Source organism: Actinoplanes couchii, from assembly GCF_016862075.1.
In the GTDB taxonomy this organism is placed as follows: domain Bacteria; phylum Actinomycetota; class Actinomycetes; order Mycobacteriales; family Micromonosporaceae; genus Actinoplanes; species Actinoplanes couchii.
The window spans coordinates 1-54,469 of sequence record NZ_BOMG01000056.1; the positions used below are offsets into that span (position 1 = coordinate 1).

Below are 54,469 nucleotides of genomic sequence, written 5' to 3' on the forward strand. Positions count from 1 at the left end.
GGGCCGGTCCACGAGGACCGGGCCGGCGGCTCGCCGAGGAGAGAGGAGAAGCAGAGGAGAGGAGAAGCAGAGGCGAAGCGGATTACTCGACGGTGACCGACTTGGCCAGGTTGCGGGGCTGGTCCACGTCGTTCCCGCGGGCCGCGGCGATCTCGCACGCGAGGATCTGCAGCGGCACGGTGGTCATCAGCGGCGCGAGCAGGGTCGGCGTGTGCGGCACCTGGATGAGGTGGTCGGCGAACTGCCGGACGTCCTCGTCGCCCTCCTCGGCGATCACGATGGTGCGGGCGCCCCGGGCCCGGACCTCCTGGATGTTGGAGACGACCTTGTCGCGCATGACACCGCGCCCGGCCGGCGACGGCACCACGCACACCACGGGGGTGCCGTCGTCGATCAGCGAGATCGAGCCGTGCTTGAGCTCACCGGCGGCAAAGCCCTCGGCGTGCATGTAGGCGAGTTCCTTGAGCTTGAGCGCGCCCTCCAGCGCCACCGGGAACCCGACGTGCCGGCCGATGAACAGGACGGTGGAGGCGGTCCGCAGGTCCCGGCCGAGGGCGCGGACGTCGTCCATCCGGCTGAGCAGCGTACGCAGGCTGTCCGGGGTGGCCTGGAGCTTCTCGACGACGGCGGCGACCTCGTCGGAGTACATCACGCCGCGAACCTGGGCCAGGTGCAGGCCGATCAGGTAGCAGGCGACGAGCTGGGTGAGGAACGCCTTGGTGGAGGCGACGGCGATCTCCGGCCCACCGTGGGTGTAGAGGACGGCGTCGGACTCGCGTGGGATGGTGGAGCCGTTGGTGTTGCAGATGGCCAGCACGCGGGCCTTCTGCTCCTTGGCGTGCCGCAGCGCCATCAGCGTGTCCATCGTCTCGCCGGACTGGCTGATCGCGATCACCAGGGTGGAGCGGTCCAGGATCGGGTCGCGGTACCGGAACTCACTGGCCAGCTCCACCTCGCAGGGGATCCGCACCCAGTGCTCGATGGCGTACTTCGCGACCATGCCGGCGTGGTACGCGGTGCCGCAGGCGACGATGAAGACCTTGTCCACGTCCCGCAGGTCCTGGTCGGTGAGGCGCACCTCGTCCAGGATGATCTCGCCGCGCTCGGAGAGCCGGCCGAGCAGGGTGTCGGCGATCGCCTGGGGCTGCTCGGCGATCTCCTTCAGCATGAACCAGTCGTAACCGCCCTTCTCGGCGGCCGACATGTCCCAGTCGACGTGGTATTCCTTGCCGACGGCGGGGCTGCCGTCGAAGCCGGTGATCTCGATGCCCTCCGGGGTGATCAGGACGATCTGGTCCTGGCCGAGCTCGACGGCTTCCCGGGTGTGCTCGATGAAGGCGGAGACGTCGCTGGCGAGGAAGTTCTCCCCGTTGCCACGGCCGACAACCAGCGGCGAGTTGCGGCGGGCGGCGACCACCGCGTTGGGCACGTTCACATCGGTGGCGAGCAGGGTGAAGGCGCCTTCGAGCCGGTTGGCGACCCGGCGCATGCCTTCGGCCAGCAGGGCCGGGCCGTCCTGGGCGCCGGACTCGCGGAGGGCGCGCATCTCGGCGGCGATCAGGTGGGCCGCGCACTCGGTGTCGGTGTCGCTCTGGAACTCGATGCCGGCGGCCTCGAGCTCGGCGCGGAGGCGCGCGAAGTTCTCGATGATGCCGTTGTGGATGACGGCGATCCGGCCGTCGGCGGACAGGTGCGGGTGGGCGTTGCGGTCGGTGGGTCCGCCGTGGGTGGCCCAGCGGGTGTGGCCGATGCCGGTGGTGCCGGTGCCGATGCCGTCGGCGGCCCGTTCGGCGAGCGCCTTCTCCAGGTTGGCGAGTTTGCCCGCTTTCTTCTCAGTCTGGATCACTCCGCTGTCGATGATGGCGACACCCGCGGAGTCATATCCGCGGTACTCCAGGCGGCGCAGCCCGTCGATGACGATGTTGAGCGCCGGTCGGCTTCCTACGTATCCCACGATCCCACACATGACGGCCACCCTAACCGACTTTCGCTCAAACGTCATGCTCGGGAAGTGCACTTTTGAGCATCCGCTGTGATCGGAACGATCGGTCAACTGCTTTGACCCGTACGGGTGAGCGTGCGCTCCGGGCGTACCGTAGGGAAATCGTCGGGAGGAAGACATGAGCGATCCGAGCGAGCCCCGGCAGCCACCCAGGCCGCCGACGTTCAACAACCCGGACTATCCGCCGACGTCCGAGTTCCCGCCGGTGAGCCCGGGGCCGTACCAGCCACACGCCTACACGCCGGGCGTGGCCCAGCCCCCGCCGTACAACCCCGGCTATCCACAGGATCCGGGTAATCCACCGGACCCGGGTTATCAGCCCGGCTACGGCGCTCCGCCCCCGCCCCCGCCGCCGCGCAAGAGCGCGATCCCGATGATCGCCCTGGTCCTGGCCATCACCCTGCTGCTCTGTGGCGGCGTGGCGGTGGTCGGCAAGATCCTGGTGGACCGCGCCACCGAGAAAGCGGCGGAGATCACCGCCCCGATCCTGGAGCCGACGTTCCCGGCGCTGCCCACCGACGGCCCCGAGCTGCCCGGCCTGCCCACCGGTTTCCCGGAGCTTCCCGGTCTGCCCACCGACCTGCCGACCGGGATCCCCGGCGTGGGCGCCGAGGTCAGCGTGACCTACGAGGTAACCGGCGACGGCCCGGCCGAGATCGTCTACATCGAGTCCGGTAACGCTCCGAAGCGGCTCGGCAGTGTCGAACTGCCGTGGAAGGTCACCACCAAGATGAACAGCCCGGCCGCGGTGTACGTGGTGGCCATCCGTGCCGGGCTCGGCGACGGCGCGATCAGCTGCCGGACGACGGTCGACGGCGAGCAGGTGGCCGAACACAGCGCCGAGGGCACCCTGGCCACGGCGAACTGCTACAAGCTCGTACTGCAATAAGGAAAAGGCAATAAAGAAGGCCGGCCTCCAGAAAACGGAGACCGGCCTTCTAAAAAGACCGTCAGACAAAGACCGTCAGGCCGGGCTGGCCGACCGCACCTCTTCGGCGATCCGCTCGGCGACGGACCGCGCCTGGTCCTCGGTGGCGGCCTCGACCATTACCCGGACCAGCGGTTCGGTGCCGGACGGCCGGAGCAGCACCCGGCCGGTCTCGCCCAGCTCGTTCTCGGCGAGCGCGACGGCGGCCTGCACGGTCGGCGCGGAGGCACCGGCAGCCCGGTCGCCCACCCGCACGTTGATCAGCACCTGGGGCAGCTTGTGCACGACGGCGGCCAGGTCGGCGAGGGACTTGCCGGTCGCCGAGAGCTGGGCCATCAGGTGCAGGCCGGTGAGCACGCCGTCGCCGGTGGTGGCGAAGGCCGGCATCACGATGTGCCCGCTCTGCTCGCCGCCGAGGGCGAGGTCGCCGCTGGCCAGTTCCTCCAGCACGTACCGGTCGCCGACCTTGGTCTCCAGGAGCTTGATCCCGGACTGCTTCATCGCGATCCGCAGCCCGAGGTTGCTCATCACGGTGGCGACCAGGGTGTCGTCGGTGAGGGTGCCGGCGTCCCGCATGGCCAGGGCCAGGATCGCCATCATCTGGTCACCGTCGACGACGTCACCGGCGGCGGTGACGGCCAGGCAGCGGTCGGCGTCGCCGTCGTGGGCCAGGCCCAGGTCGGCGCCCTCGCGGAGGACTGCCTCACGGACCGCCTCCAGGTGGGTGGAGCCGCAGTCCAGGTTGATGTTGAGCCCGTCCGGCTCGGCGTGGATGGCGATGACCTCGGCGCCGGCCTCCCGGTACGCCACCGGCCCGACCTCGCTGGCCGCGCCGTTCGCGCAGTCGACGACGACCTTGATGCCGTCGAGCCGGTGCGGGATCGAGTCGACCAGGTGCTTGATGTAGTGCTCGGCGCCGTCCAGCAGGTCGTTGACCCGGCCGATGCCGGCGCCGGTGGGCCGGCCGACCAGCCCGTGCCCGTCCTCGATCGCCTGCTCGATGGCCTGTTCCAGCTCGTCCGGGAGCTTGGCGCCACCGGCGGCGAAGAGCTTGATGCCGTTGTCGGCCATGGGGTTGTGCGACGCGGAGATCATCACTCCGAGATCGGCATTGGTCTGCCCGACGAGGTACGCGACCGCCGGCGTGGGAAGCACACCGACCCGCACCACGTTGGCCCCCGCGCTGGTCAGGCCGGCGACGACCGCGGCCTCCAGCATCTCGCCGCTGGCCCGCGGATCACGGCCCACGATCGCGAGCGGCGGATGACTGCCGTCGCTCTCGACGAGAACCCGGGCAGCCGCGACAGCGACCGACAGGGCGAGTTCAGGGGTGAGCAGATCGCCGTTCGCGAGGCCGCGAACGCCGTCTGTGCCGAAGAGTCGCCCCATGGCGGCTTCCTTTCGCCGGTAAATGCGACCTCAAGCCTGCATCAGCGTTCGGCTGGCCACGAGTACCGGAACGGCTAGTTGGGGAGGGATGGACTGCATAAAAACAGAGCAAACATCGACGGCCGAGCACATCCCTCGTACGAGGGACACACTCGGCCGTCGATTCGAGACCAAGGAAGGCCTAGCGCAAGATCAGCGCTTCGAGTACTGCGGGGCCTTACGGGCCTTCTTGAGACCGTACTTCTTGCTCTCCTTGACGCGGGCGTCACGGGTCAGGAAGCCGGCCTTCTTCAGCGCGGGACGGTCGTCCGGCTCGACCGCGATGAGCGCGCGGGCGATGGCGAGACGGAGCGCACCGGCCTGGCCGGTGATGCCACCGCCACGCAGGTTCGCGAAGACGTCGAACTGCTCGGCGCGCTCGGCGGTCACCAGCGGCTCGCGGATCAGCTGCTGGTTGACCTTGCTGGGGAAGTAGTTCTCCAGGTCACGGCCGTTGCAGGTGATCTTGCCGGTGCCGGGCACGAGGCGCACCCGGACGATGGCCTCCTTGCGGCGGCCAACGGTCTGAACGGGACGGTCACCGGGGCGCGGGGCGCGGACCGGGGCCGGCGCCGCTGCCGTCTCCTCGACGACGACGACCGTCTCAGCGGGCTCCTCGACGGTCTCGACGACCTCGGGCTCGATGATGTCAGTCATGCTGCTGCCTTCTCCCGCGCTCACTGCGCGATCTGCTTGATTTCGAACGGCTGCGGCTGCTGGGCGGCGTGCGGGTGCTCGGCGCCCGGGTACACCTTCAGCTTCTTGATGATCTGCCGCGCGAGCTTGTTGTGCGGGAGCATGCCCTTGACGGCCAGCTCGATCGCCTTCTCGGGGCGCTTGGTGAGCAGCTCCTCGTAGCCGACCTGCTTCAGACCACCCGGGTAACCGGAGTGGCGGTAGGCGACCTTGGTCTGCCGCTTGTTGCCGGTCAGGGCGACCTTGCCGGCGTTGATGATCACAACGAAGTCGCCGGTGTCGACGTGCGGGGCGAACTGGGGCTTGTGCTTGCCACGCAGCAGGTTCGCGGTGTGGGTGGCCAGGCGACCCAGAACGACGTCAGAAGCGTCGATAATGTGCCACTGACGCTCGATCTCACCCGGCTTCGGGCTGTACGTACGCACAGAATTACCTTGTCTCGTCGTCGGACTGGGAGGCGCGTGCAAGCCGCAAACCCCACAGAGGGACCAACTCGGCGCACAACAGCAGGCAACGATACCCGGCCGCGCGACGCGTGGTCAAAACAGAGCGGTGTTCGGGGCACAGAGAACCCGGCGAAGGTTCTGGTTGCAAACCCTCAGCCCTGGTAGTACGCCAAACGAGGCAAGCATACCCCTGCGCCCAGGAGCGACCACAGCGGGTCGCGATCCCCCGTACCGCCGGAATAAGCAGGCCTGAACCTTAGCAGGCTCGAAACAAATGGGACGTCCGGCGGAAATTCCACCCCGGCAGTCTTCGGGCATGACCAACGGTGCGCACCTGATGATGTCACGGCGCACCGTGGTGAGACAGCCGTCAGGGTTGAGGACGGACCTGACGGTGTGCACCGGGCCGGCGAGCCGGTCCGATGCGGAGAAGTCGCGGCGTGCCCCGGACGGAGGCATGGCGAAGAACGCAGGCGTGACATGGGAGCGGGTCGACGCTGAGGACGGCGGGCTTCGAGCGTGCCCTTCGGTGGACCGTTCGGCCACGCCGCGACTTCTCGGTCCGAACGGACCGGGCCCGGAGGGAAAGAACAGACCGGGTCCGGAGGGGAAGAACGGACCTGGTCCGGAGGGAACGAACGGACCTGGTCCGGACGGGAAAGAATGACGGCGGCACGCCTGACCGCCGCCGCCCTGGCCGATCCGTCGGCGGCGCTGTCCGGCTACACCATCGGCGTGACCGCGGACCGCCGCAAGGACGAGCTGGCCACCCTGCTGGAGGCCCGCGGCGCCCGGGTGGTGATCGCCCCCGCCCTGCGCATCGTCCCGATCTCCGACGACGCCGAACTGCGCGCCGCCACCCGGGCCTGCCTGGACAGCCCACCCGACATCGTGCTCGTCAACACCGGGATCAAGATGCGCGGCTGGCTGGAGGCGGCGGACGGCTGGGGACTGGCCGATCCGCTGCGGTCGGTGCTCTCCCGGGCCTACCTGGTCGCCCGTGGCCCGAAGGCGCGTGCCGCGGTCCGGGCCGCCGGCCTGCACGACAAGTGGTCGCCGGACGGTGAGGGCTACGAGGAGGTCGTCGAGCACCTGACCGCCCGGGGCCTGCGCGGCCGGACGGTGGCGATGCAGCTGCACGGCGAGAGTCAGCCGGAGTACACCGAGGCGCTGGTGTCGGCCGGCGCCCGGGTCATCGAGCTGCCGGTCTACCGGTGGGCGCCGCCGACCGATCCGGCGCCGCTGCACCGCCTGGTCGATCTGGTCCTGGGCCGGATGGTGGACGCGGTGACGTTCACCTCGGCCGCCGCCGTGCAGGCGGTGCTCCGCGCCGCCGGGACCGGCACCGACGCGCTGCTCGAGGCGTTCCGCGACGACGTGCTGGCCGCCTGTGTGGGACCGGTCACCTCGGCGCCGCTGCGCCGGCAGGGCATCCCGGTGGCGGCGCCGCCCCGGGCCCGGTTGAGCGCCCTGGTCCGCACCATCGTCGACGAACTCCCCCGGCGGGCCGTGTCGCTGCAGCTCTCCGGGCACACCATCGTCCTGCGCGGGCATGCCGCCGTGGTCGACGGCGAGTTGCGGCCGCTGGCCCCGGCACCGATGGCGGTGCTGCGGGCGCTGGCCAACTCCCCCGGCCGGGTGCTGTCCCGGGCCGCGCTGCTGCAGGCGCTGCCGCGGGGCGCCGACGAGCACGCGGTCGAGATGGCGGTGGCCCGGCTGCGGGCCGGGCTGGCCCTGCCCGGGGTGGTGCAGACCGTGGTGAAACGCGGGTACCGGATCCCTATTCCGTGAGGTCCGCGCGGATCCGGGAGTAGACCGCCAGGTCCACCCGCCCGGCCCGGATCTGTCCCGCGTTGCGCAGGATCCCCTCCAGCGCGAAGCCGGACTTCACCGCGACCCGGTTGGAAGCCCGATTCTCCGGCGGTACGCGTAACTCGACCCGTTCGAACCCGAGATCCGCCAGCGCCCACCGGGTGATCGCGGAGGCCGCCTCGGTGGTCAGCCCGAGACCCCGGAACCCGGGCATGGTCCAGTACCCGATCTCGGTGACCCGGGCCGTCCAGTCGGTGCGCTTGAGGTCGATCACACCGGCGAAGTTCCCGTCGTACTCCAGTGCCCGGACCGTGCCGTGCCCACTGACCCGCATCGCCGGGGCCAGCCGGGTGACGAACATCGTCGCGTGGTGTTCGGTGTACGGCCACGGCAACGGCAGCCATCGCTGGGTGACCTCGTCGGAGGCCCCGGCGACGACCTCGGGCACGTCCGTCTCCCGCAGCTCGCGCAGCAGGAGACGGCTGGTCCGGATGTCCAGGTCCGGGAAGGTGTTCCCCCGTCGGCGGGGGATCCGCCGGGCCGGACTAGCCGACCGGTGCGACCTGCCCGTGTTCGGTGACCAAGGTCGCCATCGCATGCTCGACCACCCCGATCAGTACAGCCTTCACCGAATCACGATGCCGGGCGTCGCACATCAGCAACGGAACCCGGGCCGGGATGGCGAGTGCCTCGCGCACCTCCTCCGGCTCGTACCGTGGCGCGCCGTCGAAGCAGTTGACCGCGACGAGGTACGGCAGGTGCCGGTTCTCGAAGTAGTCCAGCGGCGCGAACGCGTCGTTGAGACGCCTGGTGTCGACGAGCACCGCAGCCCCGACGGCGCCCCGGATCAGCTCGTCCCACATGAACCAGAACCGGGTCTGTCCCGGGGTGCCGAACAGGTAGAGGATCAGGTCGTCGGCCATGGTTATCCGGCCGAAGTCCATCGCCACCGTGGTGCTGCCCTTGCCCGGCACCTTGGAGGCGTCGTCGATCCCGGCGCCGGCCACGGTCATCACCGCCTCGGTGGTGAGCGGCTCGATCTCGGAGACCGCCCCGACCAGAGTCGTCTTCCCCACGCCGAAGCCACCCGCGACGACGATCTTCGCGGAGGTGATCTCGGTGGGATGCGATCGCGCCCCATCAGAGCTTGCGAAGTCCACCCAACACCCTTCCCAGCATGTCCATCCGCTCCGTGAACCCGGTCTTCGGAGCGGCACTGTGCAACTGAAGCAACCCGTCGGCGACCATGTCGGCGACGAGCACCCGGGTAACCCCCAACGGCAACCGGGTGAGCGCCGCGAGTTCGGCGAGCGATAGTGCTTTGGGCTCGCACAGCACGGCGATGCGGTATTTGTCGTGCCCGGCGAACCGTGACTCCTGCACGGCCTCCGGTCCCGCGAGCAGGACCGCTTCGATCGGGATGTCCCGGATCGGTTCGGTCCGGCCGCGGGTGACCGCGTACGGCCGCACCAGGTTGCCCCGTGGATCGTGCGGCTCGGTCATGCGCGGTCACCTCGTCTCCACCGGGGGCGTGCTGCGCCCCCGGTGCCTAGTGGCTGCTGACGGCCTGACGTGCCTCGGGCGACAGGGCCGCCCCGACACGCTCCACCAGCAGAGCCATCTCGTAGCCGACCTGGCCGACGTCCGCGTTGCGCGCCGCCAGGACCGCCATCGAGGAACCGTCGCTGATGGACATCAGGAAAAGATAGCCGCTGTCCATTTCGATGATGGTCTGCTGCACGGTTCCGGCGTTGAACATCCGGGACGCGCCGTCGGTGAGGCTGACCACGCCGCAGGTGATGGCGGCCAACTGGTCGGCGCGGTCGGCCGGCAGGTCCCGGGACGAGGCCAGAAGTATGCCGTCTGCCGAGACCGCGACCACGTGGGCGATACCGCCGACGCTGTCCGCGAAGTTGCTGAGCAGCCAGCCCATGTCCTGCATGGTGGGGAGCGTGGTCACTGATCGTTCTCCTTGGGAGGCTTTGTCGCCGTGGCGGCGGCTTCGGCAACGCCGTCGGTCCGCCCTCGTTGCACTCCTCGGTGATACGCGGAAAGTAGCCCGCGAACCTCATCGGGATTGCGACGGTGTTGCGCCCGCGGGGTGGATTCCACCCCACCGGGTACTAGCTGGGCCTGGGGAATCCGCTTCGGCAGCCCGGATCGGGTGGTGCCGGCGTCCTTGGGATCGGACGCCGCGCGGGCCAGGCTCCACCCCTCGTCGGCGGCGGTCCGCCAGCGTTCGTCACCGGCCCGGCGCGGCTTCGGCACGGTGCGGGTGGCCTGCGCCTGCGCCTTCTCCTTCCGGGCCGCGGTGCCGGGCGGCGCGTACCCGGCCGTCGGCATGCCGTTCCACCCACCGGTCTCCGCCTCGCCCGCGAACCAGGTCTCCTGCATCTCGACCTGGATCGGTGTGCCGGGCGCGGCCGGTGCGGCAGGCGGCGCGAGGCCGGTGACGGGCGCGGTCTCCGGCGCGGCCGGCGCGGGAGCCGGTGGTTGCGGTTCGTTCTCCACCACCTGCTGCGGTACGCGGGTGGGCAGCTTGGGCCGGTCCGGGGTCGGAGTCAGGTCCAGTTCGGACATCGGCGTGCTGACCTGGGGCTTCGGCCGGTACGCCGGTTGCATCGGCGGCGGGACGGCGCGGACCGGTGGGCGTACCTCCGCGTTGCGGGCCGCACCCACCGGCGGCGGGCCGGGCCGGGTCCAGGTCGCCGCCCGCCCGGGCGCCGCGCCGGCGTTCTCGGTGCCGGAGGCGACCACGATGTCGGCGGGCAGGATGATCTCGGCGCTGGTGCCACCGTCGGCGCCGGGGCGCAGCTCGACGCGGATGCCGTGCCGGGCCGCGAGCCGGGCCACCACCGCGAAGCCCATCAGCCGGAACGCGGAGGCGTCCACCTCGGTGGGCTCGGACAGCCGCCGGTTCAGCTGGTCCAGCTGGTCCGGGTTGATACCCAGGCCACGGTCCTCGACCCGGATCACCGCCCGGTCGCCGGAGCGGGCGCCGTGTGCCATCACCACGGTCTCCGGCGCGGAGAACCGGGTGGAGTTGTCGAGCAGTTCGGCGACCAGGCGGACCACGTCGTTGACGGCGGCCGCGGCGACCAGCACGTCGGTGTCGACGGTGCCGAACTCGATCCGGTGGTAGAGCTCCACCTCGGACTGGGCGGCCCGCAGCACGTCGACGACCAGGGCGTCCTCCCGCCGCGGCGTACCTACCTCGGCGCCGGCCAGGACCAGCAGGTTCTCGTCGTTGCGGCGCATCCGGGTGGCGAGGTGGTCGAGTTCGAAGAGGCGGGCCAGCCGCTTCGGGTCCTCCTCCATCCGCTCGATCTGGTCGAGTTCGCCGATCATCCGGTCGACCAGGTTCTGGCTGCGCCGGGCCAGGCTGAGGAACATGGTGGACATGCTGGTGCGCATGGCGGCCTGTTCGGCGGCGATCCGGATGGCCTCCCGGTGCACCATGTTGAAGGCCTCGGCGACCTCGCCGAACTCGTCCCGGTCGACGACCGGGATCGGATCCCGGGTCTGCGCGACGATCCGTTCCACGCCGCCCTCGTTGAAGCCCTCGACGTCGTGCAGCAGGCCGACCGCGACCGGCAGGTCCCGGTTGGCCACGCCGAGCGCGCCCTCCCGCAGCCGGCGGACCGCGAGCAGCAGCGCCCGGCCCAGGTAGAAGCCGAGGGCGACGGCCGCGATCACGATCAGCAGGATGCCGATGAACTCGATGGTGGCCAGCCGGGCGGTCGCCGTCTTCTCCTGCTTCGCGACCTCGACGACCTGTTCCTCGAGTTCCCGCTCGGTGCCGCGGAGCAGCGCCAGCAGGTCGCCGAACGCGTCGGTCACCTCGGCCGGGCTGACCGCCTGCGCGGCGCTGAGCCGGGCCGACACCTCGTCGGCGCGCTGCACCGCGGGGTCACCGAGGGCCGCGTCGGCGAGATCGGCCTGCTCGTCGGTGGCGACCGCGCGGAAGCCGGTGAGCGCGCCGGCCCGGGTGACCTGCGCGGCGATCAGCTGCCGCTGCCGGTCGGCGCCGAAGTCACCGGTGGCCCGGATCGTGTAGGCGATGGCGGCCTGGTCGGCGGCGGCGGCCTCCAGCACGTTGAACGCGGCGAGCGCGCTCAGGCCGTCGGCGACCGGGCCGCGGGCGGCCTCCAGACTGAGCAGGGATTCATAATCGGTCAGACTGCCCAGGATCCCGCCGTACGAGCCGGTCGCCTCGGCGAGGCTGGTGCCGGTGCGCTTGCCGACCCCGGTACGCAGCGCGGTCAGGGTGGCGAGCTGGCGGTCGACGATGACGAGCCGGCTCTCGATCCGCCGGGGCACTCCGGTGATCTCGGCACGATCGGCCCGGACCACCGCGATCTGGGTGTCCACCGCCTTGATCGCTTCCTGGTACCCGGTGCCCGGCCGGTTCGGCCCGGACAGGAACTCGGCGGCGGCCATCCGTTCGTCGTGCAGCAGCCGGCCCAGGTCGGACAGTTCGGTGCCGAGCTCGGCGAGGCGGACCACCCGGTCGGCGGCGGTCGACTCCCTGGTGACCTCGAGCATCCGCATCGAGGCCAGGCCGAACACCGCGGTCAGCGGCAGGAGCAGCAGGCCGGCGATCTTCCCGCGCAGTCGCAGACCACCCCGTCGTGCGGGTCGTGCGGCCAGGGCGGGGGATCCCGTGCTCACGACTTCTCCTTCGCGGTCGATCCCGCTCCGCACCACAGCAGGAGCCGGCCCATCGGCGGCCACGGTCCGACCACCTCCGGAATCCGCGGCAAGGCCCGCGCCGTTTCCGGCACGGCGGCGATTTCATCAGAACCGCAGGCCTTTTGGGAAGTCTCGATCCTCCCGGAAAAGGCTCGGCTGTCCGGATGATAAGTGCGCGCGCGACGGCACTGTGGACGCGCTCCCAAGGTTGACGTGCGCGAATACATCACGGACGACGGTCCGTGATGCCACGGTCACCGCGCAACATCACTTTTCCAACCACTATGTGAGAGTTCCGTCCCGCGACCTCGAAGAACACGGTGGCAAGGTTTGGCGCGACCCGACGGACCCGTTGTCCGTGCGCGATAGTGTCCACTCTGGACGACGAATCTGGCAAGTAGCTCGTACGGTGCCCACGGGTCACCCTGTGTGACCGTTTTTAATTGATGTGAATCGATACCCACAGTTGCCGACTTTAGGCTGCCTTAAGAAGCGGACCCCGGACTGGCGCATCATGCGGAACATTCCGTAACGTGCCCGGCATGGCATTTCGGAGCTGGCTGAAGCTACTTGCCGCCACCGTCACGGCCGCCGCGGTGATCGGGGCAGGTCAGCTGGGTGTCGCCTACGGGCTCGGCATGGTGCGGTTCGACCAGACTTTGGAAATCACCCAGCGTGATCAGTGGACAGCACAACTCGCCTGGATCGCCTGGATCACGATGACGGCGGCGGCTCTCGGAGCCGTGGTCGCCACCATGCTCCGGCCCCGCTGGTCGCCCCGGCCGGTCGCCTCCGGCGGCGCGCTCGGGATCGGCCTGGCCGCCGGGATCGGCGCCCTCGCCGTGCTGCCGCTGACCGTCCAGCCGGCCCGGGAGGCCCAGGTCACCGGGGTGCAGCCGGCCCTGATCATCGGCATCTGCACCGTCCTCGGCGCCGCGCTCGGCATCTTCGCCGCCTACGCGGCCGCCGCCCGGGCCGCGGCCCGCTGGAGCCTGGCCACCCTGAGCGTCACTGTCTGGGCTGTCGCGCTGATCTCGGTGGCGCCGTCGCTGAAGTCCGGCGGCACCGCCCCCACCGTGCGCCTCGGCGTGCTGGAGGGCGATTTCATCCCCGCCGCCGTCGCCGAGCACACCCCGTTCGCGACCATGCCGGCGATCGCCCTGCTCACCGGCCTGATCATCGGCTGGATCGCCCGCGGCCGGCGGATGTCGACCCTGGCGGTCGCCCTCAGCGGACTGACCGGCCCGGCCCTGCTGACCCTGGCCCACCTGATCGCCGGCCCCGGCTCAGCCGCCGGTTTCGAGTTGACCCCGTACTGGGCGGCGATGACCGCGAGCGGCGCCGGAGTCCTGGGTTTGGTACTGGCAGCCATCCTCCGCAGCGCCCCCGCAGGCAACACCTCCCCGGGCGGCGCCTCAGCGACCGGCACTCCGGAGAACAACCCCGCGAACGACACCGCGGCAGGTGACGCCGCAGCAGGCGGCGCCTCCAGCGGCAGCTCCGCAAGTGGCTCCGCGAGCGGCAACTCCATGGGTGGCACCGCAGGCGGCAACTCCACGGGTAGCACCGCAAGCGGCAACTCCACGGGTGGCTCCGCGAGCGGCAACTTCGCAGGTGGCACCGCGAGCGGCACCGCGGCGAGCGGCACCGCGGCGAGCGGCAACTCCGCCAACAGCGCCCAGTCGAGTGACTTCCCGGCAGGCGGCTCGCCGACGGGCAGCAATCCCGAGTCCGGGCACACGTCCGGGCACGATCCGTCCGCCGGGCCGAAGCCCGAGGCTGCCACCGGCCGCGCCAGCCTCCCGCGCCGCGACGTGCCCCACCAGTCCGCGATCGCCCAGGCCGCGGCCGCCGCCGCGATGCGCCCCGAGGACCAGCTGCGCCCCTCCGACACCGGCGTTCTCCCTCTCGGCGACCACCGCCCCCACCCGCTGCAGGACTTGGCCGAGCACCCGTCCTCACCCTTCGCAACAGGCAACGGCACCCCGTTCCACCAGAACACCGGAGCCCACGCCCAGGTCCCACCGCCCGGCCAGGGCCAGCATCAGACTCCCGGCCAGGGCCAGCACCAGACCTCCGGACAGGCTCAGCACCAGCCCTCCGGCCAGCGCCCGGGACCAGGCCAGCAGCCAACCCCCGGCCAGCACTCAACCGGCCAGCACCCGACCGGCCAGCACCCGACATCTGGACAACACCCGACGTCCGGGCAGCGCCAGAACCCCGGCCAGCAGCCGACGCCCGGCCAACGCCAGGGATCCGGCCAGCACCCAACGTCGGGGCAGCGCCAGGGATCCGGCCAGCACCCAGCACCGGGGCAGCACCCAGCACCCGGCCAGCACTCGGCACAGTTCGCCGCCCCGCCCGCGATCCCGGCCCAGGTGGCCGGCCTGGCTCCGGCGCAGGTAGGCGGCCCGGAGGCCGAGCCGCGTTTCTCCGGACAACAGCCGGCCAAGGCCTCCGGAGGCCTACGGCGCGGCTGGCGAACCCGCCGCAACGCCCCCGAGCCGCAGCAGACCGACACACCGTCCGGAGCCCTGACCGGAGACACCGGTTCGTTCAACGGTTTCACCCCACACCCCGACCACGCTCCGGCAAGCGCCCAGCCCCAGCCCACCCGGCCCCCGATCCCCGCCCAGCGGGGCCGCCGCTCCGGTAAGGAAGACGACTACGTCGGCTGGGTCAACGACCTGGGCAAGTAGGCCCCCTCCCGGCGCCACCCAGGCGCCGGTCACCCACCGCCAACTCGCGGCCGAGGCCGCGGGCTTCGGCTGCGGGGGCGGCCCCTCCTTCACCTCAGCCCAACCCTGGCTCCTGCCAGCCCGACGCGGGCCCCGCTCTTGGCCCCCACCAGCCCAACCCTCACCGCAGCCAGCCCGATCCGGGCCCCGCTCTTGGCCCCCACCAGCCCAACCCTCACCGCAGCCAGCCCGAATCGGGCCCGGCCCTTGGCCCCACCATCCCAACCCGAGCCTCGGCAACGCCGGGGCTCGGCAACGCCGGGGCTCGGCAACGCCGGGGCTCGGCATTCCACCCCTCACTCCAGGCCTGCCGTCAGACCGGGCCGACGCGGGCGACGCGACGCGGGGCGGGGCGGTGGTCTTCTGGCTTCTGCCCGGCCGGTAAAGCATCGGCGAACGCCGATGGAATGATGCGGTCGGGAGGTACCGCCGGGCGCGTTAAGCAGTGACGATGGTCGATGTCAGAGACTTTCTCCTCGACATCGGGAGTCCGATCATGATCAGCCGCATCGGCCGGTTCCTCGCCGGCCTGGCCCTGGTAGTGGGCCTCTCCGGCACCGCCCTCGTCGCCCCCGCGATCGTCGCGCCGGCCTCCACCGACGCGGCCCAGGCCGCCGTCTACAACAGCTGCACGATCAGCCGCTGTTCGGCCGCCCGGACCGCGTTCACCGGCTGGCAGTCGCTCGGCTGGCCCACCACGGCCGGCTGGTACACCTGGCCGTACGGCAACTACAACTACACCGGCGGCACCTTCTACAACCGTGAGGGCCAGCTCCCGTCGGCCACCTACTCCGAGTACGACGTCTACCCCCGTGCCCGCGGCGCCGCCCGGGACGCGTACCGGATCGTGGTCAACCGCAGCACCCGGGCCGCCTACTTCACCCCGGACCACTACGTGACGTTCTACCGCCTCTGACCGAACCCGGACCCGAACCCGAACCCGGCGCACGTGGCGGTCACCGACGGTGGCCGCCACTTCGTGCGGTCCGGCTTCGTCCACTCCAGACCCGTCACGCCTGCCCGAAAAAGAACATCGTCTTAACAGTGCCCAGAACTGCCTATATGGATGACAGTGGATAGAACGAACGGCCGCTCTGAGTGACTTACGCCACCTGCAAACATGGGCCGCCGGTAAGCCGATGATCACGCTTCGGAGGCGTCCATGGCGGAATGGCGACAGCGGACACACGGGGACCAGTACTTCGGCAACTACTCGGCACCACAACCGGACACGATCCGCTCCCGGCACTCCGGGATCGACGACCACGACAGCGAACCGGCCCGGCGGCGCGGCATCTTCGACCGCCCCGACGCGCACCCCCGCACCTGGCTCCTGCTCATCCCGATCGTCCTGCCCCTGACGCCGACGCTCTACAACCGCGTCGACCCGGCCCTGATGGGCATCCCGTTCTTCTACTGGTCCCAGCTCGGGTTCGCGTTCCTGGCCAGCGGCGTCATCACCTACCTGCACAGGCGGTCCCGCTGATGGATGCTCGGCTGACGGTCTTCGTCGTCGTCTTCGGCGTGGTCGCGATCCTGGGTTTCGCGGCGTCCCGCTGGCGCCGGCCGGACAAAATCCACAGCCTGGAGGAGTGGGGTCTGGGCGGTCGCGCGTTCGGGAACTGGGTGACGTTCTTCCTGCTCAGTGGGGACGTCTACACCGCGTACACCTTCGTAGCCGTACCCACGCTGGTCTTCGGGGTCGGCGCTTCCGGGTTTTTCCCGGTCCCGTTTCTGATCATCGTCTATCCGATGCTGTTCGTGGTGCTGGCCCGGTTCTGGTCGGTGTGTCACGTGCACGGGTTCGTGACTCCGGCCGAGTTCGTCCGGGCCCGGTTCGGTTCGCGGGGGCTCGGCAAGATCGTCGCGGTCCTCGGGATCGTGGCGACCATGCCGTACATCGCCCTGCAGTTGATCGGCATCGAAGCCGTCTTCGAGGTGATGGGCCTGCCCAAGGGCTGGCCGCTGACCGTGGCGTTCGTGGTGCTGGCGCTCTACACCTTCAATTCGGGGCTGCGCGCTCCGGCGCTGGTGTCGATCGTGAAGGACGCGCTGGTGCTGTGGGCGGTGCTGGCCGCGGTGCTGATCGTGTCGATGGTGCCGGGCAGCTGGGAGCCGGTGTTCCAGGCCGCGGAGGCCAAGTTCGCGGCGAGTGCCCGCACCGACGACGGCCTGCTGCTGGCGCCGCAGAGTCAGCTCAACTACGTGACGCTGGCTCTGGGGTCGGCGGTGGCGCTGTTCCTCTACCCGCACACGCTGACCGGGGTGCTGGCCGCCCGGAACCGGGGCACGCTGCGGCGCAACCTCGCGGTGCTGCCGATCTACACGCTCACGCTGGGCATCCTGATGCTTGTCGGGTTCGCCGCGATCTACAGCGGCACCCAGCCGGTCGGCGGGAACGGGAACACCGTCGTCCCGCAGTGGTTCGACGGCAACGCCCCGGCCTGGACCGCCGGCCTGGTGTTCGCCGCGATCGGTGTCGGCGCGATGGTGCCGGCGGCGATCATGTCGATCGCGGCGGCGAACCTGTTCACCCGGGACATCTACCGGCAGTACTTCCGGCCGAACGCGTCGGACCGGGAGGAGACGTACGTCAGCAAGACCGCCTCGCTGACCGTCAAGTTCGGCGCCCTGCTGGTGATCCTGCTGCTCAATACCCAGTTCGCGATCGATCTCCAGCTCATCGGCGGCGTGGTGATCATGCAGACGCTGCCGGCCGTGGCCCTCGGTCTCTACACCAGCTGGTTCCATCGCGGGGCACTGGTCACCGGTGTCTTCGCCGGCCTCGTCACCGGGCTGGTGATGCTCTATCAGGTGCCGAAACTCGGCGGCCCGGACGGCCGGACCGTGGTCCGCGAGCATTTCGGCGGATCGGCCTGGCCGCTGGACACGATCGGTATCGACAGCAACGCCAGCATCTACGTCGGTGTCGTCGCGCTGGCGGTGAACCTGCTGGTCACCGTGATGCTCACCGGGCTCCTGCGCGGCTTCGGGGTGCCCGGTGGGCCGGATCGCACGCGGGATCAGGACTACGTGGCCGACGAGGGCGACCCGACGATCCGCCGGATGACCGAGATCATCGACGGGCAGCCGGCGCCCTCGTCGTACTTCGAACCCCGTCAGGCTCCGGTGACCGGCAGATAGACCCGTCCGCCGGCGTCGACGAACTCGCTGGACTTGGCCTTCATCCCGGCTTCCCGCAACTCGTGGCTGATCTTCATCGAGCAGAACTTCGGTCCGCACATCGAACAGAAGTGCGCGGTCTTCGCGGCGTCGGCGGGCAACGTCTGGTCGTGATAGGACCGGGCCGTCTCCGGGTCGAGGGCCAGCTCGAACTGGTCCTCCCACCGGAAGTCGAACCGGGCGCGGGAGAGGGCGTCGTCCCACTCCTGCGCCCCGGGATGCCCTTTGGCCAGGTCGGCCGCGTGCGCCGCGATCTTGTAAGCGATCATGCCCGCCTTGACGTCGTCCTTGTCCGGCAGCCCGAGATGCTCCTTCGGGGTGACGTAACAGAGCATCGCCGTGCCGAACCAGCCGATCATCGCGGCGCCGATCGCCGACGTGATGTGGTCGTAGGCGGGCGCGATGTCGGTGGCCAGCGGCCCGAGTGTGTAGAACGGCGCTCCCCCGCACAGCTCGACCTGCCGGTCCACGTTCTCCTTGATCTTGTGCATCGGCACATGACCAGGACCTTCGACCATCACTTGTACGTCGTACTCCCAGGCGATGTGGGTCAGCTCGCCAAGGGTCCGCAACTCCGCGAACTGCGCCTCGTCATTGGCGTCGGCGATCGAACCCGGCCGGAGCCCGTCCCCGAGCGAGAACGTGATGTCGTACTCCCGGAAGATTTCGCACAGCTCCCGGAAATGTGTGTAGAGGAAGTTCTCCCGGTGCTCGGCCAGACACCACGCGGCCATGATGGAACCGCCCCGGGAAACGATTCCGGTCACCCGCTCGGCCGCCAGCGGAACGTATTCCAGAAGCACTCCGGCATGGATCGTCATGTAGTCGACGCCCTGCTCGGCCTGCTCGATCACGGTCTGCCGGAACAGTTCCCAGGTCAGTTTCAGCGGATCGCCCTTGACCTTCTCCAGGGCCTGATAGATCGGCACCGTACCGATCGGCACCGGCGAATTCCGGACGATCGCCTCCCGGGTCTGGTGGATCCGCGGCCCGGTCGACAGATCCATCACCGTGTCGGCGCCCCAGCGGGTGGCCCACGTCAGTTTCTCGACCTCCTCGGCCACCGACGAGGTCACCGCCGACGTGCCGATGTTCGCGTTGACCTTCACCAGGAACCGCGACCCGATCACCATCGGCTCCGACTCCGGATGATTGACGTTGGCCGGCAGCACCGCCCGCCCCGCCGCGATCTCGGACCGCACCACCTCGACGTCGACGCCTTCCCGGATCGCCGCGAACTCCATCTCCGGCGTGACGATCCCCGCCCGCGCGGCGGCGAGCTGGGTCCGCCCCCTGCGCCAGGGTTTCCGCAGCTCAGGCAGCCCTTCTGCGGGATCGCTACCGGGCCCCGAGGTGTCGTAGAGCCGCACCGGCGCATGATCCCCGCTGAGCACCACCTCGGTGAAGGGCACCCGCACCCCAGCCCCGTCCACATAGACCTTACGGCGCATGACAAAACCTCCTAAGAGCAAACAAATCCGGCGGCGTACGGCCGCAAAGGGTCCGCAAGATCGCCGCACGAGCCGATTTCGAACCGGCCTCCGTCAGGTGGACCCGGCGGCTTCCGTCAGGTGGACCCGACCTCTGTCAGGTGGGCCCGGCCTCCGTCAGGTGGGCCCGGCCTCCGTCAGGTGGGCCCGGCCTCCGTCAGGCGGACCAGCCGAAGTGATCCAGCGGTCCGGGCCCCGCCCCCAGCCGCCACGAGGCCCCGCCGCGAAGTCCGCGATTCACGTAGTCCTTGGCCGCCGCCACCGCGTCCGGCACCGGATCACCGGCAGCCAGCCGCACCGCGATCGCCGACGAGAAGGTGCAACCCGACCCGTGGTTGTTCCCGGTAGCGATCGGTTCGCCCGGCAGCAGAGTGGTCTCGCCGTCGACGTGCAGCACATCGACGGCCTGTTCACTCCCGGTCACCACGACCGCCTGCGGCCCGAGGCCGGCAAGCTCGACCGCCGCCGATTCCATCTCCGCGACGGTCTCGACCCGGCGCCCGAGAAGAGCCCCGGCTTCATACCGGTTCGGCGTGATCACCCGGGCATACGGCAGAAGCAGCCCGACCACCGCGACCTCACCCAGACGACTCCCCGCAGTGGCCACCAGAACCGGATCCACCACGAGATTCGGCAGTTCCCCCACTCGTTCCGCGACGACTTTCGCCACCGCCGGATCCGAGATCATCCCCACCTTGACCGCGCCAACCGAGAAGTCCGACAGCACGGCATCCAACTGCGCAGCCACAACATCAGCCGGAACCGCATGGATAGCGGAGACCCCGAGCGTGTTCTGCGCGGTGACAGCCGTGACAACGGAGGTCCCGAACACCCCGAGAGCGGCAAAGGTCTTCAGATCAGCCTGAATCCCGGCCCCGCCCCCGGAGTCCGACCCGGCAATGGTCAGCACCACCCCCGGAGTCACCCCCGCCTCCCCGGGGAGACGACTACCTGCCCGGCAGCCAACCCGCGCCGTCCCCCACCGGCACCTGATTCCCCAGGTGTGCCCGATCCCCCAGGTGTGCCCGATCCCCGAGGCGTGCCCGACGCGAAGGCCTCGGCGAGTTCCCGGGCCAGGGACGGCGTCCGCATCACCGCACCCATCACCGCGATGCCCGCTGCTCCGGCCGAGGCACACTCCCGAGCACGTTCCGCGGAGTCGATCCCACCAAGCGCCAGCCAGGGCACCGGCGCCTTCATCGCGGCAGCCCCCACCGCCCCGAGGGCCGGCCCATACCCAGGTTTCGACCGGGTCGGATAAACCGGCGAAACCGTCACATAGTCCACGCTGGACAGATCCTCGAACCCATGCCACGAACGCCCGACCAACCCGACGCCCGAGAAAGAACGCTCAGCCGGGAAGGAGAAATCACGGCCGACACGGGCAGCGCCGGAAGGAAGAGGACCAGCGGGAAGAGGACCGGCGGGAAGCGAGTCGGCAGGAAGAGGATCAGCAGGAAGAGGATCGGCGGGAAGCGAGCCAGCGGGAAGCGAGTCGGTGAGGAGCCGGCCGGTGGGGAGGGGATCGGCTCCGGCGAGGTGTACCGCGGAGCCACCGAGCGGGTCCGGCCCGGCAACGATCAAGCGCGAAGGCGGAACCACAGAGCGGAGTTCAGCGGCCAGAGCTGCTCGTTCCTCGTACGGCAGATCCCGCTCGCGGAGAACGACCCACGCCGCACCGCAACGGACCGCCGAGCGGACCACCTCCACCAGCGGGCCGGAAGCGGACCGCCGATCGGTGAGCACGACGAGCCCGCCCGGCGTCACCACTGGGCGATCCCGTCGTCCGGTGTGGACGCCAACGCATGGAACCGGCGCGGAATCCGCCCCGCCGACCGGGCCAGACGACCGGCGGTGACCGCGTGCCGCATCGCCGCCGCCATCGCCGCCGGGTCGTCGGCACGGGTGATCGCGCTGGCGATCAGGACCGCGTCACAGCCCAGTTCCATCGCCCGCGCCGCGTCCGAGGCGGTGCCGATACCGGCGTCGAGGACCACCGGCACGTCGACACTCTGCACGATCAACTCGATGTGGTGCGGGTTGGAGATCCCCAGCCCGGACCCGATCGGCGACCCGGCCGGCATCACCGCGGCACACCCGGCATCCGCCAGCCGCCGGGCCAGGATCGGATCGTCACTGGTGTACGGCAGCACCCGGAACCCGTCAGCCACCAGCGTCTCCGCGGCCCGCAACAGTTCCACACCGTCGGGCAGCAGGGTCCGCTCGTCCCCGATCACCTCCAGCTTGATCAGATCGGTCTCGAACGCCTCTCGCGCCATCCGGGCCGTCTTCACCGCGTCCCCCGCGGTGTAACAACCGGCCGTGTTCGGCAGCACCCGGACCGCGAGCCGGTCCAGCATCGGCAACAGCCCCGGACCGGCCGCGTCCACCCGCCGCAGCGCCACGGTGACGAGCGTCGTCTCCGACGCCACGATCGCCTCTTCCAGAGCGGCGAGACTGTTCGCCCCGCCGGTACCGAGAATAAGCCCGTTCCCCGGCAGAAACCCCTGCTCAAGGTGGTACCGCTGATCCTGGTACCGCCGATCCTGGGATGGAGAATCGAGGGCGGCAGCGGGAGAAGCGGAGGCGGGACCGGCAGGAACACGCCGCTGGGACAGCGTCATCGTCAGCCTCCCTGCGCCGCGGTCAGAACCTCGACCCGGTCACCGTCGGCGAGATCCACCTCGGCCCATGTGGACCGGGGCACCACCGTCCCGTTGACCGCGACCGCGACCCCACGCCGAGCCGCGATGATCTCCGCGACCAGCGTCGCCACCGAGCAGCCACCGGCCCGGTCCTGGTCCTGCCCGTTGATGGTCAGCTTCATCGGAACCTCCCGGGAGCGAACCCGTCGATGATCGGATCCGCCGACCCGGTGAGCACCAGGTCAGCGATGAGTCGTGCGGTGATGGGCGCGAGCAGGATCCCGTTCCGGAAGTGCCCGGCCGCCACCACGACCCGGCGGGCGGGATCGTCGAGGAGACCCAGGATCGGCCCGTTGTCCGGGGTTCCCGGCCGATGCCCCACGGTGACTTCGGTGAGTTCGTGTTCGGCGAGTCCGGGCACCAGGTCCAGGGCGGCCCGCAGCAGGTCGTGCACTCCCCCGGCGGTGTTCCGCGAGTCGGTGATCTCCTCCTGGGTGGCCCCGACGACGACCTCGCCGTCGGCGCGCGGCACCAGGTAGACGTGCCGTCCGTCGGCGGCCCCGTCGATCACGTGCCGGAGCAGCCCGGGTTCCCCGCGCAGCCGCAGCACCTGCCCTTTGACCGCCCGGATCGGCAGCCCGGTGAGTGCGGCCGTCCCGGCTCCGGCCGCGACCACGACGACGTCGGCGTCCACCTCGGACAGATCGGCGACCCGACGCGGGACGATCCGGCCGCCGAGGCGGTCCCGTAGCACCGCGACGACCCGGCGGGGGTCGGCCTGGTGCTCGTCGGCCGCGAACGCCCCGGCCCGGACCCGTGGCGAGATCCCCGGTTCGAGCTCCCGGACCCGGGATCCGCTCAGCGGCGTGAGTTTCTGGTGTCTCCACTCCCGGGCGGCCGAGGCCACGTCATCAGCGGTGAGCGCGACGGACAGGGTTCCGGCGGTGTCGTAGCCGATGTCCCCGAGCGAGGCCGCGAACTCCGGCCACAGTCCGTGCGAGGCTTCCAGCAGCCGGGTGAGGTGCGGATATTCGAAGGCCGACTCACCACCGGGAGCCAGCATCCCGGCCGCGACGTGCCAGGCCCCGCCGGTGCCGTCCGGCGCCGGGTCGAGAACGGTGACGTCCGCTCCACGGTCGAGGAGTTCGGCGGCGACGGCCAGCCCGATGATGCCGCCACCGACCACGGTGACCCGGCTCATCGCAGGGCCGCCAGGAATTCCGCGACAGCTCCCTTCGGGTCCGCCACGAAGGCGGAGACCGCCGCGACCCCGTGCACCGCGAGCTGCGGCACCCGTTCCGCGGTGATGCCGCCGATGGCGAGGACCGGAGTGCCCGGCACCGCCTCGGCGACGGCCGCTACCGCGGCCGGTCCGAGTGGTGGTGGCAGTCCGTCCTTCGTGGAGGTGTGGAAGGCCGGCCCGACCCCGAGATAGGTGGCGCCGGCCGCGACCGCGGCCCGCGCCGCGGAGGCGTCCCGGCAGGTGGCCCCGACGATCGCGCCCGGCCCGAGAACCCGCCGGACGGCGTCGACCGGAAGATCGTCCGCCCCGACGTGCACGCCGTCCGCCCCGGCCGCCAGGGCCACGCCGACCCGGTCGTTGACCAGCACCGGTGTGCCGAGGCCCCGGCAGATGGCGACCGCTTCGAAGGCCACCCGGTAGGCGAGAGCGTCACTGGATTTGACCCGGATCTGAACTGCCACGTCGTCCAGACCGGCCACGCCCCGGACCACGGAAACCGAGTCCGTTATGACATGGATTCGCGGAAACTGGATACGCGGAAACGATGTGCCCATGAAGCACTCCTCCCTGCGCCGGCATGACCCGGATCAGGTTCGACGGTCGGGGGCCGCATCAGCCCCCCTCTCAGCCCGGTGCCCGGACTCCCGTGGGTATGTGTTGTGACCGGACCATAACCGGTCGGTCACCGGAAAAGCTAGCGCACGTCCCAGACCGGCTCCGGCACCTCGACGACCTCGCCGTCGCTCCTGAACAGCACGAATCGATCGAACGACCGGGTGAACCAGCGATCGTGGGTGACCGCGATCACCGTGCCGTCGAAGGCTTTCAGCCCCTCTTCCAGCGCTTCCGCGGACGCCAGGTCCAGGTTGTCCGTCGGTTCGTCGAGCAGCAGAACGGTCGCACCGGACAGCTCCAGCAGCAGCACCAGGAACCGGGCCTGCTGACCCCCGGAGAGGGTGCCGAACCGCTGGTCGCCCTGGGCGGCCAGCTCGTACCGGTTGAGGGACTTCATCGCACCGGCCCGGTCCATTCCGGACCGGTGGTCGTCACCCCGCCAGAGGATCTCGACCAGGGTCTTCTCCACCAGCTCCGGCCGGTCGTGGGTCTGCGAGAAGTGCCCGGGCCGCACCCGCGCGCCGAGCCGGGCCCGGCCGCCGTGGGCCACCGGGGACAGCGGCGCCCCGTCGACCGGCTTGTGCTCCAGGTCGGGGTCGGTGCCACCGGCGGCGAGCAGCCGCAGGAAGTGCGACTTGCCGGTGCCGTTGGCGCCGAGCACGGCCACCCGGTCCCCGTACCAGATCTCCAGGTCGAACGGGAACGTCAAATTCTCCAGCTCGAGCTGCTCGCAGATGACCGACCGTTTGCCGGTGCGGCCGCCGCGCAGGTTCATCCGGACGGACTGGTCCTTGGGCGGCAGCGGCGGCTGGCCGGCCTCCTCGAACTTGCGGAGCCGGGTCTGCGCGGCCTGGTAGCGGGAGGCGAGACCGTCGTTGAACATGGCCTTGTTCTTCAGGGTGAAGACGAGCTCTTTCAGCTTCTCGTGCTCCTCGTCCCAGCGCCGGCGCAGCTCTTCCATCCGCTCGTGCCGGTTGACCCGGGCAGCGTGCCAGGAGGCGAAACCGCCGGGATGGGTCCAGGCGCCGCCGCCCTCGACGGCCACCACCCGGTCGGCGGTCTCGGCGAGCAGCTCCCGGTCGTGGGAGACGTAGAGCACCGACTTGTTCGACTCGCGCATGCGCTGTTCCAGCCAGCGTTTGGCCGGGACGTCGAGGAAGTTGTCCGGCTCGTCGAGGAGCAGCACCTCGTCGTTGCCACGGAACAGCAGGTCGAGGGCGAACCGTTTCTGCTCGCCGCCGGAGAGGGTGCGCACCACGCGGTGGCGGGCCTCCTCCCACGGTCTGCCGAGGATGCTGACGGCCACGGTGTCGAAGAGCACCTCGGCGTCGTATCCCCCGGCCTCGCCCCAGTTCGCGAGCGCGTTGGCGTACGCCAATTGGCTCTTCTCGGTCTCGTCCAAGGCCGCGGTGGCCTTGGCCAATCGCTCACCGGCCGCGCGGAGGGGCGGCGCGACCAGGGACAACGCGAGGTCCTCCAGGGTCCGGTCGTCGCCGATCATGCCGATGAACTGGCGCATCACGCCGAGCCCACCGGCCCTGGCGATCGTCCCGCTCTGGGTCGGGATGTCCCCCGCGACCATCCGCATCAGCGTGGTCTTGCCCGCGCCGTTGGGCCCGACGAGCGCGACCTTGGCCCCCTCGCCGACGCGGAACGCCACGTCGGTGAAGAGCTCCCGTCCGTCCGGGAGCACAAATCCGGCGCCAGCGACATCCACATAACCCATGGCGGCATCCTCCCTGGAAAGCCCTGCTCAGTCAGCCGAATTTCCGGTGACCCGGAGCACCCGGAAACCCCGCTGGCTGGCCACCCGCTCGACCGTCCACCCCAGCCCGGTGAGCCAGGTGTGCAGCGAGTCACCACCGAGGTTCCGGTTGATCACCAGCCAGGCGACGCCGCCGGGGGCGAGCCGGGGCAGCCACCGCTCCATCAGCGTGTGCAGCTCGGCCTTGCCGACGTGGGTGGGCGGGTTGCTCCAGATCTCGGTGAAGGTCACGTCGTCCGGCACGTCGTCCGGTGCGGAGACCAGCACCCGGCCGGACAGCCCGAGCCGCTCGGCGTTCTCCACGGCCAGCTCACGGGCGCGGGCGTTGACGTCGATCGCGTGGACGGTCACCCCTGGCGCCTCACTGGCCAGCACACAGGCGATCGGCCCGTACCCGCAGCCGAGGTCCAGCATCGTGCCCTCGGCGCTCGGGCCGGGCAGTCCGCCCTTGCGCAGCAGCACGGCGGTGCCGGGGTCGAGGCGCCCGGCGGAGAACACACCGGAGGCGACGGCGAGCCGGTAGTCCCGGCCGGCGACGGTGAACTCGATCTCGCCCTTGTGGAACGGGCCGTCGGGTTCGGCGGTGAAGTAGTGGTCGGCGCTCACCACACGATTTTCCCGCCGCCGGGTGACGGCCTCCGCGCCGGGGTACCGGACAGGCTGTGCGTTCATAGATCAGCGTGCACGTCTAGCTTGGGCCCCATGCCGCACGGCCAGCACCGCCGGGCGACCCGGCGGCACCTCCACCGCGAACCCCACCCGACCGCCCAGCTGGTCGCTCGCGGGCTCGCCGCCCTGATCGTGCTCGGCATCTTCGTGATGGTGGGTGTCCTGTTCGTCGCCGACGACCGGCGGCCGGCGCCCGCCCGCGCCCTGCCCTCCGCCGAGGTCGACGCCCGCATCGCGTCCCGGTCGGTCGATCCGGAGCCACTCGGCCCGGACGAGGTCTTCCCGGCCGGCTCCGCCGATTTCGCGACGACGGCGCGGGACGTCACGACCGACTGCGCGGTCGCGGCCACCGGTGCCCTGCGCACGACGCTTGCCCGGTACGGGTGTTCGCAAGCCGTCCGGGCCGCCCTGACCGTGGGATACGCCGACTTCCGGATCACCGCGGGCATCCTGAACCTGCCGGACACCACGAACGCCTCAGCCGTCGGCGCGCAGATCCGCGCTCTGGTGGAGACCGGTGACGGCGGGTTCGCCGACCTGACCGGGACCGGCACCGGCGCGGGCACCCCGGTGCTGTGGCGGACCCGCGGCCACTACGTCGTGTACTGCGTGATCACCGGCCCGGACGGCGACCTGGTCCCGGCCGGTGACCCGCGGATCCAGCGGGTCACCACCGACGTCCTGGACCGGCATCTGCACGACCGGGTGCTGCTCCGCCGAGCCGGCGCCGAGGGTCAGGCGCGCAGCCGGCGGGTGGCCACGGCCCGGGCCTCGTACTCGGCCGCGTCCGGGTAACCGACCTCGACCAGGGTCAGCCCGTGTGCCGGGGCCACCACCACGTCGCTGGACCGTTCGCGCAGGGTGAGCAGCTTGGCCGGCCACTCCGCCGCCCGCCGGCCGTCCCCGACCGTCAGCATCGCCCCGACCAGGCTGCGGACCATGGCCTGGCAGAACGCGTCGGCCTGCACGGTGGCCACACAGATCCCGTCCGGGTCGCGCCGCCAGTCCAGCCGGGTGATCGCCCGGATCGTGGTGGCGTGCTCCTTGCGCTTGCAGAACGCGGCGAAGTCGTGCTCGCCGACCAGCCCGGCCGCGCCCTCGTTGAGACGGTCCAGGTCGAGCGGCCGCACCCAGCCGAGGGTGTCGTGGCGGCGCAACGGCTCCGGGCCCCACGGGGTGTCGGCCACCCGGTACTCGTACCGCCGGAAGGTCGCCGAGAACCGTGCGTCGAAGGTGTCCGGAACCGGCGTGATCGCCCGGACCCTCGCATCCGGCGGGGTCAGCGCGGCGAGCCTGCGCAGCAGCGAGCCCTCCAGCTCGGTCCAGCGCTCGGCCGGCAGGTCGACGTGACAGACCTGCCCGCTGGCGTGCACCCCCGCGTCGGTGCGGCCGGCCACCGTCATCCCGAGCGGTGTCTCCGCCCCGATCAACCGGGCAAAGGCCTCGATCAACACCCCTGCGACGGTACGTCTACCGGGCTGGACCGCCCACCCGGAGAACTCGGCGCCGTCGTACGACACGTCCAGCCGCAGCCGGATCGATTCGGTCATCGCTCCTCGTTCGGATCGGGAAATGACTGCGGCCCGGCCCCCTGGGAAGGGATGCCGGGCCGTAGCCGATGCAACTAGGCCGTGAGGATCAGGCCTTGGTGGTGTCGCCGCCCTCGGCGTCGGCACCCTTGTCACCGGAAGCGCTGACCGGAGCGTCGGCGTCCTGGTCGTCGCTCTTGTCCGCGTCGGCGGCGGCGCTGGTCGGAGCCGCCTCCTCCTCGGGGGCCAGAGCCTCGACCTTGGCCTGCTGCGCGGCGGCCTTGCGGGCCTCCTTGGACGGGCCGGTGGTGGCCGCGACCTCGAGCTCCTCGACCAGCTCGATGACGGCCATCGGAGCGGCGTCACCCTTGCGCGGGCCGATCTTGGTGATCCGGGTGTAACCACCGGGGCGGTTGGTGTACCGCGGAGCGATCTGCTCGAACAGGGCGTACACGACGTCCTTGTCCTTCACGGTGCCCAGAACCCGGCGACGGGCGTGCAGGTCGCCACGCTTGGCCTTCGTGATGAGCTGCTCGGCCAGCGGGCGGAGCCGCTTGGCCTTCGTCTCGGTGGTCTTGATCTTCCCGTGCCGGAAGAGCTCGGTGGCCAGGTTGGCCAGGATGAGCTTCTCGTGTGCCGGGCTGCCGCCGAGGCGGGCACCCTTGGTGGGCGTGGGCATTTCAGATGCTCCTTGAAATGTGGCGCAGCCGAGCTCTTAGAGCTGCTCGGTCTCGCGGTAGTCGTCGGTGTCGTAGTCCACGTCGCCGAACGAGTCGACCACGTGCGCGGGGTCGAAGGACGGCGCGCTGTCCTTCAGGCCCAGGCCCATCCCGGCGAGCTTCATCTTGACCTCGTCGATCGACTTCTGGCCGAAGTTCCGGATGTCCAGAAGGTCAGCCTCCGTACGCCCTATCAACTCGCCCACCGAATTGATGCCTTCACGCTTGAGGCAGTTGTACGACCGGACGGTGAGGTCCAGCTCCTCAATCGGAAGGGCAAGGTCGGCAGCGAGCTGCGCGTCCTGCGGAGACGGGCCGATGTCGATGCCCTCAGCGGTCTCGTCCAGCTCACGGCAGAGGCCGAAGAGTTCGACGAGGGTCGAGCCAGCCGAGGCCAGCGCGGTCCGCGGGGAGATCGACGCCTTCGACTCGACGTCGATGATCAGGCGGTCGAAGTCGGTACGCTGCTCGACACGGGTGGCCTCGACGCGGTAGGTGACCTTGAGCACCGGCGAGTAGATCGAGTCGACCGGGATCCGGCCGATCTCGGCGCCGGCGCTCTTGTTCTGCGCCGCGGTGACGTAGCCACGACCGCGCTCGACGGTCAGCTCCATGTCCAGCCGGCCCTTGCTGTTCAGGGTCGCCAGCTTCAGATCGGGGTTGTGCACGGAGACACCGGCCGGAGGCTGGATGTCACCGGCGGTCACGTCGCCCGGTCCCTGCTTGCGCAGGTACATGCTGACCGGCTCGTCGTGCTCGGAGCTGACGGTGAGCTCCTTGACGTTCATGACCAGCTCGACCACATCCTCTTTGACACCGGGGATGGTGGTGAACTCGTGCAGAACGCCGTCGATCTTGATGCTGGTGACCGCCGCGCCCGGGATGGACGACAGCAGGGTACGCCGCAGAGAGTTACCGAGGGTGTAACCGAAGCCCGGCTCCAGCGGTTCGATGGTGAACCGGGAGCGGGTCTCGCTGAGCGACTCCTCCGAGAGGGTCGGCCGCTGGCTGATGAGCACGCTGTTCTTCTTTCTGTCCGGTCACCCGCTATTTGATGACCATCGGATGTGCCCGGCACCGATGACGGCGCCGGGCAATCTGTACTACTTCGTCAGACCCGACGACGCTTCGGCGGACGGCAGCCGTTGTGCGGCTGGGGCGTCACGTCGGAGATCTGCCCGACCTCGAGGCCGGCGGCCTGAAGCGAACGGATCGCGGTCTCCCGGCCGGAGCCCGGGCCCTTGACGAACACGTCGACCTTGCGCATGCCGTGCTCCATGGCACGACGGGCGGCCGCCTCGGCAGCGAGCTGCGCGGCGAACGGGGTCGACTTGCGGGAGCCCTTGAAGCCCACCTGGCCGGAGGAGGCCCAGGAGATGACAGCACCGGTCGGGTCGGTGATCGACACGATGGTGTTGTTGAAGGTGCTCTTGATGTGCGCCTGCCCGTGGGCGACGTTCTTGCGTTCCTTGCGCCGGACCTTCTTGACTGCGGCCCCTGCGCGTGCCTTCGGTGGCATAAGTCGATGCGCTCCTATTACTTCCGGCCGGGCTTCTTCTTACCGGCGACCGTACGCTTCGGGCCCTTACGGGTACGAGCGTTGGTACGGGTCCGCTGGCCCCGGACGGGCAGACCCTTGCGGTGACGGATACCGGCGTAGCAGCCGATCTCGACCTTGCGGCGGATATCCGCGGCGACCTCGCGGCGCAGGTCGCCCTCAACCTTGAAGTTGGACTCGATGTAGTCGCGGAGCTGAACCAGCTCCTCGTCCGTGAGGTCCTTGGCGCGCTTGTTCAGGTCAATAGCCGTAGCGGTCAGAGCCTCTACAGCGCGGGTACGGCCAATGCCGTAAACGTAAGTGAGCGCGATCTCCATCCGCTTTTCGCGGGGAAGATCGACGCCGACGAGACGAGCCATTGCTGGGCGTACTCCTCGTTGTGATCGCGGAGGTCTGTGCCCGTCCCGTCCCGCCTGCCCCGGCGGGCCCCGGCCTCCGACCGGGGGTACAGCCGTGTATGACCACGACTGGGACGAGCTATTTCAGTGGTGCGGATCTTGCGCCGGTAATCAGCCCTGGCGCTGCTTGTGACGCGGGTCGGTGGAGCAGATGATCATGACCCGGCCGTGCCGCCGGATGACCCGGCAGTTGTTGCAGATCCGCTTGACGCTCGGCTTGACCTTCACGGTTTGCCTTAACTCTCAGTCAGACGGGATTGGAAAACCCCCGCGACCCGTTTACTTGTAGCGGTAGACGATGCGCCCGCGGGTCAGGTCGTACGGCGAAAGCTCGACGACGACCCTGTCCTCGGGAAGGATGCGGATGTAGTGCTGGCGCATCTTCCCGGAGATGTGTGCCAGGACCTTGTGACCGTTCGCAAGCTCAACGCGGAACATGGCGTTGGGCAAGGGCTCGATCACTCGGCCTTCGATCTCGATGGCTCCGTCTTTTTTGGGCATGTCCTCCGCTACCTGACATCGGGTTCTGGGGCAGGCTGACGCAACGTCATCCGGGGGCCGGAAGACCCGCGGACAGCCGCGCCTCCCTCGGTCCCCGAAGCGCTTGAGGACATGAAGGAGTGGACGCTACGCGCCAGCGAGCCAGTCTACGCGCCCTCAACAGCCACGCCAAACCGAGGGTTGCGTAACCCGCTGTCGGGCGTGTTCACCGATGGACAACTCGACCATAACGGTCCTAGTGGCCGCGATTGCCCCGGTCCTTGAAGTGCGCCATCACCGCGAAGGCCAGCGGAATCAACACCCAGCCCGGCCAGAAGTAACCCGCACCGCCCATCAGCCAGACGAAGACGCAGATCACGAAGACGAAGGCCATGCCCTGGACGCCACCGGACTTGCCCTGATGCTTCGCCTTCTTGTGCACCGAGCCGTGAGCCGTCGGCGGCTCCGGAGCGGCAGCCGGCATCACCTGGGACTTCGTCACCGGCACCGTGCCCGGCAGATCGTCGAGCAACCCGTCCAGATCGCCGTAGGTCTTCGCCCCGTACGCCCTCTGCACCCGCTCGTCGTACTCGCTCAGATCCAGCCGGCCCTCGTCCAGCGCCGCCTTCAGCTGATCGGCGACCTGCTGCCGATCGCCGTCGCCGGCCCGCATCCCCTCATGCCCCATGCGTCCCAGGATGCCACCAGCACACCAGCGGCCACTACGGCTGGCGTGCCGTGACGAGATCACCCAGACGTGCGCGACCGCCGTCCGGAGCCGTGGTCACCCACACCCCGTCGGCCAGCAGAGCCATCGTGTGCTCCACGTGCGCGGCCCGGGAGCCGTCCCGGGTCACCACGGTCCACCCATCACTCAGTTCGGCCGTACGCGGCGATCCCAGCGTGATCATCGGCTCGATCGCCAGCGCCAGACCCGGCTCCAGGCGGATGCCCCGGCCCGGCTTGCCGTGGTTGAGCACGTGCGGGTCCTGGTGCATCTCGGTGCCGATGCCGTGACCGCCGTAACCGTCGACGATCCCGTACCGCCCCGCCTTGCGGATGGTCTTCTCGATGTTGAACGAGATGTCGGTCAGCCGGCCGCGCCCGTTGGCCACCCCGCGCGCCGCGGCGGCGATCCCGGCCCACATCGCGTCCTCGGCCACCTCGGCCATCTTCAGCAGTTTCGGATCGGTTTCGCCGACACCGACCGTGATCGCCGAGTCGCCGTGCCAGCCCTCCAGGATCGCGCCGCAGTCCAGCGAGATCAGGTCACCCTCCCGGAGCACCTGCTCGGCGCCGGGGATGCCGTGCACGACCTGCTCGTTGACCGAGGCACAGATCGAGGCGGGGAAGCCGTGGTAGCCCTTGAACGACGGGACCGCGCCCGCGTCCCGGATCACCTTCTCGGCGATCGCGTCCAGATCGGCGGTGGAGACACCGGGAGCGACAGCCGCCCGCATCGCCTCCAGAGCCGCGAAGACGACCAGGCCGGCGGCCCGCATCAGCTCGATCTGCTCAGGGGTCTTCAGCTGAATGTCCAGCTCTTGGCGGCGCATGGCTCTCTCGTTCTCTACATGCCACTGCCCCGGGGTTACCCGGGGCAGCAGCGGTGCTCGATTGTCGGGCCTGATCCGCCCTCTGGCGTCCTCGGCCCGTTCGGGCTTTCTCGGCCCCCGTCCGGGACCGGTTCAGCCCTGTGCGGCCGCCTCAGCCCCCGAACGACTGCAGGGCGTCGATCGCGCGCATCGTCACGTCCTCGACCGGACCGGTCGCGTCGATGCCGACCAGCTTGCCCTGGGCGCCGTAGAAGTCGACCAGAGGAGCGGTCTTGTCCGAGTACTCGACCAGCCGGTTGGCGATCGTCTCGGCCTTGTCGTCGTCGCGCTGGAACAGCTCGCTGCCGCACCGGTCGCAGATGTTGTCCTTGCTCGTCGGGTCGAACTCGACGTGCCAGATCTTTCCGCAACCCCGGCAGGTCCGGCGGCCGGAGAGCCGCCGGATGACCTCGTCGTCGTCGACCACGAGCTCCATCACCAGGTCCAGCGCCGTGCCCAGGTCGGCCAGGAGCTTGTCCAGGGCCGACGCCTGGGGCACTGTCCGCGGGAAGCCGTCCAGCAGGAAGCCGTCACCGGCGTCCGGCTCGGCGAGCCGGTCGCGGACCATGTTGATGGTCACCTCGTCGGGGACGAGCTGCCCGGCGTCCATGTAGCGCTTGGCCTCGACGCCCAGCGGCGTCCCCTGCGACACGTTCGCCCGGAAGATGTCCCCGGTCGAGATCTTCGGTACGGCGAGATGGGCGGCGATGAACTCAGCCTGGGTCCCCTTGCCGGCCCCCGGAGGGCCCACCAGTACCAGCCGCACCTACATCGCCTCGCTTCGGTCCTGAGAAACCACGCACACCGACGCCAGAGCCCCCCGGCCCCGCGTACCCACTACCGGAGGAACCCTTCGTAGTTCCGCTGCATGAGCTGGCTCTCGATCTGCTTCACCGTCTCCAGACCCACACCCACCATGATCAGCACCGCGGTACCACCGAACGGGAAGTTCTGGTACTGCTGCTGGTTCAGCCAGATGAAGAAGAAGTTCGGCAGGACCGAGATCAGGCCAAGGTACAACGCCCCCGGCAGGGTGATCCGGCTGAGGATGAAGTCCAGGTAGTCGGCGGTGGGCTTGCCCGGGCGGATGCCCGGCACGAAACCACCGTACTTCTTCATGTTCTCCGCGACCTCGGTCGGGTTGAACGTGATCGAGACGTAGAAGTACGTGAAGAAGATGATCAGCAGGAAGTACACGCCGATGTAGAACGGGCTGGTCGCGTCCGCCAGGTACCGCTGGATCCAGATCTGGTAGTCCTTCAGGTTGTTCTGATCGAAGAACTGCAGATACAGCTGCGGCAGGTAGAGCAGCGAGGACGCGAAGATGACCGGGACGACACCCGCCTGGTTCACCTTCAGCGGGATGTAGGTCGAGGTGCCCCCGTACATCCGCCGGCCGATCATCCGCTTGGCGTACTGCACCGGGATCCGGCGCTGCGCCTGCTCGATGAAGACCACCAGCGCGATGATGACCAGGACCAGGCCGATCACCAGGAAGAACTTGCCGGTGCCGCTGGACTCCTTGATGCTCCAGCCCTCACCGGGAAGGCGGGCCGCGATCGAGGTGAAGATCAGGACGGACATGCCGTTGCCGACACCGCGGTCGGTGATCAGCTCGCCGAGCCACATGACCACACCGGTACCGGCGGTCATCGTCATGACCAGGATCGTCAGCGTGAGCCACATCGGGATGCCGGTGGACTCGGGGATGATCTGGTAGGTCGGGTCGTCCTGGTCGCACATGTTGTTGAACAGCTGACCGGTGCGAGCCAGCGCCACGAACGCCGAGGCCTGCAGGACAGCCAGGCCGAGCGTCAGATAGCGGGTGTACTGCGTGATTTTCGCCTGGCCGGACTGACCTTCCTTGCGCAGTTGCTCCAGCCGCGGGATCACCACGGTGAGCAGCTGCAGGATGATCGACGCCGTGATGTACGGCATGATGCCCAGCGCGAAAACGGAGAGCTGCAGGAGCGCGCCGCCGGAGAAGAGGTTCAGCAGGTTGAGAACGCCGTTGGTGTCCGACTCGGTGAGTTTCAGACATGCCTGGACGTTGGCGTAGGACACGCCAGGACTGGGCAATGTGGCACCGAGACGATAAATGGCGACGATCGCTACCGTGAAGAGTAGCTTCTTCCGCAGGTCAGGCGTCCGAAGCGCGCTCGAGAAGGCGGACAACAACTGATCCTCCTGCGTGGTCGCCACACTCTGGATTGCGGTATCCCGGAACTTCGGGCACACATCATTGGACAGCCATAGAGGCCGCCAGCGGAGCACTGTATCAGCAAGGCCGAGGACGCAACCACCGGCATGGCACGGGCTGATGTCCCAGTACAACACAACTGTCCGGCTTCATGGCTGAAGCGGTTCCTTGCGCGCCTGTCGGCATGCTCGTCTCACCCTACGGCACCGACGGGAACACTCCCAGTTTCCATCGAAGACAACCACTGTCCGATGCGGAACGCCCGGCACCCGCCGCCCTGAGGCGGCCCACACGGGACCAAACGCCCGATCCGCACTCCCGTAACCCTCACAGCGCAATCAGCGCCTCACGCGCCGCACAGGGCCGTTTACGCCACGCCCGGAAACGGGAAGAGGCCGCGGCCCCGGGGGATTACCCCGGAACCGCGGCCTCAACCGCGCTAGCTACTACAGCTCGGTGACGGAACCACCGGCGGCAGCGATCTTCTCCTTGGCCGACTCGCTGAACGCGTGGGCGGAGACGGTCAGCGACACGCCGCCCAGCTCGCCCGAGCCCAGCACCTTGACCGGCTGGCCCTTGCGCACCGCGCCGGCCTCGACCAGCTCGGAGGGGCCGATCTCGCCGCCGTTCGGGAACAGCTCGGCGAGCCGGTCCAGGTTCACGACCTGGAAGACGACCTTGTTACGGGGCCGGTTGCCCAGACCCTTCATCTTCGGGAGGCGCATGTGGATGGGCATCTGCCCACCCTCGAACGCCGCCGGGGTGTTCTTCCGAGCCCCGGTGCCCTTGGTACCGCGACCCGCGGTCTTGCCCTTCGAGCCCTCACCGCGACCCACACGGGTCTTCGCGGTCTTGGCGCCCGCTGCGGGACGAAGGTGGTGGACCTTGATCGCCATTACTCGACCTCCTCGACAGTGACGAGGTGGTTCACGGCGAAGATCATGCCCCGAATCTCGGGACGGTCCTCCTTGACCACCACATCGTTGATCCGCTTCAGGCCGAGCGACCGCAGGGAGTCCCGCTGGTTCTGCTTACGGCCGATACCGGACCGGATCTGGGTGACCTTCAAGCGTGCCATCAGCGCACCGCCGCTTCCGCCCGCGCCGCCAGCATGGCAGCCGGCGCCACGTCCTCGACGGGGAGGCCACGACGCTTCGCGACAGCCTCCGGGGACTCGAGGCCCTTCAGAGCGGCCACGGTCGCGTGCACGATGTTGATCGGGTTCGAGGAGCCGAGGCTCTTCGACAGGATGTCGTGGATACCGGCGCACTCGAGCACGGCACGCACCGGGCCACCGGCGATAACACCGGTACCAGCGGAAGCCGGCTTGAGCAGGACGACACCCGCGGCAGCCTCACCCGTGATCGGGTGCGGAATGGTCGCACCGATACGCGGAACCTTGAAGAAGTGCTTCTTGGCCTCCTCGACACCCTTGGCGATAGCCGCGGGCACCTCCTTGGCCTTCCCGTAGCCGATGCCGACGGTGCCGTCACCGTCGCCGACGATCACCAGGGCGGTGAAGCTGAAGCGACGACCACCCTTGACGACCTTCGCGACACGGTTGATCGCGACGACCCGCTCCAGGTGCGGGGTCTTCTCGACGGGCGCGTTACCGCGACCGCCCTCACGGCGGTTGTCGCGGCGGCCGCCACCTTCGGTGTTACCGCCGGACCCGCCGCCACGGCGCTGCTGACCAGGCATTGGTCAAATCCTCCTAGAACTCGAGTCCGGCTTCGCGGGCGGCGTCCGCAAGCGCGGCGATCCGGCCCGCGTACTTGTTGCCACCGCGGTCGAAGACGACCTTGGAAATCCCCGCGGCCTTGGCCCGCTCGCCGAGCAGAGCACCGACCTTGCCGGCCAGGGCGCTCTTGTCGCCCTCTCCACCACGGATCGAGGTGTCGAGAGTCGACGCCGAGGCCAGCGTGTGGCCCTTGAGGTCGTCGATGATCTGCGCGGTGATGTGCCGCGCGGACCGGGTGACGACCAGGCGGGGACGCTCGGCCGTACCACGGACGTTCTTGCGGACCCGGAAGTGCCGACGCGCCTTGCCGACGGCACGCTTGGCGGCAACACCGCCGCCGTTGCGGCGCTTGATCAGCGTGGCGGTCACTTCTTACCTGCCTTTCCAGCCTTGCGGCGGATGACCTCGCCCTGGTACTTGACACCCTTGCCCTTGTAGGGCTCCGGCGGGCGGATCTTGCGAATGTTCGCGGAGATCTCACCAACCAGCTGCTTGTCGATACCGGCGACCGAGAAAACGGTCGGCTTCTCGACGGAGAAGGTGATGCCCGCAGGGGCCGGCACCAGGACCGGGTGCGAGAAGCCGAGGGCGAACTCGAGGTCCTTGCCCTTGGCGGTCACGCGGTAACCGGTGCCGTTGATCTCGAGCGTCTTCTTGTAGCCCTCGGTGACGCCGATAATCATGTTGGCGACCAGGGTACGAGAGAGGCCGTGGAGTTCCTTGGCCTTGCGCTCGTCGTTGGGGCGGTTGACGACCAGTTCGCCATCGTCCTTCGAGACCGTGATCGGCTCGGCGACGGTGTGCGACAGTTCGCCCTTGGGGCCCTTGACCTTGACGGTCTGCCCCGTGATGGTGACGTCGACGCCGGCCGGGACCGGGATCGACTTACGTCCGATTCGCGACATGTCTAAGTCTCCAGTTACCAGACGAAGGCGAGGACTTCCCCGCCAACGCTCCGCTTGCGGGCCTGCTTGTCGGTCAGCAGTCCCTGGGACGTCGAAATGATCGCGACACCGAGACCACCGAGCACGCGGGGCAGCTCGTCGGACTTGGCGTAAACCCGCAGGCCGGGCTTCGAGACGCGCTTGATGCCGGCGAGGCTGCGCTCGCGACTCTGGCCGTACTTGAGCTCAACGACCAGACGCTTGCCGACCGCGCCCTCCTCGGGCTCCTCAGACGTCCACGACGCGATGTAACCCTCGGCCTTGAGGACCTCGGCGATGTTCGCCTTGATCTTCGAGTACGGCATGGTCACCTTGTCGTGGTACGCCTGGTTGGCGTTGCGCAGACGCGTCAGCATGTCTGCGATCGGGTCCGTCATCGTCATGGGTATTCGTCAACCTTTCTCGCCGGGGTTCCCGAGCTGGGCTCAGGCCTACGGCGAAGCGGCATTACATTCGGGTCCGCCTGGTGGCCCGCCGTGAAGGCGGGCCAAAAGGACGGAAGTTACCAGGAGGCCTTGGACACGCCGGGGAGCTCGCCACGGTGGGCCATGTCCCGCACGCAAACGCGGCAGAGGCCGAACTTGCGGTAGACCGAGTGCGGGCGACCGCACTTCTGGCAGCGGGTGTAGGCACGCACGGCGAACTTGGGCTTCGCGGCCGCCTTGATGATCAGCGCCTTCTTAGCCATATCAGTTCTCCTTGAACGGGAAGCCCAGGTGCTTCAGCAGCGCCCGGCCCTCGTCGTCGGTCGTCGCGGTCGTGACCACGGTGATGTCCATGCCCCGCGGACGGTCGATCTTGTCCTGATCGATCTCGTGGAACACCGACTGCTCGGTCAGACCGAACGTGTAGTTACCGTGGCCGTCCAGCTTCCGCCCGTCCAGACCGCGGAAGTCACGGATACGCGGCAGCGAGATCGACAGCAGCCGGTCCAGGAACTCCCACATCCGGTCGCCGCGGAGGGTGACCTTCGCGCCGATCGGCATGCCCTCACGCAGCTTGAACTGCGCGATGGACTTGGTCGCCCGACGGACCAGCGGCTTCTGGCCGGTGATCGTGGTCAGGTCCCGGACCGCGCCGTCGATCAGCTTGGCATCCCGGGCGGCCTCGCCGACACCCATGTTGACCACGATCTTGACCAGACCGGGGACCTGCATCGGGTTGCCGTACTTGAACTGCTCCTGGACGGCCGCAATGACCTCGGAGCGGTACTTCTGCTTGAGACGCGGCAGCGTCTTAGGCTCGGTAGCGGCAGTCATCAGAGTTCCTTACCGGTCGTACGCGCGATCCGGACCTTGTTGCCGTTCTCGTCAATCTTGTAACCGATGCGAGTCGGCTTGCCGTCCCCGTCCACCACCTGCACGTTCGAGATGTGGATGGCGGCTTCCTGGGTGACGATGCCACCGGTCTTCGAACCGCGCTGGTTCGTGCGGATACGCTCGTGCTTCTTGATCCGGTTGACGCCCTCGACCAGGACCTTGTCCCGCGTCGGGTAGGCCGCGATGACCTTACCCTTGGCGCCCTTGTCCTTACCGGCGATGACGACGACCGTGTCGCCCTTCTTGATCTTCACGGTCAGAGCACCTCCGGCGCCAGGCTGATGATCTTCATGAACCGCTTGTCGCGCAGCTCGCGCCCGACCGGGCCGAAGATGCGGGTACCGCGGGGGTCCCCGCCGTCCTTGATGATGACGGCGGCGTTCTCGTCGAAGCGGATGTACGAGCCGTCCGGACGGCGCCGCTCCTTGGCGGTGCGAACGACGACCGCCTTGACGACGTCGCCCTTCTTCACACCCGCACCCGGAATGGCGTCCTTGACCGTGGCCACGATGACGTCGCCGATGCTCGCGTAACGGCGACCGGAGCCACCGAGCACCCGGATGCACAGGATTTCCCGGGCACCCGTGTTGTCCGCGACGCGCAGTCGCGACTCCTGCTGGATCACGTCTGTCTCCTATGTCTGCCAGTTCTCCGGGTCAGCGACCCGAAGCTTGGCGGAACGATGGTCCGCTGGGCCGGCCGGAGCCGGCCCAGCGCACTCACTTGGCCTTTTCGAGGATCTCCACGATGCGCCACCGCTTGGTGGCGGAGAGCGGACGGGTCTCCATGATCGAAACCCGGTCGCCGACTCCCGCAGCGTTCTGCTCGTCGTGGACCTTCAGCTTCCGCGTACGGCGGATGACCTTGCCGTACAGGGCGTGCTTGACCCGGTCCTCGACCTCGACAACGACGGTCTTGTCCATCTTGTCGCTGACCACGAGACCGTCACGCACCTTGCGCTGAGCGCGCGGAGCGGTGGTGTTCTCACTCATGCCGTCACCTCGTCCGGCGCGACCGAGAGACCGAGCTCCCGCTCCCGCATGATCGTGTAGATCTTCGCGATGTCCTTGCGGACGACCTGGAGCCGACGGTGATTGTCGAGCTGCCCGGTCGCACGCTGCACACGAAGGTTGAACAGCTCCGCCTTGGCTTCCTTGAGCTTCGCGACCAGTTCCTCTTCAGGAAGCTCGCGGAGCTCAGCGGCCTTAACGCCGGTGGCCATCAGCTTTCACCCACTTCGCGCGTCACGATGCGGCACTTCATCGGGAGCTTGTGGATCGCGCGGCGCATCGCCTCACGCGCGACCGTCTCGTTCGGGAAGGACATCTCGAAGAGAATCCGACCCGGCTTGACGTTCGCCACCCACCACTCGGGAGAACCCTTACCGGAACCCATGCGGGTTTCGGCCGGCTTCTTGGTCAGGGCCTGGTCCGGGAAGATCGAGATCCAGACCTTGCCGCCACGCTTGATGTGACGGGTCATGGCGATACGTGCCGACTCGATCTGACGGTTGGTCACGTACGCCGGCTCGAGAGCCTGGATACCGAACTCACCGAAGACGACCCGGTTGCCACCCTTGGACGCGCCGTGGCGGTCCGGGTGGTGCGGCTTACGGAAGCCCTTCGGGGGCTTACGGGGCATCAGCACAGGTCAGCCCTCCTGCTGCTTTTCAGCCGCAGCCGGAGCAGCGGCGGTGTCATCGGCGGTCGCCGCGGCCTGAGCGGCCCGGCCGGCCTCGGTGCCGCCCGCGGTCGTGCCGGACGAACCGGAACGGCCACGACGCGGACGCTCGGGACGGTCGGCCCGGTCCCGGCGCGGACGCGCGGGCGCCTCGGGGGCGACCTCGCGACCCGGAACGGCGTCGCCCTTGTAGATCCAGACCTTCACACCGATCCGGCCGAACGTGGTACGGGCCTCGAAGAAGCCGTACTCGATGTTCGCGCGGAGCGTGTGCAGCGGAACGCGACCCTCACGGTAGAACTCCGTGCGGCTCATCTCCGCGCCACCGAGGCGGCCGGAGACCTGCACCCGGATGCCCTTGCAGACCGGGTTCTTCATGGCCGACTGCATGGCCTTGCGCATCGCGCGGCGGAAGCTGACCCGGGAGGACAGCTGCTCCGCGACACCCTGCGCGACCAGCTGAGCGTCCGACTCGGGGCTCTTGACCTCGAGGATGTTCAGCTGGACCTGCTTGCCGGTGAGCTTCTCGAGCTCGCCGCGGATCCGGTCGGCCTCCGCACCCTTACGGCCGATGACGATGCCCGGCCGGGCGGTGTGGATGTCGACCCGGACCCGGTCGCGGGTCCGCTCGATGTCGACCTTGGAGATGCCGGCGCGCTCGAGGCCCTTGGACATCATGCGGCGGATCTTGACATCCTCGCCGATGTAGTCCTTGTAGAGCTTGTCGGCGAACCAACGGCTCCGCCAGTCAGTCGAGATGCCGAGACGGAACCCGGTGGGGTGAACCTTCTGACCCATTACTCGGCACCCTCCGTGCTCTGGGACTCGGCCTTCGGCGCGGCCGGCTTGGCCGCTGCCTTCTTCGCCGGGCGGGCCGTCTGGACCGCCTCGACCGCGATGGTGATGTGACTCGTGCGCTTGCGGATCCGGTACGCCCGGCCCTGCGCCCGCGGACGGAACCGCTTGAGCGTGGGGCCCTCGTCGACGAACGCCTCGCTGACGAGGAGAGCGTCGGCGTCGAGCCGCTCGTTGTTCTCCGCGTTCGCGATGGCGCTGGCAAGCACCTTGTAGACCTGCTCGCTGGCGGCCTGCGGCGCGAACTGCAGAACGACCAGCGCCTCCTTCGCGGGCAGACCACGAACGAGGTTGATCACCCGGCGCGCCTTGTTCGGCGAGATGCGCACGTGCCGCGCAACCGCCCGCGCGCCCGGAAGCACCGGAGCGTCGCCCTTAACTGGCATCGCTGTAGCTCCTAATTCCTCTGAATCGTGTATCTGCTTAGCGACGACGGCTCTTGCGGTCGTCCTTCTCGTGACCCTTGAACGTACGGGTCAGAGCGAACTCGCCGAGCTTGTGCCCGACCATCGCCTCACTGATGAACACCGGGACGTGCTTGCGGCCGTCGTGCACCGCGATGGTGTGACCCAGCATGTCGGGGATGATGGTCGAACGCCGAGACCAGGTCTTGATGACGTTCTTCGAGTTCTTCTCGTTCTGGACTTCCACCTTCTTGAGCAGGTGGTCGTCGATGAACGGGCCCTTCTTCAGGCTGCGAGGCATCTTTTAACTCCCGTTACCCGCGCTTGCGGGTGGCGTAGCGGCGGCGAACAATCAGCTTGTCGCTCTCCTGGCCCTTGCGGCGGGTACGGCCCTCCGGCTTACCAGCCGGGTTGACCGGGTGACGACCACCGGAGGTCTTACCCTCACCACCACCGTGCGGGTGGTCGACAGGGTTCATGGCCACACCACGGACGGTCGGGCGCTTGCCCTTCCACCGCATACGGCCGGCCTTACCCCAGTTGATGTTCGACTGCTCGGCGTTGCCGATCTCGCCGACCGTCGCGCGGCAGCGGATGTCGACGCGCCGGATCTCACCGGACGGCATACGCAGCGTGGCGTAGGCACCTTCACGGCCGAGCAGCTGGATGCCGACGCCGGCCGAACGGGCCAGCTTGGCGCCACCGCCGGGACGAAGCTCCACACCGTGGACCGTCGTACCGACCGGGATGTTGCGCAGGGGAAGGTTGTTCCCCGGCTTGATGTCCGCGCCCACACCGGACTCGATGCGGTCGCCCTGCTTCAGGTCCTTCGGCGCGAGGATGTAGCGCTTCTCACCGTCGGCGTAGTGCAGCAGAGCGATGCGGGAGGTGCGGTTGGGGTCGTACTCGATGTGAGCGACCTTGGCCGGCACGCCGTCCTTGTCGTTCCGCTTGAAGTCGATCAGCCGGTACTGCCGCTTGTGGCCACCGCCCTGGTGCCGGGTGGTGATCCGGCCGTGGACGTTGCGGCCACCCTTCTTGGGCAGCGGAACCAGCAGAGACTTCTCCGGCGTCGACCGGGTGATCTCAGCGAAGTCGGCGACGCTGGAGCCACGACGGCCCGGCGTGGTCGGCTTGTACTTACGGATTGCCATGATTCACAAACCCCTTAGCTGACCGGGCCGCCGAAGGCCTCGATGCGGTCACCGTCAGCCAGCTTCACCATGGCGCGCTTGGTCGCCTTGCGCTGACCCCAACCGGTCTTGGTGCGCTTGCGCTTGCCCTCGCGGTTCGCCGTGTTGACGGACAGCACGCGGACGTTGAAGATCTGCTGGATCGCGATCTTGATCTGGGTCTTGTTCGCGGCCGGGCTGACCTCGAACGTGTACCAGTTCTGGTCGAGAACGCTGTAGCTCTTCTCGGAGACCACCGGGGCGACGATGATGTCGCGCGGGTCGGCGATCGTGCTCACTTGTCGCCCTCCTCGGACTTCTCGGTCCCGCCGAGGAACTCGTCGAGCGCGACCTTCGTGAAGACCACCTCGTCGGCGACCAGCACGTCGTAAGTGTTGAGCTGGCCGGCCTCGATGAGGTGCACGGACGGCTCGTTGCGCAGCGAAACCCAGTTCAGCTCGTCCTGGCTGTCCAGAACGACCAGGACCTTGGTGGTCTGGGCGACCTTGCGCAGGGTCGCGATCGCGGCCTTCGTCGACGGCTTCTCGCCGGTGACGAACGACTCGACCACGAACACGCGGCCGTCACGGGCCCGGTCGGAGAGGGCGCCACGCAGAGCGGCGGCCTTCATCTTCTTGGGGGTCCGCTGGCTGTAGTCACGCGGCACGGGACCGTGCACGACGCCACCACCGGTGAACTGCGGCGCGCGGATCGAGCCCTGACGGGCGCGACCGGTGCCCTTCTGCTTGTACGGCTTCTTGCCACCGCCGGCGACCTCGCCGCGCGTCTTGGCCTTGTGCGTGCCCTGACGGGCCGCGGCCAGCTGCGCCACGACGACCTGGTGCATCAGCGGGATGTTCGCCTGCACGTCGAAAACGTTCGCGGGCAGGTCGACCGAGCCGGCCTTGGTGCCCTCGGCGTTGATCACGTCAACCGAGCTCACTTGGCACCGCCCTTCTTCGACGCGGAACGAACCAGGATCAGCGCGCCCTTGGGACCGGGCACCGCGCCGCGGACCAGGATCAGGTTGCGCTCGGTGTCGACGGCCTGGATGACCAGGTTCTGCACGGTGAAGCGCTTGCCACCCATGCGACCGGCCATCTTGACGCCCTTGAAGACGCGACCCGGGGTCGCGCAGGCGCCGATCGAGCCGGGCGAGCGGTGCTTACGCTCGACACCGTGGCTGGCCCGGAGACCGTGGAAGCCGTGCCGCTTCATGACACCGGCGTAGCCCTTGCCCTTGGTCTTGCCGGTCACGTCGATCGGCTGGCCGGCGGCGAACGTCTCGGCGGTGACTTCCTGGCCGAGCTCGTACTCGCTGGCGTCAGCCGTGCGGAGCTCCACGAGGTGGCGCCGCGGCGAAACGCCGGCCTTGGCGAACTGGCCGGTCTCCGGCTTGTTCACCTTGCGCGGGTCGATCGCGCCGTAGGCCAGCTGGACAGCGGAGTAGCCGTCCTTCTCATCGGTGCGGACCTGGGTCACGACGCAAGGGCCGGCCTGCACCACGGTTACCGGGACGACCTTGTTGTTGTCCCAGACCTGGGTCATGCCGAGCTTGGCGCCCAGGATCCCCTTAACTTGCCTGTCCATTGTCCGGTCCCTACAGCTTGATCTCGATGTCGACGCCAGCCGGAAGGTCGAGACGCATGAGCGAGTCGACCGTCTTCGGGGTCGGGTCGATGATGTCGATCAGACGCTTGTGCGTGCGCATCTCGAAGTGCTCGCGCGAGTCCTTGTACTTGTGCGGCGAACGGATCACGCAGAAACGGTTGATCTCCGTGGGCAGCGGCACCGGGCCCGCGACCTGCGCCCCGGTACGCGTCACCGTCTCGACGATTTTCCGCGCCGAGGAGTCGACGACCTCGTGGTCATAGGCCTTGAGCCGGATGCGGATCTTCTGTCCCGCCATGGTGGCTTCTGTTTCCTTCTCTCGATGCCGCTACGTGCGGAAGCGGTACCTCCGCATGCCCGCAGGACCGTTGATCCTGCGTTGTCCGACCCCCGCGGTCGGGCGTGTCGCGCCTCTGCTCAGAATGCTGGGCATTCTGCTTCAGCCCCTGCCCCCTGACTGCTGGGGAGGCGCCGATCGCGGGAATCTGGGGGCCGGGCGGCAAATCAAAACACACCCGGACACCCGGCGAGGGTGGGTAACTGTACGAGACAGCTACCCACCCCGCGCGGACGCAACCTGACTAGTATGCCGGATCGATTCCGACATTGCTAATCGGGGTCACCTCTGAGAGTTGCTCACCGCTCCCCGGGAGCCGAAGCTCACGAAAAGCGATCGTGAACATTCTCAGATCAGACGTTGATCTTCGTGACCGTGCCGGCGCCGACGGTGCGGCCACCCTCACGGATCGCGAACTTCAGGCCCTGCTCCATGGCGATCGGCTGGATCAGCTTCACGGACATGGAGGTGGAGTCGCCGGGCATGACCATCTCGGTGCCCTCGGGCAGCGTGACGACGCCGGTGACGTCCGTGGTGCGGAAGTAGAACTGCGGCCGGTAGTTCTGGAAGAACGGCGTGTGCCGGCCACCCTCCTCCTTCGAGAGGATGTAGACCTGGCCCTCGAACTCCGTGTGCGGAGTAGAGGTGCCGGGCTTCACGACGACCATGCCGCGCTCGACGTCCTCGCGCTTGATGCCGCGGAGCAGCAGGCCGACGTTCTCACCCGCGCGGGCCTCGTCGAGCAGCTTGCGGAACATCTCGATGCCGGTGCAAACGGTCTTGGTCGACTTCTCGCGGATACCGACGATCTCGACCTCCTCGTTCGGCTTGAGGATGCCACGCTCGGCGCGACCGGTCACCACGGTGCCACGGCCGGTGATCGTGAAGACGTCCTCGATCGGCATGAGGAACGGCTTCTCGGTCTCACGCTCGGGCTGCGGGATCGCGGTGTCGACCGCGGTCATCAGCTCGAGGAGCTTGCCGGTCCACTCCGGGTCGCCCTCGAGCGCCTTGAGCGCCGAGACGCGGACGACCGGCAGGTCGTCGCCCGGGAACTCGTAGGTGCTGAGCAGCTCGCGGACCTCGAGCTCGACGAGCTCCAGGAGCTCCTCGTCCTCGACCATGTCGCTCTTGTTCAGGGCGACGACGATGTACGGAACGCCGACCTGGCGGGCCAGGAGCACGTGCTCCTTGGTCTGCGGCATCGGGCCGTCGGTCGCGGCAACCACCAGGATCGCGCCGTCCATCTGCGCGGCACCGGTGATCATGTTCTTGATGTAGTCGGCGTGGCCGGGGCAGTCCACGTGCGCGTAGTGACGCGCCGCGGTCTGGTACTCGACGTGCGCGATCGAGATCGTGATACCACGGGCCTTCTCTTCAGGCGCCTTGTCGATCTCGTCGAACGGGGTGTACGGGTTGAGCTCAGGGAACTCGTCGTGCAGGACCTTCGTGATGGCCGCAGTCAGCGTCGTCTTACCGTGGTCGATGTGACCAATGGTGCCGATGTTGACGTGCGGCTTAGTCCGCTCGAACTTCGCCTTCGCCACTGGTGTCCTCCTGTGGACTGATCATTACTTTTGCCCGGCACGCCAGTAAGGCGCTCAGGACTCTGTCGACTGCTAGTGCACGTGCGGCCCTCGACAGGCCGCACGTGCCTCAACGCGTCAGGCGCCGGTGGCCTTAGCGATGATCTCCTTCGCCACGTTCGCGGGAACCTCAGCGTAGGAGTCGAACAGCATGCTGTAGCTAGCCCGGCCGGCAGTCTTCGACCGCAGGTCGCCGACGTAGCCGAACATCTCCGAGAGGGGCACCAGAGCCTGGACGACACGGGCGCCGTGGCGCTCCTCCATCGACTGGATCATGCCACGCCGGGAGTTGAGGTCGCCGATGACGTCACCCATGTTGTCCTCAGGGGTGGTGACCTCAACGGCCATCATCGGCTCGAGCAGCGCGGGGTCGGCCTTGCGGGCCGCTTCCTTCATCGCCATCGAGCCGGCGATCTTGAACGCCATCTCGGACGAGTCGACCTCGTGGTACTGGCCGTCCAGCAGCGTGAACTTGACACCCACCAACGGGTAGCCGGCGAGAACGCCGTACTGGAGGGAGTCCTGCGCACCCGCGTCCACCGAGGGGATGAACTCCCGGGGGATACGGCCACCGGTGACCGCGTTCACGAACTCGTACGTCGGGCCGTCGGCCTCGAGCGTGAGCGGCTCGACCTTGACGATGACCTTCGCGTACTGGCCCGAACCACCGGTCTGCTTCTTGTGGACGTAGTCGAGCTTCTCGACCGTGCCGCGAATGGTCTCGCGGTACGCCACCTGCGGCTTGCCGATGTTGGCCTCGACACCGAACTCGCGGCGCATGCGGTCCACCAGGATGTCCAGGTGGAGCTCGCCCATGCCGGCGATGATGGTCTGGCCGGTCTCCTCGTCGTTGAAGACGCGGAACGTCGGGTCCTCTTCGGCCAGGCGCTGGATAGCGGTGCCCAGCTTCTCCTGGTCCGACTTGGTCTTCGGCTCGATGGCGACCTGGATGACCGGCTCCGGGAAGGTCATCGACTCCAGGATGACCGGCTTGGCCGGGTCGCTGAGCGTGTCACCGGTGGTGGTCTGCTTCAGACCCTGGACGGCGATGATGTCGCCGGCCTGCGCGGTGGCGCGCTCCTCACGCTTGTTCGCGTGCATCTGGTAGATCTTGCCGATGCGCTCTTTCCGGTCCTTGGTGGAGTTGATCACCTGAGTACCGGTCTCGAGCGTCCCGGAGTAGACCCGGACGTACGTGAGCTTGCCGAGGTGCTTGTCGGTCTGGATCTTGAAGGCCAGTGCCGAGAAGGGCTCGTCGTTCGACGGCTTGCGCAGCAGCGGCGTCTCGCCGTCGGTCGCGGTGCCCTGGATGGCCGGGATGTCCAGCGGCGACGGCAGGAACTCGACAACGGCGTCCAGCATCGGCTGCACACCCTTGTTCTTGAACGCCGAGCCACAGAGCACCGGGTTGGCCTTGCTGGCGATCGTGGCGCGCCGGATGGCGGCCCGGACCTCGTCGATCGAGACCTCTTCGCCCTCGAGGTACTTCTCCATCACGGCGTCGTCGACGTCCGCGAGGGTCTCGATGAGCTTCTCGCGCCACTCGGTCGCGGAGGCGACCAGGTCGGCCGGGATCTCCTCGATCGCGTAGTCCTCACCCTTCTGGGTCTCCCCACGCCAGGTGAGCGCGCGCATCTCGATCAGGTCGACGACACCGATGTGGTCACCCTCGAGCCCGATCGGGATCTGGAGGACCAGCGGGGTGGCGTTGAGCCGGTCGATCATCATCTGCACGCAGCGGAAGAAGTCGGCACCGGTCCGGTCGAGCTTGTTGACGAAGCACATCCGGGGGACGTCGTACTTGTCCGCCTGGCGCCAGACGTTCTCGGTCTGGGGCTCCACGCCGGCCACACCGTCGTACACCGCGACCGCACCATCGAGCACACGCAGCGACCGCTCGACCTCGACCGTGAAGTCGACGTGGCCAGGCGTGTCGATGATCTGGATCGTGTGACCCTTCCACTCGCACTTGGTGGCGGCGGAAGTGATGGTGATACCGCGCTCCTGCTCCTGTTCCATCCAGTCCATGACGGCGCCGCCGTCGTGCACTTCACCGATCTTGTACGTGATACCGGTGTAGAACAGGATTCGCTCGGTCGTCGTGGTCTTACCAGCGTCGATGTGCGCCATGATGCCGATGTTGCGTACCTTGGCGAGCGCGTCTGCGGCGGCCACTTCCATCCCTACTTTTCTTCGTCGTCGTCTCGTGGACCGGTACGACTGCCGTGGCCCGGCGGATTGCCGGGCCCGCAGCAGGGTCTTACCAGCGGTAGTGCGCGAAGGCCTTGTTGGACTCCGCCATCTTGTGAGTGTCCTCGCGACGCTTGACAGCGGCACCCAGGCCGTTGCTGGCGTCGAGCAGCTCGTTCTGGAGGCGGTCGATCATGGTCTTCTCGCGGCGGGCCTTGGAGTACTGGACCAGCCAGCGCAGACCGAGAGTGGTCTGACGCGGGGTACGAACCTCGACCGGAACCTGGTAGGTCGCGCCACCGACGCGACGGCTACGGACCTCGAGGGTCGGCTTCACGTTGTCCATGGCGCGCTTGAGGATCACCACGGGGTCGGTGCCGCCGCTCTTCTCGCGGGCACCCTCCAGGGCGCCGTACACGATGCGCTCGGCGAGCTGACGCTTGCCGCCGATCAGGATCTTGTTGACCAGCTGCGTTACCAGCGGGGAGTTGTACACCGGGTCTGCGACCACAGGGTGGCGCGGAGCGGGTCCCTTACGCGGCATGTCAGCTCTTCTCCTTCTTCGCGCCGTAACGGCTGCGGGCCTGCTTGCGGTTGCGGACACCCTGGGTGTCCAGCGAACCACGAACGATCTTGTAGCGGACGCCCGGGAGGTCCTTAACACGACCGCCACGCACGAGCACGATCGAGTGCTCCTGCAGGTTGTGGCCGACGCCCGGGATGTACGCCGTCACCTCGATCTGGCTGCTGAGCTTCACACGAGCGACCTTGCGCAGCGCGGAGTTCGGCTTCTTGGGGGTAGTGGTGTACACGCGCGTGCACACGCCGCGCCGCTGAGGACTTCCCTTCAGCGCCGGCGTCTTCGTCTTGCTCGTCTTCGCCTGGCGGCCCTTGCGGACCAGCTGCTGGATCGTGGGCACCGGGTTTCTCCGCTCCCTTCGGCCGCTCCTGTTTGGCGGCCGCACCGTGTATTTCTGCCTCTGTGTGTGGGCTGCTCTCCGAGGAGGGCCTCCCACACCCGCGGTCGGGCGTGTCGTCCGGCTCACGGTCCCATCACGCGCGAAGGTTCGCGCGCTCCGGCTTTGTCTGTGTCAGGGGCTCGATTCCAGGCCTGTTCTCACCGGCTTGGGACCTAGCTCCCCGTCGTGCTGCTTCATACCCGTCGCACATTCCGAATCGGGCGCACGCACGAGTTGCCCGGGCGAGCCCGGGCACGAGGGGAAAGACTACCCACCCTGCGCACCCAGGTCAAAATGAACCCAGGCTCCCACGATGGACATCTCCGTATACCAGTGTACCGGGTGCTCCCGCGTGCCATCGTCGCGGTGCCGGATCCCGGCCGCGGAACGGCTTCCGGAGTCACGACAACTGCACCACCAGCCCCAGCACCAGCGCCACCACGGACAGTCCGGCCCCGGTGATCCCGCACACCATCCCACCGATCGTCAGGCCTCGCCCGGTGAACCGTACTCTCCCCGGCTCGGCCTGGCGGGCGATCTGCCGGCGCGCGATCAGGGCGGCCGTCACCGCCCCCGCGCACGCCAGCACGCTCAGCATCGTGAAGGCACCGGCGACCCAGCCGCCCCAGCCCTCCTCCGCGCCGGCCAGGCCGAAGCAGAACACGGCGAGGGAGACGAGGATCGCGGCGACCCCGGCGACCAGCGAACCCACGGCCGGCCCGGACGTGATCGGCGCCACCTGGAAGTGGACGAGACCGAACGGGGTGCCGGTCACCCGGTCCACCCGCTCCGGCTGCCAGCCCGCGGCGACCGGGGGCGGTGGCACCGCGGGGCCGAACTGCGGCGGTGCGGCGGGGAACGGTGGCGGAGCGCCGTACGGAGCCGGCGGCTGACCGTACGGCGAGTGGTACGGCGGGCCCGGCTGCGGCGGTGGATAGGCGGCGCCCGGGGGTTGCGTCATATCCGAAGCATGTCACTCGTACGAGCGGGAGCGCAGCCCACCCAGGGGGTGGCTCAGTCCGTGCCGGGCGCGAAATCCTGCGCCCCGGGAGCGGCGGCCAGGTGCAGCAGCCCGGCGATCAGCAGCACCACCAGCGCGGCCACCGTCAGCACGATGCCCACCCAGGCCAGCTGAGTGCCCCGCCTGATCCACACCGAGCCGGTGAGGAACCCACCCCCGGCATGGACCTGACGGCTCGTCTGCCGGGCCAGCAGGAGCGCGAGGGTAGCCGGGATCACCCCGCCCAGCAACGGGCCGGTGAGCAGACCCACCAGGCCGAGCGCGAAGACGGCTCGCGCCTTGGTCGACGGCACCGGCTCCGGGTCCATCGGGTGGCGGGCGGGAACGGCGGCGGGAAGGGTCACCCGCCCATTCTAGGAAGCACCGCGGGGCGGCCGCGCATCGCGCGACCGCCCCGTGGCGTTGGTTGGTGCAGAAGCCCTTAGCGGTACGACCCGAAGTCGAAGTCGTCCAGCGGCACAGCCTGCCCGCTGGCCGGCCCGAAGCCGTAGTCGGTCTCCGGGTACCCGGTCATCGAGTACACCTTCGCCTTGGCCTCCTCGGTCGGCTCGACCCGGATGTTGCGGTACTTGGAGATACCGGTACCGGCCGGGATGAGCTTACCGATGATGACGTTCTCCTTGAGGCCCACCAGCGAGTCGCTGCGCGAGTTGATCGCAGCGTCGGTGAGCACCCGGGTGGTCTCCTGGAAGGAGGCCGCCGAGAGCCAGGAGTCGGTCGCCAGCGAGGCCTTGGTGATACCCATCAGCACCGGACGACCGGCGGCGGGCTCGCCACCCTCGCCGACGATCCGGCGGTTCTCCGACTCGAAGAGCGCCCGGTCGACCAGGATGCCCGGCAGGAACTCCGCGGCACCCGAGTCGATGACCGTCACCCGCTTGAGCATCTGGCGGATGATGATCTCGATGTGCTTGTCGTGGATGAGCACACCCTGCGAGCGGTAGACCTCCTGGACCTCACTGGTCAGGTGGACCTGGACCGCACGCGGGCCCATGATGCGCAGCAGCTCGTGCGGGTCGATGGTGCCCTCGGTGAGCTTCTCGCCGACGCCGACGTGGCCGCCGTCCGGGATGCGCAGCTTGACGCGCTTGGAGATCTTGTCGTAGACGATCTCCTCGCTGCCGTCGTCCGGCACCACGATGATCTTGCGCGAGCGCTCGCCGTCCTCGATCCGCACACGTCCCGGGGTGTCGGCGATGGGCGCCTTGCCCTTGGGGACACGAGCCTCGAAGATCTCCTGCACACGCGGCAGACCCTGGGTGATGTCCTCACCCGCGACACCACCGGTGTGGAAGGTACGCATCGTCAGCTGGGTACCGGGCTCACCGATCGACTGGGCCGCGATGATGCCGACCGCCTCGCCGATGTCGACCGACTTGCCGGTCGGCAGCGAACGGCCGTAGCAGGCCGCACACACACCGAGCTTCGACTCACAGGTGAGGACGCTCCGGACCCGGACCGTCTCCACGCCGGCCTCGACCAGCTTGTCGACCAGGATCGAGTTGAGGTCGTCACCACGCGACACCACGCGGTTGCCGTTGGCGTCGTCGATGTTGTCGGCCAGCGTACGAGCGTGCACACCGGTCTCGGCGTGAACGTGCACGACCAGCTTGCCGTCGACCCGCTCGGCGTCGGTGACCGCCATCGGGATCGCGCGCTCGGTGCCGCAGTCCTCCTCGCGGATGATGACGTCCTGCGAGACGTCCACCAGACGACGGGTCAGGTAACCCGAGTCGGCGGTACGCAGCGCGGTGTCGGCAAGACCCTTACGGGCACCGTGCGTGGAGATGAAGTACTCCAGAACGGTCAGACCCTCGCGGTACGAGGAGGTGATCGGCCGCGGGATGATCTCACCCTTGGGGTTGGCCACCAGACCACGGATCGCGGCGATCTGCCGGAGCTGGAGGAGGTTACCGCGAGCGCCCGAGTTGATCATGACCCAGAGCGGGTTCTCGTGCGGGAGCGCGGTCTCCATCTCCTTGGAGATCTCGTTCGTCGCCTTGGTCCAGATCTCGATGAGTTCGCCGCGGCGCTCCTCACCGGTCATCAGACCACGCTGGTACTGCTTGTCGATGCGGTCCGCCTCGACCTGGTACCGGGCGAGGATCTCCGGCTTGCGCGGAGGTCCGATGACGTCGCCCATACCGATCGTCACACCGGACCAGGTGGCCCAGTGGAAGCCGGCCTCTTTGAGCGCGTCCAGGGTCGCGGCCAGGGCGACCTTGGGGAAGCGCTCGGCGAGGTCGTTGACGATCGCCGACAGCTGACCCTTGCGGATCTCGTAGTTCACGTACCGGTAGCCCGGGGGCAGCGTCTCGTTGAAGATGACCCGTCCCAGGGTCGTCTCCACCAGAACCGCGTCGCCCTCGACCCACTCCTCCGGCGCGACCCAGTGGTCGGCCTTGGCGCCGTTGTCGACACCGATGATCTCCCGCAGGCGGATCTTGACCTTCGCCTGGAGGTGCAGCTCACCGTTGTCGAACGCCATCCGGGCCTCGGCGTCCGAGCTGAACACCCGGCCCTCACCCTTGGCCCCGGCGGTCATGTGGGTCAGGTAATACAGACCGATGACCATGTCCTGGGTCGGCATGGTGACCGGCTTGCCGTCGGCCGGCTTGAGGATGTTGTTCGAGGACAGCATCAGGATCCGCGCCTCGGCCTGGGCCTCGGCGGACAGCGGCACGTGGACCGCCATCTGGTCACCGTCGAAGTCCGCGTTGAACGCGGTACACACGAGCGGGTGGATCTGGATGGCCTTGCCCTCGACCAGCTGGGGCTCGAAGGCCTGGATGCCGAGGCGGTGCAGGGTGGGCGCGCGGTTCAGCAGCACCGGGTGCTCGGAGATGACCTCTTCGAGGACGTCCCACACGACCGGGCGCTGACGCTCGACCATCCGCTTGGCCGACTTGATGTTCTGCGCGTGGTTCAGGTCCACCAGGCGCTTCATCACGAACGGCTTGAACAGCTCCAGCGCCATCTGCTTCGGCAGGCCGCACTGGTGCAGCTTGAGCCGGGGGCCGACGACGATGACGGAACGGCCGGAGTAGTCCACGCGCTTGCCGAGCAGGTTCTGACGGAACCGGCCCTGCTTGCCCTTGAGCATGTCGGACAGCGACTTCAGCGGCCGGTTACCCGGACCGGTGACCGGACGGCCACGACGGCCGTTGTCGAACAGCGCGTCGACGGCCTCCTGGAGCATCCGCTTCTCGTTGTTCACGATGATCTCGGGGGCACCGAGGTCGATCAGACGCTTGAGGCGGTTGTTCCGGTTGATGACCCGGCGGTACAGGTCGTTCAGGTCGGAGGTCGCGAACCGGCCACCGTCGAGCTGCACCATCGGGCGCAGGTCCGGCGGGATGACCGGGACGCAGTCCAGGACCATGCCGAGCGGCGAGTTACGGGTGTTCAGGAACGCCGCGACGACCTTGAGCCGCTTGAGCGCCCGGATCTTCCGCTGGCCCTTGCCGCTGCGGATGATCTCCCGAAGGTTCTCCGCCTCGGCGTCCAGGTCCATGTTCTGCAGCAGGGCCTTGATGGCCTCGGCGCCCATGCCACCGGTGAAGTACTCACCGAAGCGATCGCGCAGCTCGCGGTAGAGCAGCTCGTCGGTGACCAGCTGCTTGGAGTCGAGCTTGCGGAAGGTGTCGAGCACCTCGTCGAGACGGTCGATCTCGCGCTGCGCCTTGTCCCGGATCTGGCGCATCTCGCGCTCGCCGGCTTCCTTGACCTTGCGGCGCACGTCGGCCTTGGCACCCTCGGCCTCGAGCTCGGCGAGGTCCTGCTCCAGCTTGGCGGCCCGCTTCTCGATCTCGGAGTCAC

Annotated in this window: 63 protein-coding genes, 2 pseudogenes and 1 riboswitch (1 of these 66 cut by a window edge); of the genes and pseudogenes, 7 read left to right on the top strand and 58 right to left on the bottom strand. The window is 68.7% G+C overall.

The features are described from left to right. Positions 1–82: 82 nt before the first annotated feature. A complete protein-coding gene (gene glmS, locus Aco03nite_RS22350) occupies positions 83–1,966 on the bottom strand; it encodes a glutamine--fructose-6-phosphate transaminase (isomerizing) (RefSeq protein WP_203797537.1) in 1,884 nt (627 codons plus the stop codon). A gap of 154 nt (positions 1,967–2,120) precedes the next feature. On the opposite strand from glmS, the gene Aco03nite_RS22355 reads away from it, so the two are divergent. Continuing rightward, on the top strand, positions 2,121–2,891 hold the full coding sequence (locus tag Aco03nite_RS22355; protein ID WP_203797538.1) for an MmpS family transport accessory protein: 771 nt from the start codon (positions 2,121–2,123) through the stop codon (positions 2,889–2,891). Between the two features lie 75 nt (positions 2,892–2,966). Here the strand turns inward: Aco03nite_RS22355 and glmM are convergent, their stop codons facing one another. The 3 genes from glmM to rplM all read right to left on the bottom strand — a co-directional run bounded on the left by glmM (position 2,967) and on the right by rplM (position 5,479). Beyond that, positions 2,967–4,319 (bottom strand): phosphoglucosamine mutase, encoded by a 1,353-nt coding sequence (gene glmM / locus Aco03nite_RS22360; RefSeq protein WP_203797539.1) that lies wholly within the window; start codon positions 4,317–4,319, stop codon positions 2,967–2,969. 192 nt (positions 4,320–4,511) lie between these two features. Continuing rightward, positions 4,512–5,015, bottom strand: coding sequence for a 30S ribosomal protein S9 (gene rpsI / locus Aco03nite_RS22365; protein ID WP_203797541.1), 504 nt, complete (start codon positions 5,013–5,015; stop codon positions 4,512–4,514). Between the two features lie 20 nt (positions 5,016–5,035). Next, complete coding sequence (gene rplM, locus Aco03nite_RS22370) at positions 5,036–5,479, bottom strand: 50S ribosomal protein L13 (RefSeq protein WP_203797543.1); 444 nt, start codon at positions 5,477–5,479, stop codon at positions 5,036–5,038. Positions 5,480–6,163: 684 nt separating this feature from the next. On the opposite strand from rplM, the gene Aco03nite_RS22375 reads away from it, so the two are divergent. Beyond that, complete coding sequence (locus tag Aco03nite_RS22375) at positions 6,164–7,291, top strand: uroporphyrinogen-III synthase (RefSeq protein ID WP_203797545.1); 1,128 nt, start codon at positions 6,164–6,166, stop codon at positions 7,289–7,291. On the opposite strand, the gene Aco03nite_RS22380 is transcribed toward Aco03nite_RS22375, so the two are convergent. Genes Aco03nite_RS22380 through Aco03nite_RS22400 form a run of 5 tightly spaced genes read right to left on the bottom strand, consistent with a single transcriptional unit; the run spans position 7,281 to position 11,983 of the window. Beyond that, positions 7,281–7,910, bottom strand: coding sequence for a GNAT family N-acetyltransferase (locus tag Aco03nite_RS22380; protein WP_203797547.1), 630 nt, complete (start codon positions 7,908–7,910; stop codon positions 7,281–7,283). The genes Aco03nite_RS22375 and Aco03nite_RS22380 overlap by 11 nt on opposite strands. After that, positions 7,858–8,472, bottom strand: coding sequence for a GTP-binding protein (locus Aco03nite_RS22385; protein ID WP_203797549.1), 615 nt, complete (start codon positions 8,470–8,472; stop codon positions 7,858–7,860). The genes Aco03nite_RS22380 and Aco03nite_RS22385 overlap by 53 nt, the downstream gene beginning before the upstream one ends. After that, positions 8,453–8,815 carry a DUF742 domain-containing protein gene (locus Aco03nite_RS22390; protein WP_203797551.1) on the bottom strand — a complete coding sequence of 121 codons (363 nt, stop codon included), beginning with the start codon at positions 8,813–8,815 and terminating at the stop codon, positions 8,453–8,455. The genes Aco03nite_RS22385 and Aco03nite_RS22390 overlap by 20 nt, the downstream gene beginning before the upstream one ends. A gap of 46 nt (positions 8,816–8,861) precedes the next feature. Continuing rightward, positions 8,862–9,254 carry a roadblock/LC7 domain-containing protein gene (locus Aco03nite_RS22395; RefSeq protein ID WP_203797759.1) on the bottom strand — a complete coding sequence of 131 codons (393 nt, stop codon included), beginning with the start codon at positions 9,252–9,254 and terminating at the stop codon, positions 8,862–8,864. 14 nt (positions 9,255–9,268) lie between these two features. Further along, complete coding sequence (locus Aco03nite_RS22400) at positions 9,269–11,983, bottom strand: sensor histidine kinase (RefSeq protein ID WP_203797553.1); 2,715 nt, start codon at positions 11,981–11,983, stop codon at positions 9,269–9,271. A gap of 563 nt (positions 11,984–12,546) precedes the next feature. On the opposite strand from Aco03nite_RS22400, the gene Aco03nite_RS22405 reads away from it, so the two are divergent. The 4 genes from Aco03nite_RS22405 (at position 12,547) to Aco03nite_RS22420 (ending at position 17,886) form a co-directional block, all read left to right on the top strand. Beyond that, on the top strand, positions 12,547–14,703 hold the full coding sequence (locus tag Aco03nite_RS22405; protein ID WP_203797555.1) for a hypothetical protein: 2,157 nt from the start codon (positions 12,547–12,549) through the stop codon (positions 14,701–14,703). A gap of 490 nt (positions 14,704–15,193) precedes the next feature. Beyond that, entirely contained in the window at positions 15,194–15,658 is a 465-nt protein-coding gene (locus tag Aco03nite_RS22410) for a ribonuclease domain-containing protein (RefSeq protein ID WP_239145343.1), read from the top strand. Positions 15,659–15,904: 246 nt separating this feature from the next. Next, entirely contained in the window at positions 15,905–16,228 is a 324-nt protein-coding gene (locus Aco03nite_RS22415; RefSeq protein ID WP_203797558.1) for a DUF3311 domain-containing protein, read from the top strand. Then, the gene (locus tag Aco03nite_RS22420) at positions 16,228–17,886 is read left to right on the top strand and encodes a sodium:solute symporter family protein (protein ID WP_203797560.1); all 1,659 of its coding nucleotides are present in this window, start codon (positions 16,228–16,230) and stop codon (positions 17,884–17,886) included. Before Aco03nite_RS22415 ends, Aco03nite_RS22420 begins: the two co-directional genes overlap by 1 nt. Here Aco03nite_RS22420 and thiC read toward each other — a convergent pair. From thiC to Aco03nite_RS22465, 10 genes and pseudogenes are all read right to left on the bottom strand, one after another. Then, positions 17,862–19,376: a phosphomethylpyrimidine synthase ThiC gene (thiC, locus tag Aco03nite_RS22425; protein WP_203797562.1), complete on the bottom strand. Its 1,515-nt coding sequence runs from the start codon at positions 19,374–19,376 to the stop codon at positions 17,862–17,864. The two genes, Aco03nite_RS22420 and thiC, sit on opposite strands and share 25 nt — an antisense overlap. Before the next feature lie 196 nt (positions 19,377–19,572). Next, complete coding sequence (gene thiD / locus Aco03nite_RS22430) at positions 19,573–20,340, bottom strand: bifunctional hydroxymethylpyrimidine kinase/phosphomethylpyrimidine kinase (protein WP_203797564.1); 768 nt, start codon at positions 20,338–20,340, stop codon at positions 19,573–19,575. Continuing rightward, a complete protein-coding gene (locus Aco03nite_RS54730; protein ID WP_373872629.1) occupies positions 20,337–20,702 on the bottom strand; it encodes a thiamine phosphate synthase in 366 nt (121 codons plus the stop codon). Before Aco03nite_RS54730 ends, thiD begins: the two co-directional genes overlap by 4 nt. A 228-nt stretch (positions 20,703–20,930) precedes the next feature. Beyond that, positions 20,931–21,185: pseudogene (locus Aco03nite_RS54735) on the bottom strand (thiamine phosphate synthase); the annotation flags it as partial. Further along, positions 21,179–21,916, bottom strand: coding sequence for a thiazole synthase (locus Aco03nite_RS22440; RefSeq protein ID WP_203797761.1), 738 nt, complete (start codon positions 21,914–21,916; stop codon positions 21,179–21,181). The gene Aco03nite_RS22440 and the pseudogene Aco03nite_RS54735, both read right to left, overlap by 7 nt. 125 nt (positions 21,917–22,041) lie before the next feature. Further along, entirely contained in the window at positions 22,042–22,242 is a 201-nt protein-coding gene (thiS, locus tag Aco03nite_RS22445) for a sulfur carrier protein ThiS (RefSeq protein ID WP_203797567.1), read from the bottom strand. Then, the gene (thiO, locus tag Aco03nite_RS22450) at positions 22,239–23,261 is read right to left on the bottom strand and encodes a glycine oxidase ThiO (RefSeq protein WP_203797568.1); all 1,023 of its coding nucleotides are present in this window, start codon (positions 23,259–23,261) and stop codon (positions 22,239–22,241) included. The genes thiS and thiO overlap by 4 nt, the downstream gene beginning before the upstream one ends. Further along, the gene (locus Aco03nite_RS22455; protein WP_203797569.1) at positions 23,258–23,857 is read right to left on the bottom strand and encodes a thiamine phosphate synthase; all 600 of its coding nucleotides are present in this window, start codon (positions 23,855–23,857) and stop codon (positions 23,258–23,260) included. Before Aco03nite_RS22455 ends, thiO begins: the two co-directional genes overlap by 4 nt. Continuing rightward, positions 23,850–23,961: riboswitch (TPP riboswitch) on the bottom strand. It overlaps the preceding gene by 8 nt. Before the next feature lie 36 nt (positions 23,962–23,997). Then, complete coding sequence (locus tag Aco03nite_RS22460; RefSeq protein WP_203797570.1) at positions 23,998–25,644, bottom strand: ABC-F family ATP-binding cassette domain-containing protein; 1,647 nt, start codon at positions 25,642–25,644, stop codon at positions 23,998–24,000. A gap of 27 nt (positions 25,645–25,671) precedes the next feature. Then, a complete protein-coding gene (locus tag Aco03nite_RS22465) occupies positions 25,672–26,289 on the bottom strand; it encodes a class I SAM-dependent methyltransferase (RefSeq protein WP_203797571.1) in 618 nt (205 codons plus the stop codon). Between the two features lie 96 nt (positions 26,290–26,385). Between Aco03nite_RS22465 and Aco03nite_RS22470 the strand changes: the two genes are divergently transcribed. Further along, a complete protein-coding gene (locus Aco03nite_RS22470) occupies positions 26,386–27,147 on the top strand; it encodes an RNA-binding protein (RefSeq protein ID WP_203797573.1) in 762 nt (253 codons plus the stop codon). Here the strand turns inward: Aco03nite_RS22470 and truA are convergent. The 39 genes and pseudogenes from truA to Aco03nite_RS22665 form a co-directional block, all read right to left on the bottom strand. Beyond that, positions 27,087–27,902, bottom strand: coding sequence for a tRNA pseudouridine(38-40) synthase TruA (truA, locus tag Aco03nite_RS22475; protein ID WP_203797576.1), 816 nt, complete (start codon positions 27,900–27,902; stop codon positions 27,087–27,089). The genes Aco03nite_RS22470 and truA overlap by 61 nt on opposite strands. Positions 27,903–27,990: 88 nt before the next feature. Then, a complete protein-coding gene (gene rplQ / locus Aco03nite_RS22480; RefSeq protein WP_203797578.1) occupies positions 27,991–28,560 on the bottom strand; it encodes a 50S ribosomal protein L17 in 570 nt (189 codons plus the stop codon). Positions 28,561–28,596: 36 nt separating this feature from the next. Next, the gene (locus tag Aco03nite_RS22485) at positions 28,597–29,619 is read right to left on the bottom strand and encodes a DNA-directed RNA polymerase subunit alpha (RefSeq protein ID WP_014440749.1); all 1,023 of its coding nucleotides are present in this window, start codon (positions 29,617–29,619) and stop codon (positions 28,597–28,599) included. A gap of 92 nt (positions 29,620–29,711) precedes the next feature. Next, positions 29,712–30,119, bottom strand: coding sequence for a 30S ribosomal protein S11 (rpsK, locus tag Aco03nite_RS22490; RefSeq protein WP_014440747.1), 408 nt, complete (start codon positions 30,117–30,119; stop codon positions 29,712–29,714). 17 nt (positions 30,120–30,136) lie between these two features. Beyond that, on the bottom strand, positions 30,137–30,517 hold the full coding sequence (rpsM, locus tag Aco03nite_RS22495) for a 30S ribosomal protein S13 (RefSeq protein ID WP_203797580.1): 381 nt from the start codon (positions 30,515–30,517) through the stop codon (positions 30,137–30,139). A 150-nt stretch (positions 30,518–30,667) separates the two neighbouring features. Beyond that, entirely contained in the window at positions 30,668–30,784 is a 117-nt protein-coding gene (gene rpmJ / locus Aco03nite_RS22500) for a 50S ribosomal protein L36 (RefSeq protein WP_091262778.1), read from the bottom strand. Between the two features lie 51 nt (positions 30,785–30,835). Then, entirely contained in the window at positions 30,836–31,057 is a 222-nt protein-coding gene (infA, locus tag Aco03nite_RS22505) for a translation initiation factor IF-1 (RefSeq protein ID WP_007073013.1), read from the bottom strand. 468 nt (positions 31,058–31,525) lie between these two features. Further along, positions 31,526–31,709, bottom strand: a pseudogene (locus Aco03nite_RS54740) (DUF1707 SHOCT-like domain-containing protein); the annotation flags it as partial. Between the two features lie 49 nt (positions 31,710–31,758). Next, a complete protein-coding gene (map, locus tag Aco03nite_RS22515) occupies positions 31,759–32,592 on the bottom strand; it encodes a type I methionyl aminopeptidase (protein ID WP_203797582.1) in 834 nt (277 codons plus the stop codon). A 151-nt stretch (positions 32,593–32,743) separates the two neighbouring features. Continuing rightward, a complete protein-coding gene (locus Aco03nite_RS22520) occupies positions 32,744–33,397 on the bottom strand; it encodes an adenylate kinase (RefSeq protein WP_203797583.1) in 654 nt (217 codons plus the stop codon). A gap of 71 nt (positions 33,398–33,468) precedes the next feature. Then, the gene (gene secY / locus Aco03nite_RS22525) at positions 33,469–34,809 is read right to left on the bottom strand and encodes a preprotein translocase subunit SecY (RefSeq protein WP_203797764.1); all 1,341 of its coding nucleotides are present in this window, start codon (positions 34,807–34,809) and stop codon (positions 33,469–33,471) included. 468 nt (positions 34,810–35,277) lie between these two features. Beyond that, the gene (gene rplO, locus Aco03nite_RS22530) at positions 35,278–35,727 is read right to left on the bottom strand and encodes a 50S ribosomal protein L15 (protein WP_203797584.1); all 450 of its coding nucleotides are present in this window, start codon (positions 35,725–35,727) and stop codon (positions 35,278–35,280) included. Further along, the gene (gene rpmD / locus Aco03nite_RS22535; RefSeq protein ID WP_043531070.1) at positions 35,727–35,909 is read right to left on the bottom strand and encodes a 50S ribosomal protein L30; all 183 of its coding nucleotides are present in this window, start codon (positions 35,907–35,909) and stop codon (positions 35,727–35,729) included. The genes rplO and rpmD overlap by 1 nt, the downstream gene beginning before the upstream one ends. Then, positions 35,909–36,532 carry a 30S ribosomal protein S5 gene (gene rpsE / locus Aco03nite_RS22540; protein ID WP_203797585.1) on the bottom strand — a complete coding sequence of 208 codons (624 nt, stop codon included), beginning with the start codon at positions 36,530–36,532 and terminating at the stop codon, positions 35,909–35,911. The genes rpmD and rpsE overlap by 1 nt, the downstream gene beginning before the upstream one ends. A 13-nt stretch (positions 36,533–36,545) precedes the next feature. Further along, positions 36,546–36,941 carry a 50S ribosomal protein L18 gene (rplR, locus tag Aco03nite_RS22545; RefSeq protein WP_425544579.1) on the bottom strand — a complete coding sequence of 132 codons (396 nt, stop codon included), beginning with the start codon at positions 36,939–36,941 and terminating at the stop codon, positions 36,546–36,548. Continuing rightward, positions 36,938–37,477, bottom strand: a complete 540-nt coding sequence (gene rplF / locus Aco03nite_RS22550) for a 50S ribosomal protein L6 (protein WP_203797586.1) — start codon at positions 37,475–37,477, stop codon at positions 36,938–36,940. Before rplF ends, rplR begins: the two co-directional genes overlap by 4 nt. A 14-nt stretch (positions 37,478–37,491) precedes the next feature. After that, complete coding sequence (gene rpsH, locus Aco03nite_RS22555; protein ID WP_092548783.1) at positions 37,492–37,899, bottom strand: 30S ribosomal protein S8; 408 nt, start codon at positions 37,897–37,899, stop codon at positions 37,492–37,494. A gap of 119 nt (positions 37,900–38,018) precedes the next feature. Next, entirely contained in the window at positions 38,019–38,204 is a 186-nt protein-coding gene (locus Aco03nite_RS22560) for a type Z 30S ribosomal protein S14 (protein WP_014440734.1), read from the bottom strand. 1 nt (position 38,205) lies between these two features. Continuing rightward, a complete protein-coding gene (gene rplE / locus Aco03nite_RS22565) occupies positions 38,206–38,775 on the bottom strand; it encodes a 50S ribosomal protein L5 (protein ID WP_203797587.1) in 570 nt (189 codons plus the stop codon). Beyond that, positions 38,775–39,095 (bottom strand): 50S ribosomal protein L24, encoded by a 321-nt coding sequence (gene rplX, locus Aco03nite_RS22570; RefSeq protein WP_203797768.1) that lies wholly within the window; start codon positions 39,093–39,095, stop codon positions 38,775–38,777. The genes rplE and rplX overlap by 1 nt, the downstream gene beginning before the upstream one ends. Next, entirely contained in the window at positions 39,092–39,460 is a 369-nt protein-coding gene (gene rplN / locus Aco03nite_RS22575) for a 50S ribosomal protein L14 (protein WP_007465279.1), read from the bottom strand. Before rplN ends, rplX begins: the two co-directional genes overlap by 4 nt. A 94-nt stretch (positions 39,461–39,554) precedes the next feature. Beyond that, positions 39,555–39,827 (bottom strand): 30S ribosomal protein S17, encoded by a 273-nt coding sequence (gene rpsQ, locus Aco03nite_RS22580; protein WP_092548791.1) that lies wholly within the window; start codon positions 39,825–39,827, stop codon positions 39,555–39,557. Then, complete coding sequence (gene rpmC / locus Aco03nite_RS22585) at positions 39,824–40,057, bottom strand: 50S ribosomal protein L29 (RefSeq protein WP_203797589.1); 234 nt, start codon at positions 40,055–40,057, stop codon at positions 39,824–39,826. Before rpmC ends, rpsQ begins: the two co-directional genes overlap by 4 nt. Continuing rightward, positions 40,057–40,482: a 50S ribosomal protein L16 gene (rplP, locus tag Aco03nite_RS22590; RefSeq protein WP_014687763.1), complete on the bottom strand. Its 426-nt coding sequence runs from the start codon at positions 40,480–40,482 to the stop codon at positions 40,057–40,059. Before rplP ends, rpmC begins: the two co-directional genes overlap by 1 nt. 3 nt (positions 40,483–40,485) lie before the next feature. Next, a complete protein-coding gene (gene rpsC / locus Aco03nite_RS22595) occupies positions 40,486–41,313 on the bottom strand; it encodes a 30S ribosomal protein S3 (protein ID WP_203797590.1) in 828 nt (275 codons plus the stop codon). Further along, entirely contained in the window at positions 41,313–41,756 is a 444-nt protein-coding gene (gene rplV / locus Aco03nite_RS22600) for a 50S ribosomal protein L22 (protein ID WP_203797591.1), read from the bottom strand. Before rplV ends, rpsC begins: the two co-directional genes overlap by 1 nt. 37 nt (positions 41,757–41,793) lie before the next feature. Continuing rightward, on the bottom strand, positions 41,794–42,075 hold the full coding sequence (gene rpsS / locus Aco03nite_RS22605; RefSeq protein WP_092548802.1) for a 30S ribosomal protein S19: 282 nt from the start codon (positions 42,073–42,075) through the stop codon (positions 41,794–41,796). A gap of 13 nt (positions 42,076–42,088) precedes the next feature. Then, positions 42,089–42,928: a 50S ribosomal protein L2 gene (gene rplB / locus Aco03nite_RS22610; protein ID WP_089292870.1), complete on the bottom strand. Its 840-nt coding sequence runs from the start codon at positions 42,926–42,928 to the stop codon at positions 42,089–42,091. A 14-nt stretch (positions 42,929–42,942) separates the two neighbouring features. Continuing rightward, complete coding sequence (rplW, locus tag Aco03nite_RS22615) at positions 42,943–43,245, bottom strand: 50S ribosomal protein L23 (protein ID WP_203797592.1); 303 nt, start codon at positions 43,243–43,245, stop codon at positions 42,943–42,945. Further along, positions 43,242–43,889 (bottom strand): 50S ribosomal protein L4, encoded by a 648-nt coding sequence (gene rplD, locus Aco03nite_RS22620; protein ID WP_203797593.1) that lies wholly within the window; start codon positions 43,887–43,889, stop codon positions 43,242–43,244. The genes rplW and rplD overlap by 4 nt, the downstream gene beginning before the upstream one ends. Then, the gene (gene rplC / locus Aco03nite_RS22625) at positions 43,886–44,536 is read right to left on the bottom strand and encodes a 50S ribosomal protein L3 (protein WP_203797594.1); all 651 of its coding nucleotides are present in this window, start codon (positions 44,534–44,536) and stop codon (positions 43,886–43,888) included. The genes rplD and rplC overlap by 4 nt, the downstream gene beginning before the upstream one ends. Positions 44,537–44,546: 10 nt before the next feature. Beyond that, on the bottom strand, positions 44,547–44,855 hold the full coding sequence (rpsJ, locus tag Aco03nite_RS22630; RefSeq protein WP_007073037.1) for a 30S ribosomal protein S10: 309 nt from the start codon (positions 44,853–44,855) through the stop codon (positions 44,547–44,549). Between the two features lie 392 nt (positions 44,856–45,247). Then, complete coding sequence (gene tuf, locus Aco03nite_RS22635; protein WP_203797596.1) at positions 45,248–46,441, bottom strand: elongation factor Tu; 1,194 nt, start codon at positions 46,439–46,441, stop codon at positions 45,248–45,250. Between the two features lie 117 nt (positions 46,442–46,558). Beyond that, positions 46,559–48,655, bottom strand: a complete 2,097-nt coding sequence (fusA, locus tag Aco03nite_RS22640; RefSeq protein WP_310381368.1) for an elongation factor G — start codon at positions 48,653–48,655, stop codon at positions 46,559–46,561. Between the two features lie 85 nt (positions 48,656–48,740). After that, positions 48,741–49,214 carry a 30S ribosomal protein S7 gene (gene rpsG, locus Aco03nite_RS22645; RefSeq protein WP_203797600.1) on the bottom strand — a complete coding sequence of 158 codons (474 nt, stop codon included), beginning with the start codon at positions 49,212–49,214 and terminating at the stop codon, positions 48,741–48,743. Between the two features lies 1 nt (position 49,215). Next, the gene (gene rpsL / locus Aco03nite_RS22650) at positions 49,216–49,590 is read right to left on the bottom strand and encodes a 30S ribosomal protein S12 (protein WP_014440718.1); all 375 of its coding nucleotides are present in this window, start codon (positions 49,588–49,590) and stop codon (positions 49,216–49,218) included. A 439-nt stretch (positions 49,591–50,029) separates the two neighbouring features. Beyond that, positions 50,030–50,590 carry a hypothetical protein gene (locus Aco03nite_RS22655; protein WP_239145345.1) on the bottom strand — a complete coding sequence of 187 codons (561 nt, stop codon included), beginning with the start codon at positions 50,588–50,590 and terminating at the stop codon, positions 50,030–50,032. A gap of 53 nt (positions 50,591–50,643) precedes the next feature. Beyond that, on the bottom strand, positions 50,644–50,958 hold the full coding sequence (locus Aco03nite_RS22660) for a hypothetical protein (protein ID WP_203797772.1): 315 nt from the start codon (positions 50,956–50,958) through the stop codon (positions 50,644–50,646). Positions 50,959–51,071: 113 nt separating this feature from the next. Next, a protein-coding gene (locus Aco03nite_RS22665; protein WP_203797603.1) for a DNA-directed RNA polymerase subunit beta' crosses the window boundary here: on the bottom strand, positions 51,072–54,469 show its 3' portion. It continues 496 nt past the right edge of the window; only the last 3,398 of its 3,894 coding nucleotides appear in the window; its start codon lies beyond the right edge, outside the window — the gene reads right to left on this strand; the stop codon is at positions 51,072–51,074.

Excerpts from the sequence above, each read along its gene's own strand:
- glmS (WP_203797537.1), bottom strand. The coding sequence starts at position 1,966 with ATGTGTGGGATCGTGGGATACGTAGGAAGCCGACCGGCGCTCAACATC.
- Aco03nite_RS22355 (WP_203797538.1), top strand. The coding sequence starts at position 2,121 with ATGAGCGATCCGAGCGAGCCCCGGCAGCCACCCAGGCCGCCGACGTTC.
- glmM (WP_203797539.1), bottom strand. The coding sequence starts at position 4,319 with ATGGGGCGACTCTTCGGCACAGACGGCGTTCGCGGCCTCGCGAACGGC.
- rpsI (WP_203797541.1), bottom strand. The coding sequence starts at position 5,015 with ATGACTGACATCATCGAGCCCGAGGTCGTCGAGACCGTCGAGGAGCCC.
- Aco03nite_RS22375 (WP_203797545.1), top strand. The coding sequence starts at position 6,164 with ATGACGGCGGCACGCCTGACCGCCGCCGCCCTGGCCGATCCGTCGGCG.
- Aco03nite_RS22380 (WP_203797547.1), bottom strand. The coding sequence starts at position 7,910 with ATGCGATGGCGACCTTGGTCACCGAACACGGGCAGGTCGCACCGGTCG.
- Aco03nite_RS22390 (WP_203797551.1), bottom strand. The coding sequence starts at position 8,815 with ATGACCGAGCCGCACGATCCACGGGGCAACCTGGTGCGGCCGTACGCG.
- Aco03nite_RS22395 (WP_203797759.1), bottom strand. The coding sequence starts at position 9,254 with ATGCAGGACATGGGCTGGCTGCTCAGCAACTTCGCGGACAGCGTCGGC.
- Aco03nite_RS22405 (WP_203797555.1), top strand. The coding sequence starts at position 12,547 with ATGGCATTTCGGAGCTGGCTGAAGCTACTTGCCGCCACCGTCACGGCC.
- Aco03nite_RS22410 (WP_239145343.1), top strand. The coding sequence starts at position 15,194 with ATGGTCGATGTCAGAGACTTTCTCCTCGACATCGGGAGTCCGATCATG.
- Aco03nite_RS22415 (WP_203797558.1), top strand. The coding sequence starts at position 15,905 with ATGGCGGAATGGCGACAGCGGACACACGGGGACCAGTACTTCGGCAAC.
- Aco03nite_RS22420 (WP_203797560.1), top strand. The coding sequence starts at position 16,228 with ATGGATGCTCGGCTGACGGTCTTCGTCGTCGTCTTCGGCGTGGTCGCG.
- thiC (WP_203797562.1), bottom strand. The coding sequence starts at position 19,376 with ATGCGCCGTAAGGTCTATGTGGACGGGGCTGGGGTGCGGGTGCCCTTC.
- thiS (WP_203797567.1), bottom strand. The coding sequence starts at position 22,242 with ATGAAGCTGACCATCAACGGGCAGGACCAGGACCGGGCCGGTGGCTGC.
- thiO (WP_203797568.1), bottom strand. The coding sequence starts at position 23,261 with ATGAGCCGGGTCACCGTGGTCGGTGGCGGCATCATCGGGCTGGCCGTC.
- Aco03nite_RS22455 (WP_203797569.1), bottom strand. The coding sequence starts at position 23,857 with ATGGGCACATCGTTTCCGCGTATCCAGTTTCCGCGAATCCATGTCATA.
- Aco03nite_RS22460 (WP_203797570.1), bottom strand. The coding sequence starts at position 25,644 with ATGGGTTATGTGGATGTCGCTGGCGCCGGATTTGTGCTCCCGGACGGA.
- Aco03nite_RS22470 (WP_203797573.1), top strand. The coding sequence starts at position 26,386 with ATGCCGCACGGCCAGCACCGCCGGGCGACCCGGCGGCACCTCCACCGC.
- truA (WP_203797576.1), bottom strand. The coding sequence starts at position 27,902 with ATGACCGAATCGATCCGGCTGCGGCTGGACGTGTCGTACGACGGCGCC.
- rplQ (WP_203797578.1), bottom strand. The coding sequence starts at position 28,560 with ATGCCCACGCCCACCAAGGGTGCCCGCCTCGGCGGCAGCCCGGCACAC.
- rpsK (WP_014440747.1), bottom strand. The coding sequence starts at position 30,119 with ATGCCACCGAAGGCACGCGCAGGGGCCGCAGTCAAGAAGGTCCGGCGC.
- rpsM (WP_203797580.1), bottom strand. The coding sequence starts at position 30,517 with ATGGCTCGTCTCGTCGGCGTCGATCTTCCCCGCGAAAAGCGGATGGAG.
- infA (WP_007073013.1), bottom strand. The coding sequence starts at position 31,057 with ATGCCCAAAAAAGACGGAGCCATCGAGATCGAAGGCCGAGTGATCGAG.
- map (WP_203797582.1), bottom strand. The coding sequence starts at position 32,592 with ATGCGCCGCCAAGAGCTGGACATTCAGCTGAAGACCCCTGAGCAGATC.
- rplO (WP_203797584.1), bottom strand. The coding sequence starts at position 35,727 with ATGGCGATCAAGGTCCACCACCTTCGTCCCGCAGCGGGCGCCAAGACC.
- rpmD (WP_043531070.1), bottom strand. The coding sequence starts at position 35,909 with ATGGCACGCTTGAAGGTCACCCAGATCCGGTCCGGTATCGGCCGTAAG.
- rpsE (WP_203797585.1), bottom strand. The coding sequence starts at position 36,532 with ATGCCTGGTCAGCAGCGCCGTGGCGGCGGGTCCGGCGGTAACACCGAA.
- rplF (WP_203797586.1), bottom strand. The coding sequence starts at position 37,477 with ATGTCGCGAATCGGACGTAAGTCGATCCCGGTCCCGGCCGGCGTCGAC.
- rpsH (WP_092548783.1), bottom strand. The coding sequence starts at position 37,899 with ATGACGATGACGGACCCGATCGCAGACATGCTGACGCGTCTGCGCAAC.
- Aco03nite_RS22560 (WP_014440734.1), bottom strand. The coding sequence starts at position 38,204 with ATGGCTAAGAAGGCGCTGATCATCAAGGCGGCCGCGAAGCCCAAGTTC.
- rplE (WP_203797587.1), bottom strand. The coding sequence starts at position 38,775 with ATGACTGCCGCTACCGAGCCTAAGACGCTGCCGCGTCTCAAGCAGAAG.
- rpsQ (WP_092548791.1), bottom strand. The coding sequence starts at position 39,827 with ATGAGTGAGAACACCACCGCTCCGCGCGCTCAGCGCAAGGTGCGTGAC.
- rpmC (WP_203797589.1), bottom strand. The coding sequence starts at position 40,057 with ATGGCCACCGGCGTTAAGGCCGCTGAGCTCCGCGAGCTTCCTGAAGAG.
- rpsC (WP_203797590.1), bottom strand. The coding sequence starts at position 41,313 with ATGGGTCAGAAGGTTCACCCCACCGGGTTCCGTCTCGGCATCTCGACT.
- rplV (WP_203797591.1), bottom strand. The coding sequence starts at position 41,756 with ATGCCAGTTAAGGGCGACGCTCCGGTGCTTCCGGGCGCGCGGGCGGTT.
- rpsS (WP_092548802.1), bottom strand. The coding sequence starts at position 42,075 with ATGCCTCGCAGCCTGAAGAAGGGCCCGTTCATCGACGACCACCTGCTC.
- rplB (WP_089292870.1), bottom strand. The coding sequence starts at position 42,928 with ATGGCAATCCGTAAGTACAAGCCGACCACGCCGGGCCGTCGTGGCTCC.
- rplC (WP_203797594.1), bottom strand. The coding sequence starts at position 44,536 with ATGGACAGGCAAGTTAAGGGGATCCTGGGCGCCAAGCTCGGCATGACC.
- rpsJ (WP_007073037.1), bottom strand. The coding sequence starts at position 44,855 with ATGGCGGGACAGAAGATCCGCATCCGGCTCAAGGCCTATGACCACGAG.
- rpsG (WP_203797600.1), bottom strand. The coding sequence starts at position 49,214 with ATGCCGCGTAAGGGACCCGCTCCGCGCCACCCTGTGGTCGCAGACCCG.
- Aco03nite_RS22655 (WP_239145345.1), bottom strand. The coding sequence starts at position 50,590 with ATGACGCAACCCCCGGGCGCCGCCTATCCACCGCCGCAGCCGGGCCCG.
- Aco03nite_RS22660 (WP_203797772.1), bottom strand. The coding sequence starts at position 50,958 with ATGGACCCGGAGCCGGTGCCGTCGACCAAGGCGCGAGCCGTCTTCGCG.